Origin of the sequence: Microcystis wesenbergii FACHB-1317 (assembly GCF_014696875.1) — a bacterium.
In the GTDB taxonomy this organism is placed as follows: domain Bacteria; phylum Cyanobacteriota; class Cyanobacteriia; order Cyanobacteriales; family Microcystaceae; genus Microcystis; species Microcystis wesenbergii_A.
Map to the genome: position 1 here is coordinate 1 of NZ_JACJQV010000184.1, position 57,671 is coordinate 57,671.

The window sequence follows — 57,671 nt, forward strand, 5'->3', positions numbered from 1 at the left end:
TAACTGATAACTGATAACTGATAACTGATAACTGATAACTGATAACTGATAACTGATAACTGATAACTGATAACTGATAACTGATAACTGATAACTGATAACTGATAACTGATTCAGTAAACCCTACTTAAAAGACATTTTTGATTGCCTCGGCGAGTTTTTGACTAATTAAATCGTTACCGTCTCCACTGAGATGAATATTATCGCGATAGAGGGAATCAGGATGGGGATGTGCCTGAAAAATGGGCAGAAAATCTAGATAAAAAATCTGCTGGTTGCTGGTGAAATCTGCTAGTCTTTGACGGGCTTTTAATTCATAATCTCGCCCCTGTTTTTGAGCTTCGCGAATGAGGGGGGTAATAGCGATAATTAAACGGGATTGATTAGCCTGAGCAAGGGCTTGAATTTGGGCAAGAGCGGTTAAATTATTGCCTACTCGATCGCCCCCTTCTTGCACCGGTGGTAGGGGAGGATAACGCTTAAAATATCGATCGTATAATTCGATTAAAGCTAAAGCTGGCCGGCGATCGGGATAATTAATTTCTCGTCCCACCACCGCCGAACTAGGAGCTAAAGCGAACAGATCATCGGTGTTCATTAATAACACAATCACCTGAGATTCAAAGGAGCCGAAACGTCGCAGATAGGCCAATTGATTGCGCGGTCCCCACGAATTAGCCGAAGCATTGAGAACTTGCACCGAACCTCTCAGATTTTGGCCTAAATTTTTGGTGATTAAAGCAGCAATGGTCTCTTTTTGATCTGTCCACCAGGAGCCATTAGCGATCGAATCACCGATTAACATGATTCTCGTCGTCTCTGGAGGCCGTTGGGGTGTAATCGGATCGCTGCGCATCGAATACTGATTAACGGCGATAAAATTGGAAAACCGGCGCGTTTGTTGATTAGGAGCCAAAAGATAGCCAATTTCGGCATCAGCTTTGTAAATAAGCGGATTACCGAACCCGAAGACAATTCTTAAAATAGCCTCAAGGAGAAGGCCAAGGGCGAAAAGAACGCCTAGAATGATTAAAGACAGCCGAATGATACCAATTTCTAATAACACGGATAGATGAGAGTTCGCTAACTTATGATCCGAAAGTGTCTCATACTTTATCCATCTCATGAAAAGGAGTTAAAAGCAATGTCAGACTTAAATCGTGGCATCATGAAATTCGAGGGAGCCGATAAACCGGCAGTAGTGGCGATATCGTCGATTATCGTTATCGGTAGTATTATTGCTCTGATTCTTTGGGCAATGAAAGTCGCCTACATCTAGTTAACTAAGTGGGTGGGTGGAATTAAATATAAGATGAACGTAGGTTGGGTTGAAGCATGAAACCCAACGCCCGCTCATGTTACGCTACCGCTAACCCATCCTACAAATAATTGTGCCTCCCTACTTAGAATAATTTCCCTCACTTTTTGGCATCACTCGGTTTAAATTTCTGGCCATCACGATCTCACCTCTTGTCCCCTTGAGCCTGTAGGATAGGGTCAAGGGAGAAATTGCTAGTTCCCTCTATTGCGCTTGCTAGTCACACTCGACTCGAAACAGATCATCGATGAGCAGATCAACTTCTGTTTTAACAGAACTGTTGCAGTTACTCCCCCAATGGCGATCGCAGATGTACTTCAAAGCATCCCTGACCGCGCTATCCCACGCCATGGAGGATCAGGTTTTAGCGGAAGACGATCAACCGTTAGTGATTGCCAGTTTTCAGCGTGAGCGCTTTTATCGTCAAGAGGCCCATCGCTATCGACGCATTGCCCACAAAAGCGGGCAAGTTTATGTTTTGTCGGCCCCAGAAACCGATTTTAAGCATAGTTCCGACATTTACGAGACGATCGCTTTTCAACCAGAGGACAGTTTAGCCCAAGAATGGCATCTAGTGGTTATCGGTGGCCATTATGCTAGTTGTTTAATCTGTCGGGAACGAACCCATCTGACAGCAGAGGGGGAAAATGGGGCAGCTATGGATAATAATCGCCGTTTTGAGGGGATTTGGACGAGCGATCGCCATGTAAGTCAACAGGCCGCCCAAATTCTTTTAAATCATATTCTCGATTATCGTCCTGAACTGGCGGACAAAATTAGACGCGCTCAAGAAGAATACCTGATCTGTGAACTGACGGACAGGGATCATCAAGAGGAACCGGATCCCTTTGTCCAGCGATTGGTCACTTATTTGCAAGCGGGACAGTATAAACTGCTGAAAGCCAATCGTTCCCTGGCATCGAAAGAACACAAAGAAAGACTGATCAACTCGGTGACAGCGGCGATCCGTCGTTCCCTCGATCCAGAAGATATCCTCCAGGTGGCAGTGCGGAAATTGGGCGAGGGATTAGGGGTCTGTCGCTGCGTGGTCTATCGTTGTAAGGAAGCCGACATTAACGCCACCATCGAACACGAATTTTTAAACCCTGGCATTACTTCCATCAAAGGACAAAAATGGCCCCTGAAAAATAACCCTCTTTTTCAGGAAGTGCTGGAATTGAGAGAATCCCTAAAAATCGAAGACGCTATTCACGATCCCCGTCTCCCCGGGGATTCCATTCAAAATCTGGTGCGGGAATGTTCCATCTATTCCTGGTTATTAGTACCGATTTTTTACCAAAGTCGTCTCTTGGGAATGTTGGAACTGCATCACTGTGGACCCTATACCACCACTTGGAAAAGCGAGGATGTCGCCCTTGTGGACGCGGTGGCCACTCAAATCGGAGTCGCTCTCATTCAAGCAGAAGCCTACGCTAATTTACAGGATTTAAATGAACAATTAGCCGCCCTCGATCGCACTCGTTCTAATTTAGTCGCCATTACCGGCCACGAATTACGCACCCCCCTGTCCACCATTCAAGTCTGTCTAGAAAGTTTGGCCTCGGAACCGGATATGCCGGCGGAAATGCGCCAAATTATGCTTGATACTGCTCTGAAAGATGCGGAACGAATGCGTAAATTAATCCAAGATTTTTTAACTCTTTCTCGGTTAGAAAGTGGCCGGGTTAATTGGAATCCCGAAGCTTTATCTTTATCGGAATGTGTGGAATTAGCCATCAGTCACGTTCACTCCCGCAATCTCGACAACGAAAATCCAAAAATTAGCAATCTTGTCCCCCCTAATCTGCCCTTTGTTTTAGCCGATGGCGAGTGGTTAGTGGAATTACTCTCCAAACTTCTCGATAATGCCTGTAAGTTTACCGGTCGCGAGGGAAATGTCTCGATCGAAGTCGCTTCGGGAAAACCAAAAACTCTAGAAGTAACCATTTCTGACACCGGACGCGGGATCGAACCCAATCGTTTAGAACAGGTTTTCGATCGCTTTTACCAAGAGGAAGGGGCCCTGCGACGCAGTGCTGGGGGAACCGGTTTAGGACTGGCTATCTGTCGTCAGATCGTTAATGGTTGGGGCGGCGAAATTTGGGCAGAATCTAGGGGCAAAAATCACGGCAGTCAGTTTCATTTTACTATTCCAATATTTAAAGATAAAACTAATGATAATCCCCCAAATACCGCTCCGAAAAAATCTTCCCGTCGTCCTGCCAGTAAACGTAAATAGCGGCCAGTTGCCCGTTTAGTTTTGGCTCTTTACTCGTGACTTCCTATTCCGTTTCTTCATCAAAAACTAAACAAAAAAGCATTAAAAAAGAAGCATCCAATCCCCAGGATATATAATAAACTTAAAAGAGTAATCAATTAGTCGTTTTTAGGTGAAAAAATTATGGGACGTGCCAAGAGAGTGGTTTTAGCTTATTCCGGAGGAGTCGATACTTCCGTCTGTATTCCCTATCTCAAACAGGAATGGGGAGTAGAAGAAGTGATTACCCTAGCCGCCGATTTAGGACAGGGAGACGAATTAGGACCAATTCAAGAAAAGGCTCTGCGCTGCGGAGCGATCGAATCCTTAGTAGTCAATGCTCAGGAAGAATTCGTCAAAGAATACGCTTTTCCCTCAATTCAAGCTAATGCTCTCTACGAAAATCGTTATCCCCTTTCTACCGCCCTGGCTCGTCCTTTAATCGCTAAATTATTAGTAGAGGCCGCCGAGAAATACGGGGCCGATGCCGTCGCTCACGGTTGCACCGGCAAAGGTAACGATCAAGTGCGTTTTGATGTGGGCATTATGGCCCTCAATCCTAGTTTAAAAGTTCTCGCTCCCGCCAGGGAATGGGGCATGAGTCGGGAAGAAACCATCGCCTACGGGGAAAAATTCGGGATCGAGTCTCCTGTGAAAAAATCCTCGCCTTTTAGTATCGATCGTAACCTGTTGGGGCGCAGTATTGAAGCCGGTCCTTTGGAAGATCCGATGACGGAACCCCCGGAAGAAATCTATTTAATGACCAAAGCGATCGCCGATACTCCCAACGAGCCGGAATACGTCGATATTGGTTTTAATCAGGGAATTCCCGTCAGTTTAAACGGAGAAAATCTCGCTCCCGTCACGCTCATTAGTCAATTAAATGACCTAGTGGGTAAACACGGTGTTGGTCGGTTAGATATGATCGAAAACCGGGTAGTGGGAATTAAATCGCGAGAAATTTATGAGGCCCCAGCTTTATTAGTTTTAATTGATGCTCACCGGGACTTAGAAAGTTTAACTTTAACTGGAGATGTTACCCAATATAAACGGGGAATTGAAGATACCTACGGACAGTTAATTTATAAAGGATTGTGGTACAGTCCCTTAAAGGAAGCGATCGATGCTTTTATCCTCAAAACCCAAGAACAGGTAACGGGATCGGTGCGAGTCAAACTGTTTAAAGGTAACGCTAAAGTGGTCGGTCGTCAGTCAGTCAATTCTATCTATTCTCCCGATTTAGCTACCTACGGGGCCGAGGATCAATTTGATCATAAAGCTGCCGAAGGTTTCATCTATGTTTGGGGATTACCCAGCAAGGTTTGGGCCGAAAAAACTAGAGGGAAGTAATCAACAATTCTCCCCTAAGTAAGTGGGTGTTAATTCAGATCCCCCCAGCGATCAACACCCCCCTTATCAAGGGGGGCAGGGGGGATCAACACCCCCCTTATCAAGGGGGGCAGGGGGGATCAACACCCCCCTTATTAAGGTAGGGTTGATTCATGAATCAATCCCCAAGGTAGGGTTAATTCATGAATTAACCCTACTATGGGGGCAGGGGGGATCAGCACCCTTATAAAATTAAATATAAAGATGTTGAATTTTTGCTGATTTAGCAGCAGAAAGACCTCTGGCTGCTGAAAGAAATGGACGTAAAATTGTTGTGGAAATCAAAAGCTTTTTAATACTAAATCTGAGTAACGCACAGAAAACGGGTTTCTCCGAGAAACCCGTTTTCTACTCATGCACTCATGCAAAAAGGGGAATAAATAATCAGTCTTTAATAACCAGATTTAGTATAAGTCCCTAGCTTTAGGACAGTATATTTTATATCGAAATTTAATCAGTCTTCCTGTGAGTTAAGTTATCGGTAAATCTTGCCTCGAAATCTGAGGTTGATAAAAGAAGCTTAAAGGAGCTATTCTGTTACTTTTGAACCAGTTTATCCCTATGGGTAACAAGAATTTGAGCTATAATCATAATATCTCTATAACCCCACATAAAAAAGGCTTATGGCCATTTCAATTACTTTAACCCTACCTGATGAGATTTTTAATCTAGCTCAATCCTTAGCCCATTCAATTAACCGTGATCTTAATGATATATTAGTAGAAGCGATCGCTTTTTCTATTAGTCCCAATTATCAAGGCGAAAAAATCTCATCCCTAAATTCATTATCAGATGAAGAAATTATCAAATTAACTCAATTACAAATGGCATCAGAACAGGATCAAAGATTAAGCGAGTTGCTCAATCAACAACAAGAGGGGGATTTATCAACCTTTGAAAATAGGGAACTTTGGTCATTGATGCAAATTTATCAAATAAACTTGTTAAAGAAGGCACAAGGATTAAATGAAGCGGTTAAAAGAGGATTAATTTCACCATTAGAAGCATGAATCCTAGCCCTATTCCCGACTATATTAAAGATAAAATTCGCCAACAAGCTAATACTAAATCTGGTTATTAAAAACTGATTATTTATTCCCCCTTTTGCATGAGGTTCTCTCCTTTATAAGTAGCCTATACTCAACGGATTTAGTATAATTGCTGATTGTCGGTATTCCTGCAAATGTAAGATGCACCAGGTCAATTTATTGCGGGGGAACCTAGGAGCGAAGGTGATCATTTCGGTCAAAGAAACTAAGTAGAGGTAGAACCTCGCTTATCTGCATTCCAAGCTATAACCTTACAACGAGTCAAAAATATTTATATAACCCAAAACTATTTTAAATATAAAAATCAATAAAAAATTATGATTAAATAACCCTTGACTTCCCCCCCCCTTGTGATAGCTTGTGTTGCATGATATTGGCGCAAAACTAGCGTTAAATATGACCATATTTCTGTCCTATTATGGCCATCAAATCCATGAAAAAATTACTGACAATTTTAACCCCCTTGACTCTGATGGGGTTAGCTGGGGTTACTCCTGCTCAAGCGGCAATAGTAGCTGGTTGGAACTCATTTCCTGCTTCTACGGCAATCTATCCCAAAGCGGCGGATACTGTAGGTGCGAATATAACCAGCACTGGGTTAAACACCGCCGGGATAACTCGGGTTTTCAATACTGTTTCCTTCCGTTTGGGTGGTCTTCCTAACCCATGGAATACAACTAGCACTGTTAATACCAACCAATACGTGGAATTTGCCGTGCAACCAGCTGCAGGTTTTCAAGTCGATTTTACTAACTTGCAACTCAATGCGTCGCGGAATAATCCGGGCGTTCTAGATTTAGTCTTGCGCTCTAGTGTTGATGGGTTCACCAATAATTTAGGGACACAAGTTAGCCTAACAAATAGCTTTAATACCTACAGCTTTGATCTAAGCAGTTTAGCACCCCAAACCGGCCCGGTACAGTTCCGTCTCTATGGACTGAATGCTTCTGGACCTGGTGTCTTGTTCATTGCTAATAACTCCACTAATGTTGCCGGGGGTGGGTTTGTGGCTCTTAATGGGGATATTACTCCTACTGGTGGCGGTGCTGTATCAACCCCCGAACCTAGTGGTATAGTGAGTTTAATCGCTGTTGGTGCGTTGGGTGCCGCTTCCCTTCGTCGTCGGGGATAAATTATCCTTGGCAGGGGCAACTACAGAGGGGTTGCCCCGAAATGCTATCATCAATTTTAGATTTGATCACCAGTTAATCAACATTATGTCATACAAAGATATTATTACCATAGAACCGGGAAAAAGGAGCGGAAAACCTTGCATTAGAGGAATGAGAATTACTGTTTATGATGTTCTCTCCTATCTGGCTTCGGGAATGACTTATGAGGAAATTTTAGAAGATTTTCCTTACTTAACCAAGGCGGATATTTTAGCCTGTTTGAGTTATGCCGCCGAGCGTGAACGTCAAACCATTTTAGTTAACTAATGAAGTTACTTTTTGATCACAATTTATCACCTCGTTTAGTTAGTCTATTAGTTGATATTTATCCCGATTCTAATCATCTTTACTTGCTGGGATTAGACCAAGAATCTGATTATTATGTCTGGGAAATCGCTAAAATACAAGACTATATTATTGTCACTAAAGATTCTGATTTTAATGAATTACTAATTTTTAAAGGTTTTCCGCATAAAGTAATTTGGATTCGTTTGGGAAATTGCTCTACTAAAACTATAGAATCATTATTAAGAGATAACTACGAAGCTATTTTATCTTTTGAGCAAGATCAAAATCTTGGTATCATCGCTTTATCCTAATCCTTTGAGAGCAGAGCAAGTGTTCGCTTGTTTACATTCCTGTGGGGAGGGTTATTGCGCGGCACTATAGGAGCGAAGGAAATAATTAGGGTTTGCGGCAAAAAGTTTCAACGCCTATCCTTAGAATTGGGAAGGGGGGATCATTTGAATTAAACTAAATTTTATCATCAACAAAAATTAAAGGGGTAAATATTGTATTATATTGATAAATTCTTCACTTTTTCCCAGTTTGGCAATTAATTCTAAATCTCTAATACAGTCCCCAATAGATACCATTAATTGATGACCGTAAACAACCCCTATAAATTCAATTCCTTCTGTTTGACGACGACTGGCTTCTATTAAAAAATCGCTATCTTGGGTAAAAATCACTCTTTCTATTGTGGTTGCTCGATCTAAAATAATGGGATCAGCAATACCAGAATAGCCATCTTCTTGAACTGTCAAGACATCAACACCTCGCAGACGCAACCCTGTAGTAATTGCGCCGTGTACATTTTCATCCATATAAAGTTTGAGATTCACTACTTTATTGCCTGTGCTTTAAGTCGGGTAACAAAGGGAGAATCTCCGGCTTTTTCTCGCATTTTTTGGGCAAATTCTAAATCAGCTTGGATAGCTTGATCTAATTCATCTCTATGTTCCCAATAGTAAGCTAATGCTGAGTGAATTTGACTCATACTTAAATCACGATGGTTAATGTGAATTTCTGCTGGAGTCCAACCGTAGGCTATTTGTGCCATAACTAGATCAATCACTTTCAGGGTAGAACCCGCAATTATTGGTACTCCCCGATGATCAATTGAAATATGTTTATAGTCTGTGAGATTTGTTGTCATGTAGAGAGGGTTAAGCTAAAACACATTTATAATTATACTAAGTACCTAGGCAAAATCAATTACACATATCTAACCACCTCTTACCTCTTGCATGAGTGCCTATCTTGACTAGGAAATTTATTTTACACGACTACTTACCTCATTGCCGCAAATTCTTGGGACAAGTGACTGAAGCTATTTGTCTATACCCAATATAAAAAACGGTCTCCCTAAACCAGTTGCCAAAATCGCCGCCATGGACAGTCAATTACTCGATAAACTCGGACAATTACAAAACCTCTTAAAAACCAGCGAAAAAGCTCTGATTGCCTATTCTGGGGGCGTGGATAGTACCCTAGTGGCAAAAGTGGCCTATGATCTGCTAGGGAGTCAAGCATTGGCAATTACGGCGGTTTCCCCTTCCCTACTGCCGGAAGAATTGCAAGAAGCGATCGCTCAAGCCGATTATATCGGTATTCGGCATGAATTGGTGGAAACCGAGGAAATGAATAACCCCAATTACACCAGTAATCCCGTTAATCGCTGTTATTTCTGCAAAAGTGAGCTACACGACACCCTTAAACCTCTAGCTCTCGCTCGTGGTTATTCCTACGTCATTGATGGCGTTAATGCTGATGATTTAAGGGATTATCGTCCCGGGATTCAAGCAGCTAGGGAGCGCGGCGCTCGTTCACCTTTGGCCGAAATTGCTATCACAAAAAGCGAAGTTCGTCAACTATCTCGTTACTTAAATTTACCTTGGTGGGATAAACCGGCGCAACCCTGTTTAAGTTCCCGTTTTCCCTACGGGGAGGAAATTAGCCTGGAGAAATTGCAAAGAGTCGGACGGGCGGAGATTTATCTGCGAAAATTAGGTTATCGTCAATTACGGGTGCGATCGAGCGGCGATACGGCACGGATTGAATTACCGGCAGCGGAAATTCCCGACTTTATTAATCGGACAAATTTAAGCGAATTAGTCGCTGATCTGCAAAAATTAGGCTTTATCTATGTCACCCTCGATCTAGAAGGTTATCAAAGCGGCAAGCTTAATCGAGTCCTCTAGTTCAGTGATCAGTGATCAGTAAACAGTAATCAGTGGACTGAAAACTCAAATCTGCTCTAACAGCGTTGGGTTTCATGCTTCAACCCAACCTACGTTCTGCTCTAACAGTTATCTTAATGATGAGGTACGAAGCTTTCGTTTTGGGGAGTTGGTCGTCAATACCAAATTCGGTTATACTTCATCTTGACGAGAAAGGCTGTAACGGATAACTGGTCACTGATAACTGGTCACTGATAACTGATAGATGAACCTTTTTCTGGGGTTCCTAAGTCTTTACCCCTAAACCCCCAATTCCCAAGGCGAGGATAGATGAGTCAACTACAAAATGCCTTTACCCTATTCCTGAGCCTGTTGGTGGAAGCGATGCCTTTCTTACTGCTAGGGGTGATTCTCTCTAGTATTCTTTTAATATTTGTCGATGAACGTCGCCTAGTTGCCTTGATGCCTCGCAATGCTGTTTTAGGAGCATTTGTGGGGGGATGTATTGGGTTTTTGTTCCCCGTCTGCGAGTGTGGCAATGTGCCAGTGGCGCGACGTTTACTTGTGCAAGGAATGCCGAATGCAGTAGCGGTTAGTTTTCTCTTAGCAGCGCCGACAATTAACCCGATTGTTATCTGGTCCACTTGGGTAGCTTTTCGCGATCAACCGGAAATTGTTTTCTATCGAGTTATCTTTTCTTTGTTCATCGCTACGGTTATCGGTATTATCTTTAGTATCCAAAAAGATCCGCGACCACTCCTCCAAACCTCTTTGGCAAAAAGTCTCAATTGGCAACCGCAAACACCAGAAAAAGAATCTATCCCACTACTACTACAATCCGGTTCTTTTCTGATCGGTAATTCTGGGCAAACTTTGCGCTTAGATGAAAGTTTTGCCGCTACTGCTGTCCTACCAGCAGTGCAAGCTATCCCGATGAAAAGGCGCTGGTTAACTTTTGTGGAAAACGTGGTGATGGAATTACGCGAATTAGGAGGAGTGTTAATCTTAGGAAGTGCTATAGCGGCCGGTTTACAGGTGTTTGTTCCCCGGGAATTTGTTCTTAATTTGGGTCAGGATCCGATTACTTCGATCTTGGCCATGATGCTGTTAGCGGTCATTGTTTCGATTTGTTCCACGGTTGATTCTTTTTTTGCTCTCTCCTTTGCCTCTAGTTTTACCAGTAGTTCCCTGCTGGCTTTTCTAGTGTTCGGTCCAATGATTGACCTGAAAGGGATTGGTTTAATGTTGTCTATTTTTAAACCGAGAATGTTAATTTATCTCTTTGCTTTAGCAGCGCAAATGACTTTTTTACTCACCTTGGCTCACAGTTATTTATTTTAGGTCAGTCCCTAGATAGTTTTTCCCATGAATTCATCACGTCTAAAAATAATCGCTCCCCAATTTATCGATATTATTGCCCTCATCGGTTGGGGGTCGTTACTATTTAAATACTGGATAACTGGACAATTAAATTTACTGATCCATCCTAATTATTTTATTCTGGTTCTCATCACCAGTATGGCTTTATTTGTTCTGGGAATAGTCAAGCTTTGGACATTATTAAAACAGTGGCAAAAAAAGATTAATTTAGATAGTAACGATAATCGATCGCATATTACCATTCTTCCTCAACATTTTGGCTCAGGTTTATTAGTAATCACTGCCCTTTTAGGCCTATTTATCGCCCCGCAGCCCCTCAGCAGTCAAATCGCATTACAGAGGGGAATTAGTGAATCTTTACCCCTAACTCGCGTGCAAACTCAATCCTTTGGCACTACCGTTAAACCAGAGGAAAAAAGTTTAATTGAATGGGTAAGAACTTTGAATGCTTACCCCGAACCTGATGCTTACACGGGACAACCGGTAAAAGTCACAGGTTTTGTGGTGCAATTGCCCCAATTACCCGATAATTATTTATTAATTAGTCGCTTTATCCTTACCTGTTGTGCCGTGGATGCTTATCCCGTGGGTTTGCCGGTGAAACTATCAGGAAGTCGCGGTCAATATCCCAATGACACTTGGTTAGAAATCACCGGAGAAATGGCCACGGAATCTTTACCCGTAGAGGTGGGAAAATCAACCACCAGAAGACAATTAGTAATTAAGGCTAAATCCGTGAAATCTATACCCACTCCTGTGGATCCCTACGGATATTAACAGTTATCAGTTATCAGTTATCAGTTATCAGTTATCAGTGAGCAGTTATCAGTTAAGTAGGTGGGTGGAATTAAATATAAGATGAACGTAGGTTGGGTTGAAGCATGAAACCCAACGCCCGATCATGTTACGCTACCGTTAACCCATCCTACAAATAATTGTGCCTCCCTACTTATCAGTTATCAGTTATCAGTTGTTGTTACTAACCATCTACTATAATGATCAAGACCTTACAACTACAACCGATTGATAAATTAGCGATAACATTAATTCTATCGCTAACCTTAGTAATTGGCGGTTTAATTTGGTTAGGTAATAGCTGTGGTAATCAATGTCTTTTACAAACTGGTCCAAGGGTCAAGGAATTTAGCTGGGAAAATCGAGAAATTGGCTCGGAAGATCAAGCATTTATTATCACTTTTGATCGCCCTATGGATCATGCTAGTGTAGAAAAAAATCTAGTTATCGATCCTCCGCTGCCGGGGAAGTTTAGTTGGGCCGGAAGACGATTAGCTTATACCCTCACTTCTCCCATTCCCTACGGAGAAAAATATCATCTGCAAATTGAAGGTGCGCGGGAACAATTTCGCAGCGGTAATCGATTAGGACAAACCCTGGCAATCTTTGAAAGAGAATTTAAAAGTCGGGATCGTGCTTTTGCCTATATTGGCACTAATGGGGAAGAACAGGGAAGATTAATTTTTTATAACCTGACCGAGGAGAAGAAAACCCTCTTAACCCCCGCAAATTTGACCGTTATGGCTTTTGAATTCTATCCTGATGGTAAAAAAATCCTCTTTTCGGCCGTGGCGAAAAATCAGGGGATACAGGGAATTCGTGAGCTACAGCTTTACCAAGTTGATTTTGACCAATCTTCCCCAAAAATTGAGTTAGTGCTAGACAATAAAGATTATCAAAATAATCATTTTGATTTAGCTAAAGATGGGGAAACCATTGTCGTGCAGAGAATTGAGCGCCGCAATCCGATTAACTTCGATTTATGGGCAGTTAAATCGGGGGAAAAACCCAAACAATTAAACATTCAAGGTGGAGAATTTTTGATTGCACCTGATAGTAAAACTTTGGCTGTCACCCAGGGGGAAGGAATCGCCCTTTTGCCTTTAAAAACCGAAACAAAACCCCTAGATTTTTTACCAAAATTTGGGCGAATTTTGAATTTTTCTGCTGATGGTACGGCTGCGGCAATGGTGAATTTTAATACTGATAATGCTAAAATGCGTTATATTCGATCGCTTTTTTATGTCAATAATCAAGGATTACAAAAACGCTTACTCAATCTACAAGGTTCGATTATAGATTGTCAATTTAATGCCACTGGTAGTGATTTGTATTGTTTGTTAACCGAGTTAGTTACTAACAGTCAAGAGTACAAAGAAAAACCCTATTTTGCTAAAATAGATGTGAAGACCGGTCAAGTGACTCCCCTACTGGAATTAGCCGATTATCGTGATATTCACATTAGTTTATCTCCCGATGGTTTGGCAATTATTTTTGATCAACTTCGCACCAGTTATGATACTAATCCGACTAATCCCCTAACTACCGATTCAGGAGAAACAATTATCGGTGGTCGTTTGTGGATGTTAATTCCTCCCCTACAAGATGGAGTAAAAGCAAGTAAATCTGATTTAATTGAATTACCTCTAGCGGGAATTCGTCCCCAGTGGATGCCATAGAATTTAATTATTAACTAGGGAATTATTTCGATGCTGTCAAACTCAGAAAAATTAGCCAAATTGCGTCAGTATTTTGCTAGTGGTGCCACTCATTCCTATCAATTCCGTCGTCAGCAGTTAGAGAAGTTAAAACAGGCAATCATTAAATATGAAGCAGAGATATATCAAGCTTTATATAGGGATTTAAAGAAAAGTCCCGAAGATTGTTGGATTACTGAAAATGGTTTCCTTTTGGTGGAAATTAATAACGCTTTAAAAAATTTGCGCTCATGGATGCAACCCAAACCTGTTAAAACTAATCTCTTAAATTTCCCTTCCTCTAGTCAAATTATTCGGGAACCTTTAGGAGTGGTTTTAATTATTGGTGCTTGGAATTATCCCCTCCAATTGTTATTAGTGCCTTTAGTTGGTGCCATTGCTGCTGGTAACTGTGCGGTATTAAAACCGAGTGAATTTGCCTCAGCGACGGAAAAATTAGTAATTAAAATAATTCAAGAAATATTCCCCGAAGAATATGTGTTAATTGTACCCGGAGATGGTGCGGAAGTAATTCCGAATATGTTAGACAGTTTCACCTTTGATCATATATTTTTTACTGGCAGTACCAGGGTAGGAAAAATTATTTATCAACTAGCGGCAGAAAAGTTAATTCCTGTTACTCTAGAATTAGGGGGAAAAAGTCCCTGTGTTATCGAAGCTGATGCTAATATTTCCGTGGCAACCCGTCGCATTGCCGTGACAAAATTCTCTAATTGTGGTCAAATGTGTATCGCTGCTGATTATGTTTTGGTACACCAATCCCAGCAGGAGAATTTGATCAGAGAATTAGCCAACAGTATTATTAATTTTTTCGGTGAAGATGCCAGATTAAGTGCTGATTATGGTAAGATAATTAATGAGAAACAATTTGATCGCCTGATTGACTTTCTCCAAGATGGTGAGATTGTTTTTGGAGGCAAAACCGATCGAGAAAATTTATATATTCAACCAACTTTATTAACTAATGTTTCCCTCGATGCTCCTATTATGCAAGGGGAAATATTCGGTCCAATTTTACCGATCATTGCCTTTAGCACTTTTGAGGAAGCTTTAGCAATTATTGCTAAAAACCCTAACCCTCTAGCTTTTTATCTGTTTACTACCAAGGCAAAGACCGAAAAGAAATGGTTAGAATCAGTCCAGTTTGGGGGAGGTTGTATTAACAACAATAGTTTTCATTTTACTAATCCTAGTTTACCCTTTGGTGGTCGAGGAAATAGCGGTATTGGTAGCTACCATGGTCGTTTTTCTTTTGAGAATTTTAGTCACCAAAAAGCGATTATGAAAACACCTCTTTGGTTCAATCCCGCTTTAAAATATCCGCCTTTTAAGGGTAAATTAAACTTATTTAAGTTATTGGTTCGCTAAAAAGCTATAGTTTAGGTTAAAGCTTTTAAGAGAGCTTGAAATTTAAGCTGAATTTCTGCTAGTTCTTTTTCTGGATCGGAGCCAGCAACAATACCCGCACCGGCGTATAATCGCGCTTGATCGCCTTTAATTAAGGCCGAACGAATACCAACAATAAACTCACTATTATTTTGACAATCGATCCAACCCAAAGGAGCGGCATAAAGAGAGCGATCGAAGGTTTCATAATGACGAATTTGTGCTAAAGCGATCTCGGTGGGAACCCCAGCAACAGCAGGAGTGGGGTGTAGTTGGGCAACAATTTCGAGGGGATGGATGGAGGGTTTGAGTTTGGCATGGATAGGAGTCCAGAGATGTTGAATATTGGAGAGTTTTAACAATCTAGAGGGAGAATTTTGCGGATTTAAGCCAATTTGTCGCAGTTTTTGGTTAATAAAGTCACTAACAGCCCGATGTTCCCGTTGTTCTTTTTCACTAGCGAGGAGTTTATTGGCAAAGAGAGCATCTTCGATCGCATTTTCTCCCCGGGGGGCAGATCCCGCTAAAGCATCGGTGATTAATTGCCCCTGATGGACAGTTAACAAGCGTTCGGGACTAGCGCCGATAAAATGATCTCCCCGTCCATTGCCGAGGGAAAAAGTGTAGCAATCGGGATGACGCTGACGCAAATTATCGAGACAGTTTACCAGATGAAAAGGACGGGGAGAAATCACGTCAAGAGCGTGAGCGAGGACAATTTTGCTAAATTTTTGAGCATGGATAGATTGGAGTGCATCGGCAACAGCCGCTTGAAAATTATAGGTAGGATGAATATAATAACTACAGGGAGCCTGATGGGGATTTTGTCGGCAATTGCTCGAGTTATTTTGGATAATTTTGAGGTTGTTGATAGTTTCTTCGAGGGAGTTTTCTATTTCTTTTTCGCTGGTGATTAGGAGATTGGTAAGGAAAAAATATTCCGACTGTTTTTTGATAATTTGAAACTTAGGCAGGGTTAGGGTAGCTGAGGGAAAGGGGGTAGAACTTTCCGAGTCGAAAAAAGTGAAACTACAAAAGATGCGGGGAGTAATCTCGCTATAGTTATCAATTTTAATAATTCTTTGTTGACAGTTTTCAATAAATTTTTGAGCTTTTAAAAAACGTTGTTTGCCGTGGAAAGTGGCAGCAAAGGCGATGCCGTAGCCGAGAAAAGCGGTTTCTCGTTCGGGATTTTCCCAATAACAATGGGTGGCATAGCTAGAGGCAATCCGAGAGAGAATTTCTAGGGGATCAACGGGGGAAATTTTTTGACAAAAACTAACGATCGACGGATTTCCCTTTTCTGCGGCTAACAGTTGCGGGTTGAGGATAAAGTTATAGAGGCCGCGAAGATCAGCAATCGGACTATCAGGATAGGAAAGGCGAGGAACGGCAGAAGTCATGTCAAGTTTTTTGTATTTTTTGCAAAAAAAACCATGATTAATGGTATGTAATCCCCACAGATGTGGCCAGAGTCAAGGCTCTCTTTTTAACTATGATATCGGAGAAAGGGTCTTTAGGCAGAAAGGGAAGGGGATATTTGTGACGATTAACCGGGTTGGAGACAAATGAAAGCTTAAAATCTCCAGAGATGGCTATTATTTAAATGGGCAAAAAAATTAATTTAATAACTGCTACTTTACAAGTTTGTGGAAATTGCCACCACGGGACAAGTGGGGATACATTGTTCACAAACCACACAACGGGAACGCAAAAACTTAAGACGAAAACTTTCGGGATCAAGGGTTAAAGCTTCCGTGGGACAAACTCCCGTACATAACCCACAATCGACGCATTTTTCTTCATCAATGACGATTTCGCGACTAACTTGCGAAACGCCAATATTTTGTAATTGTAACCATTCGATCGCCGCTTCTAACTCATCGATATCTCCCGATAATTCTAATACTAATGTTCCCACTTGATTGGGGGCAACTTGGGCGCGGATAATATTAGCGGCGACGTTAAAATCCTTTGCCAGTCGATAGGTAACGGGCATATGGACGGCTTTTTTGGGAAAAGTGAGAGTAACGCGTTTTTTCATGCAGCCTTTCCAATCAAAGAATCTTTTTTTGCTTATTTGCCGAAAACGGCTGGAATTACAATAGTAGCAGTGGCGGCAACGATCAGACCAAAAGCCAAATTAACTACCTGTTGATCAGCTTTTTGGTAGGTATCGATGCTAAGACTAAGTTCACGGATTTGGTTGATCACGTCTCCTAGCTTTTTTTCAATGTTTTGAACGTTACTTTCTAAAGTTTCTAATCGCCCCTCAATTGTATGAACGTCCCCTTCTAGCCTTTTTAGCTGTCCCTCTATTCGATCGAGTCTTTCTTCGGTCATAATTATTACCCATCTCTAACTTGATTGTAACTCAATCGACACCAATACTAAAAGAGCGCAGCAGTCGTTACAATAGGACAAAGTAAACTTTGATTAAATATCCATGACAGCCACCACACCCACCAACAAAACCAGAAATCTTCTGCTGGCAGTAACGGCAGTTATCCTTAGTGTAGCGATTTTCTTCGGCTTTCAAACCACCGCTAGTTCCGTATCTTTGGAAGCGCAAGCGGAAAAAGCGACACCTTTCGATCTTGCCGTCAGCAATGGTAAACCCACCCTGACAGAATTTTATGCTAATTGGTGTACCAGTTGTCAGGCGATGGCCCCTGAAATTGCCGAAATTAAAAAACAATACGGTAATGCCATTAATTTTGTCATGCTCAACGTTGATAATAATAAATGGTTGCCAGAAATTCTCCGTTATCGTGTGGATGGTATTCCCCATTTTGTCTTTTTAAATAACCAAGGACAACCGGTTGCCCAAGCGATCGGAGAACAACCAAAATCAATTTTAACTGCTAATTTAGAAGCACTTTTAACTAATTCTACCCTACCCTATGCCACCACTACGGGAGAGACTTCTGATTTTAATATCCTTGTGGGTGCTAGTCAAACTGATCCCCGCAGTCACGGCAGTCAAGTTAAGCAGTAATCAGTTATCAGTAATCAGTAATCAGTTATCAGTAATCAGTTATCAGTAATCAGTTATCAGTTATCAGTGGAAAGCTTAGGGCTGAAAGCTATCATTCAAGAGTCAACTATCAATCAGTACATTTCATTGACTAAAATCTTTTAACTATGGCGATTATTGTTCAACATTTGACCACAGGTAACGAATATATATTCCTAGGAGTTAGTGGGGGTGAAAGTAAGAATATTTTACCCACCAAAATGTTAGGAGATTTCTTCGCAACGGAGGCTCCAGATAAATCTCGATCGCTGACGGTTTGTGATGATCAAGGCCGGATTCTTTGGTTTCCTGTCACAGAAATGATTGTGGTGGAGGTAGATGGTCAAAAACCCGAAGAATTATTACCAGAAATTATCGCTCCCGAACCGGTTCCTTTACAATTAGATAAAGAGAATCAACCTCAGTCCCCAGAAAATCAAGAAAACCAAGGAAACATCGATGAATTTGCCGAAGATGACGATTGGATCTAGAATTAAATACCTAATTTTAGCGGGAATAATTGCCCTATTTACTATTGGCTTTAATTCCCTCTATTCTGTTTCTCAAAACTCGATCGCTTCCTTCCCTGTTGCCGAAGTTCAAACCCAATATCTTAACGATTGGACACCGGAATTAGAGGCAGAATTTCAACAAAGGGCCAAGCAGGTTATTAACCATTTTGCTAATCGGGAAAGTTATGGCAATTTGTGGGGAGAAAACGAGAAAAAATCCTATGCTATGGCCATGTTTGATTTCTTGGCAGGAAACCGGCAAAAAGCCCTAGATTTCCTGCAGCAGGATGACCCACAAACACGAGAACAGGCCCACACTGATTATATAGATTATTATTTTTCTTTTACCCTGAAAGGACAAATCAGAAAATATTTTCTTCTCGGAAAGTATCTCGATCCTGTTTATCGTCAGAGAATGTATAATGCGGCGAAAATTTGGACAGAAACCGACCCTTTACAACGGCCTCATCCTATCCACGGTACCGGCCAAGGAACGGGTAATGATTGGAGTATAACAAGACGGGGTTTATGGGTAGATAGTCGTAATACTGATAACCTGCGGGCAATGCGCGAAACATCAGTTTATCTGATGGCCGAAGAAACCGGAAATGAGGCAACTCGTCAACTTTATAAAAGTAAAATTAAGCGTTACGTTTCAGCTTTATATAACATCGGTATGGGAGAATGGGATTCAGAAGTTTATCACGGTCATACCTTTGCTCCCTATCTCAATCTCTACGATTTTGCTCAAGATACGGAAGTTAAACAATGGGCAAAAATGGCCTTAGATTGGTTATCCATGGCCGCTAGTGTTAAATATTATCGCGGTGGTTGGGGTAGCCCTGTAAAACGCGATTATGGTGGTAGTAATGGGGTAATGCGATCGGATTCTGCCCGCACTTTTTGGTTATATTTTGGTGATACTCCTGTCCCCAATAATCGCCCGGAATTGGACTCTCTTTATCTAATTACCAGTCGTTATCGTCCTCCTTTAGCAGTGATGGAATTAGCCCGAAAAAACTTTAATAAACCGGTAGAAATTCTCGCTAGTAAACCCCTGTATGAAAACTGGAAACCGGGCAATAATCAAAGTCCGGGTTATTGGGAAACTCAATTTATCGGCCCTAGTTATCAAATGGGTAGTCTGGCGGGGACTTTCCCCGATGGCGATGTGGCCTCATTTAAATTAATGGCCTTTAATCAACAAAAAGGGGTGGATTTTTTTGTGGCTAACACTGGCAAAAATGGCGTAAAACCGGGCAAAAATCCTGGGGATGAAATCGGACAATATCGTAATCTTTTAATCTGGTTACGACCGGCAGACCAAGCTTTTTTCTGGCAATTACCGAAAACTGCTAAGGTAGAAAAAGATGATAATATCTGGTTTATTCAATTAGAAAAAACTTGGTTAGCTCTGAGATTAATCAATCTTTCTTCTCCTGAAATTATCGAGATTCCTAATTCCCCTTATCCCGATGATCATACCTACCAAGCTTTACCCACAGGTAACAATTATGCGGGTTTTGCTCTGGAAGTGGGGGAAGCGGCAACCCAGGGCAGTTATGAGAATTTCAAGAGCATATTTAAGCAAAAAAGTCAAGTAAATTTAACTCAAATTAACCAAGGCAGCCTCTTATTTAAAGGCAGTCAGGGACAGAGTTTACAATTTACCTATAATCAAATCAATCTACTGCCGATTTTAATTCGTAACGGTCAAAAGCACGATTGGTCAAAAAATTTCGCCCTTTATAACAGTTTAAGTCGAGATAACTCTCCCGTTTCTTTGGGTTGGAAAAAGGGCAAATTAACCGTCAAAGCAGGGAAATATCAATTTTCTAATGCTTTGATCCTGTCTTCTCCTTAAGTTAGATATTCTCGACTATTTATTCAGCAGACCCTAGTTATGAGAAGAGGCAAAAGGCAAAAGGCAAAAGGCAAAAGGCAGCTTTGTTCTCCCCACTTCCCCACTTCCCCACACCCCACACCCCACACCCTGTCCCCACGAAAAACTTTTTCAGCAGACCCTATTTATGAGGATTGCTCAGACGATTTGTGCTTGATTTAAGAATTCTTGCAATTCTTCTCCTTCGATTACTTCCGTGGTCAAAAGATTAGCGGTAATCGACTCTAATAAATTGCGGTTGTGACTGAGAATTGCTAGGGCTTTTTGGTAACTAGCGTCGATAATTTGTTTCACTTCTTCATCGATCGCTTTGGCCGTATTTTCCCCGATCGAACGCCGGGGACTACCCTGATTATTACCTAAAAAATTAGCCTGTCCTGTTTTATCGTAGGCTAGGGGACCCAAGGATTTACTCATACCATAAATTGTCACCATTCTTTCCGCAATATCCGTCGCCCTTTGTAAATCGTCGGAAGCGCCATTAGTCACACTGCCAAAGATTAATTCTTCGGCTGCCCGACCGCCCAATAACATAGTAATTTGTTCTTTAAATTCGGTTTCTGTCATCAAAAAACGGTCTTCCGTGGGAATTTTCAGGGTATAACCCAAAGCGGATAAACCGCGGGGAACGATGGAAATTTTCTCCACCCGACCACCTCCCGGCATGACAGCGCCGACTAAAGCATGGCCAACCTCGTGATAAGCGACGATTTTCTTTTCTTTTTCGGATAAAACCCGACTTTTCTTTTCTAAGCCGGCGATAACTCTTTCTATCGCCTCTTTAAAATCAATTTGACTGACTTTTTCCCGATTATTGCGGGCAGCCAAGAGAGCAGCCTCATTGACGAGGTTGGCTAAATCGGCACCGGCAAAACCGGGGGTTTGGGTAGCGATCGCTTTGAGGTTAACATCTTCACCCATCTGGACTCGTTGGGCGTATATTTGCAAAATTGCCAATCTTCCCGCTAAATCGGGACGATCCACCAAAACTTGACGATCAAAGCGCCCCGGACGCAATAAAGCGGCATCAAGAGTCTCTGGGCGATTGGTGGCGGCTAAAACGATGACGACGGCTTCTTTGGGGCTAAAACCGTCCATTTCTGTCAAAAGTTGGTTTAAAGTCTGCTCGCGCTCATCATTACTGCCGCTAGTTCCCGATCCCGAACTTCTCGATTTACCGATCGCGTCCAATTCATCAATAAAAATGATGCTAGGGGCATTTTTCTTCGCTTGGGCAAATAGATCCCGCACCCGGGCCGCCCCAGTGCCGACAAATAATTCCACAAATTCCGAGGCCGAAATGCTAAAAAAAGTCACTCCCGCTTCTCCCGCGACCGCTTTTGCTAAGAGAGTTTTTCCCGTCCCCGGCGGTCCGACTAAGAGAACACCTTTAGGAATACGCGCCCCGATTTTATTAAAGCGCTCGGCATCCTTGAGAAATTCGACAATTTCCTTTAACTCGGTTTTTGCTTCCTCGGCCCCGGCCACATCACTGAAGGTAATCGGATATTTTTCGCCGTCTCCGTAAACTTTAGCGAGATTTTTATTAAAAAGCAGCGATTTACGCGTGTCATCGTTGCGATAGAACAGAAACTGCATAGCGGCGACTAAAATTAAGGGGGGAACCACCCAAGCGAGGAGAGTGCTGATCCAACTGTTTTCGGCCACGGGAATCGCCTCGAAGATTACGCCTTTTTTCTGTAATAGTTGGGGTAATTGGGGGTTATAGACTGGAATCGTGGCCAAGACTCTTTCTGGGACTAGATTACTGCTTGGTTTGCTGTCCAGAGAACTAGAATCACCGTAAAGGGGATTATTTGATTCTGGGGGATTAACGGGGGGATTACCCGGAATAGGCAGGGATTCGAAAGGATTTTTTAATTGATAAAAGATGACTTGATTGCCAATTTTGACCTTACTGATGTCGCCCCGTTCCACTTTACTGATAAATTCGCTGTAGGGTTCCAGGGGAATATTGGACAATTCTGAGGAACGAGGGATAAGAAAATAGCCTAAAGCGGCAACACCAGAACAAATGAGCAGGATTTTGCCTAACCGCGGCAAACGCGACCAGGAAAATTTATTATCTTCTTGATTAGCCATAATTTTTAGGGCAGGTGAGAGTGAAAATACAAAGTTCATACTAACAATTCCCTATCTCGATCGCCTTACCGATGGGATAGGATAGAGGATGGAATACTTGGTAGCGAGCGAGCGACAAACGAGAGAAATCCCATGAATTTAGTTAGCTTAGAGAACTTTCTCGATAACACTTCTTTTTTAGTCCTGTTTTTAACCATGCTGGTTTATTGGGCCGGGGCAGCCTTTCCTAGCATACCTTTGTTGCCGGGCCTGGGCAGCACGGGAGTGGCCATCGCTAACCTCTGTATCGCCGCTTTATTGGGGGCGCGCTGGTTAGAAGCGGGTTATTTCCCCATCAGCAATCTTTACGAATCTTTATTCTTTCTCGCTTGGGGTGTAACTGCGGTTCATTTAATTGCTGAGTACACTAGCCGCAGTCGCCTGGTGGGGGTGGTGACGACTCCTGTAGCCATGGGGATTACTGCTTTTGCCACTTTGTCCTTACCCGGGGAAATGCAAACTTCGGCGCCCTTGGTTCCGGCTTTAAAATCGAATTGGTTGATGATGCACGTTAGCGTCATGATGTTAAGTTATGCTGCTTTGATGGTGGGTTCCCTGATGGCGATCGCTTTTCTGATCGTCACGAGAGGTCAAAATATTGAGTTAAAAGGCAGTTCCGTGGGTACGGGAGCCTATCGTCTCCAAAATAAGTTATCTACCACTCTTTCCGCCCCAATTTTCCTGGAAACGGCTAACGGTGGCACAACCGCCCTTTTAACTCCCACCCTAACAGCGATGGCGACTCTTTCGCCCCAACGTCTTAGCTTGGCGGAAACCCTCGATAATATCAGTTATCGGGTCATTGGCCTCGGTTTTCCCCTTCTCACTATCGGTATCATCGCCGGAGCAGTTTGGGCCAATGAAGCTTGGGGTTCCTATTGGAGTTGGGATCCGAAAGAAACTTGGGCGCTAATCACTTGGTTAGTGTTTGCCGCTTATCTCCATGCCCGCATTACCCGGGGATGGCAGGGAAGAAAACCAGCTATTCTAGCAGCGAGTGGTTTTGTTGTGGTTTGGGTATGTTATTTAGGGGTGAATCTTTTAGGTAAAGGTCTTCATTCCTACGGCTGGTTTTTCTAAATCAGTTATAGGGGTGGGTTGTGGGGTGTGGGGTGTGGGAAGAATAAATAAAAATAATCTTCTGACGACCGACGACCGACTCCTAACCCCACCAACAAACTTTTTGCCGCAAACCATAAATAATTATAAGTAGGGAGGCACAATTATTTGTAGGATGGGTTAGCGGTAGCGTAACATAATCGGGCGTTGGGTTTCATGCTTCAACCCAACCTACGTTCATCTTATATTTAATTCCACCCACCCACTTAACTTCTCAAAAATTATAAAAAATGATCGAGCGGAAAACTACTATTAAAAATCTGGCTTTAATTGCCGGTGTGCATGGCAATGAACTAACTCCCGCTTATTTGGTTAAATACCTGCAAAAGTCACCTAATCTTATTGCTCGCAGCAGTTTTCAATCCCACAGTCTCATCGCTAATCCCTTAGCCCTAAAGCAACGGGTTAGATATATCGATACGGATTTAAATCGTTGTTTTAACCAGAAAGATTTAGTTAATCCCGATTGTCAGCAATACGAACAAAAACGAGCCAAAAAAATAGTTAAAGAAATCCGAGAAAAATCCATTGATTTATTAATCGATATTCACAGCACCACATCTAATATGATGCTGGCGATTATTTATTCTAATCCCCATCCTTGGCTATTAAAACTATTTACCTATCTGACTAAAATTAATCCTGAGGTGCGCTTAATTTATCATCCCGTCAGCGAGGAAGAAAATCATTTTCTGAAAGGAATTTGTCCCCTAGCTTTTACCCTAGAAATCGGTCCGGTTAACCATGGGGTCATCTGTCCCTATCTTTTTCGTCAAACCGAAACACTTATCTATCAAATCCTAGACTATATCGAACAGGAAAATTATCTCGCTGCCCATCTCGATACTTTCAGCGAATCCCTCACAGTTTACCAACGTTTAGGATCGATCGATTATCCTAGGGATGAACAGGGTGAAATTAAAGCCATGTTACATCCTCAGATTCTTCAACGAGATTATCAGGCAATTCAACCCAATCAACCGATTTTTCTAGGATTTGATGGTCAGGAAATTATCTATCGTGGTGAATCTGAACTATATCCTATCTTTGTCGGAGAATCTTCCTATAAAGAAAAAGGAATCGCCCTTTGTTGGACAGCCAAAAAACAAATTGATATTAATTAGTACTAGACAGTAGTTTTCTTGACAAAAAAACAGGTCTAAATAAGGGAAAAGCCACTATGACCTTTACTTCTGATTCTCTTTTAGCTGAACGTTACCAACTACAACAACGCCTAGGAAATACCGCTATCGGTCGTCAAACTTGGTTAGCTACCGATATATTATCCCAGGAATCGGTAATTATTAAACTCCTCGCTTTTAGTCCCCAGATGGAGTGGGAAGAATTAAAATTATTTGAACGGGAGTCCGCCGTTTTAGCTTCTCTCTATCATCCCCGTATTCCCCGCTATCGCGATTATTTTTCCCTCGATAAAAATCAAGGTGACGGGATTCCTTGGTTTGTACTTGTACAAGATTATATACCGGGAGAATCCTTAAGCGATCGCTTAGAAAGGGGGCAACGTTTCACCCCTACGGTAATTCGGAATATTGCCCAAGAAGTTCTCGAAATTCTCATTTATTTGCATGAATTATCGCCCCCAGTATTACATCGAGATATTAAACCTAGTAATTTAATTATTAACTCGGAAAATAACGTTTATTTAGTAGATTTTGGCGCAGTACAGTCCAGGGGTGCAGTGACAGGAGTTACTTTTACCGTGGTGGGGACGAGTGGTTATGCACCCCTAGAACAATTTTGGGGCCGGGCAGTTCCGGGTTCTGATTTATATGCCTTGGGCATGACTTTAATTCATTTATTGACGGGAATTGTGCCGATAGAACTGCCCCACCGCGAGTCTAAAATTCAATTTCGCCAACTGGTGACAATCGATGATGATTTAATCGATTGGTTAGAAACTATGACTGATATGGCGGTAGAAAAGCGGTTTAAAAGTGCCAGAGAAGCCCTAAAATTTCTTCAACATCCCTACCATCGTCAAGTATCAAGTTTAATCGATCCTAAGAAATTACCAAAACCTCCCCACAGTTCCATCCGTATCGCTAAACACCGGGATAATTTAGAGATTAATTTACCCCCCAAAATTAAGCTACCTTCCGATAAGCCTACCCTCTGGTCTTTGGCGATTGTCCTTACTGTCACTGTTTTTATCTCCCCGATTCTTACCTTTATTATAGCTCTAATTGGTTTTATTTGTTTGCGGGAGATGCAATTAATTCTTACCCCTCAAGAAGTTTTAATTAAATATAAACTCTTCAATTTTATCTACAAAAAATTTGCTTTTAAAACTCAAGATTTATGGGGTATTTTTCTTCATAGTAATGGCACAGAAGGTAACTATCAGATTCGTCTGCGGACGGCTAAAAATTATTATCTTATCGGTCAGAATCTCCGCGAGGATGAATGTCTCTGGTTAGGACAGGAAATCCAAGACTGGTTAAATTTTATCAAATATAGCGTTTCTCCTCAAGATGAAGTGTAACCTGACAGGGTATCTTCTCCTGACTTGAAAGAGGGTGTAGGGTGTGGGGTGTGGGGTGTGGGGTGTGGGGTGTAGGAAAGGAAACCTCTTTCATCTGTGGGGGTGAAAATTTTTTCATCGGGACTGACTACCCAAAAGGAGAACTTTGTACCTCACCATTAAGATAAATGAGAATCAATTCAAGAAATCCTAGGAATTAGTCGGTAGGCATTTTCCCTTTTTTAACCTTAATCTTGCAAAGATCACCCTATCTTGGTAGTATAATAACTGATTTACATTTCCTCGGCTACAGGACGGCAATTATTAAATCGGATTAGGAATTGCCAAAAGGCGGCCATGAAATGTTAGTTATTAGTGGAGAAGAAAAAATGAGCTCTGAAATTTACAAAAAAGTCAGCTTGTTGGTTTTGTATCAAGGGGTTTTTGATAATGCTATTGGCCAGGCATTTATTACCCTATTAGCTACGGATAATGTTGCCGATTTTCTCAAAGCTTATGGTCAATGGTTTCAAGCTTTAGCATCTAAAAATATCAGTTGGAATGATTTTCTAATCGAACAAATTCTCTTAGATGATAATCCCTTTAGTCAACAGGTACAGAAAAAAAGTGTTTGGGAGTTACCCGAATCTTTAATTAATGGCGTTAAACAGGATTTATCTATCCTCCAATCTCTTTATAACTCTAGCATTTATAGCTTAAGCAGTTCGACAATTTTTGAACAAATTAAATTTCTAATTTTCCCCGCTTGGGAAGTGGAAAATAAATTAGAAAGTTTGCTGCATTCCAGTTCAGATTGGACGGAATTAGTCGAAGATTTAGCCGATTATTATCGCAAATGTGGTACAGGAATTTTTGCCCGTTATCCAGCTTTAAGGTGGCAAGAAGGCAGATTACAAGGAATTACTCATCCCGATACCGTGCAGATTCAAGACATAGTCGGTTATGAAACGCCCAAGGAAACCTTGATTAAAAACACTGAGTTTTTATTGGCAGGTTATCCTGCTTTAAATGTCCTACTCTATGGCAGCCGTGGTTCTGGAAAATCCTCTCTAGTCAAGGGACTATTGCCAAAATATCATAGTCAGGGATTGCGCTTAATTGAAGTGGCAAAATCGCAATTAAAAGACCTACCATTAATTATTGAAATCTTGCGAGATTTGCCTCAAAAATTTATTATCTTTGTCGATGATTTATCCTTTGAAGAAGACGATGAAGCTTTTAAAGCTTTAAAGGTTATTTTAGAGGGAAGTCTCACCGCTAGACCGAAAAATGTCGTAGTTTATGCCACTTCTAATCGCCGACATTTAGTCAGAGAATTTTTTGCGGATCGACCGCAACCAAAAGATAGTGATGAAGTGCATAATTGGGACACAGTACAAGAAAAATTATCCTTTAGCGATCGCTTTGGTTTAACCCTCACTTTTGAACCAGCTAATCAAGAAAAATATCTGGAAATAGTGCGCCATTTAGCCAGTTTAGCTAAATTAAAAATTAGCTTAGAAGACTTAGAATTTCGTGCCAAACAATGGGCAACCCGACATAATGGGCGATCGGGAAGAACTGCTAGACAATTTATTGATTTTCTGCAAGGAGAATTAGGATTAAAAGGTAGCATTAAGTAAGTGGTTCTAATTAAATAGAAGATAGATTTTGCCTTTAATCCCCCCTTAATAAGGGGGGATATGACAATTTTTAACACCTACCTACTTAATTATGTTATGATCAAATAAAAGAAGCTCTAATCTGGAAAAATGTTGACTTCATCTCCCCCTAAAACCCTCAGCTTAGAAGAATATCGTAATTTAGAAACTAGAGCGGAAACTAAACACGAATATCACAACGGGGAAATTATCGAGATGACAGGGGGAAGCATCAATCATAATAGTATTCTCATTAATCTTATTGTCCTGCTAAAATTGGCTTTAAGAGGACCTAATTATCGTCTTCAATCTAGCGATCTACGTCTATGGATACCCCAATATAATCGCGGTTTATACCCAGATTTAATGATCATTGCTGGGGAACCATTATTTAGTGATAATCGCAACGATGAAATCTTAAATCCCTGTGTAATTATCGAAGTTTTATCCCCTTCCACCTCTAGTTATGATCGGGGTGATAAATTTCGTTATTATCGTTCTATACCCCAATTAAACCAATATCTTCTCGTCAGTCAAGGGGAGATATTAATAGAATCCTATAGCAAAACATCAGAGAATAATTGGTTACTGCAAGAATACACCCCAGCCAGGGGAATTATATCCCTAGATTCTTTAGGAATTAGCTTAAATATTGCCGATATTTACGAAGGAATTAATTTTAATTGAAGAATAATTGACGAATGATAACCTTTTTTTTCTGTGATCTAGGTTATAATCGGGAGGATTAAAAATTCTGTGACAGAGAAAATGCTAACTCGATCTCCTACCAAAACCCTCAGCTTAGAAGAATATCGTAGTTTAGAAACTAGAGCGGAAACTAAACACGAATATCACGACGGGGAAATTATCGAGATGACAGGGGGAAGCATCAATCATAATCGACTGGTACGCAATTTAATTCGCTTGTTAGACAATGCTTTAAGGAAAACTATTTATGAAGTCTTTCCCAGTGATTTGCGACTATGGATACCCCAATATAATCGCGGTTTATACCCAGATTTAATGCTCATTGCTGGGGAACCATTATTTAGCGATAATCGCAACGATGAAATTTTAAATCCCTGTGTAATTATCGAAGTTTTATCTCCTTCCACCTCTGGTTATGATCGGGGTGATAAATTTCGTTATTATCGTTCTCTACCCCAATTAAACCAATATCTTCTCGTCAGTCAAGGGGAGATACTAATAGAATCCTATAGCAAAACCTCAGACAATAATTGGTTACTGCAAGAATACACCCCAGCAAGGGGAATTATATCCCTAGATTCTTTAGGAATTAGCTTAAATCTTGCCGATATTTACGAAGGAATTGATTTTAATCTCAACTCCTAACTTTAGCTATCTTTTAAGAGGACGTACTAAAAACAATTTTACCATCTTTTACCGCCACTAAACGCAAAGTTAAGGGGCCAGCCGTATTAGTTTTACTAGCGGCAATCGCCTCAAGTGTCTCGATAGAATTACCCGACTTTTTGACTTGACCAATAAAGTTAACTACCGTAGTTAATAAACCATCTTCCACCTGAATTGACCCTAAAACTCCCGCACTTCTAGCGCGAAATTGAGCCGAAGCTAAGAGTAAATCTAAACGCTTTTGTAGGTCTTCTTCTGTCATATTTTGGGGATCAATGGAAACGGCAGCGATTACCTGTTTCTCCTCAAAAACTCTTTGATTGGGAACCACATCAGCAAAGACACGAATCTCGGTTTCTCCTAAGACATAATTACCTGCTGAAAGGATTCTCACCACATATTCTTTACCGTCCTGTAATTGTTGACTTAACTGTTCTACCTGTGCTTTTGTGATCTTAACTAAACGCTGGTCAAAATTAGGCTGATTCGGTTGGGTGGCACGGATAGCATTTATATTCGCTTCCCGCAATAACTTATCGATAACTGTGACAATAGCTTGGGGATCAACAATACGAAAAGCTCCAAAAGATAACACCTGTCCCCGGAAAATAGCGATTTGTTTTTCTCGCAATTCTTGATAGGTTTGATAGTATTGTTCTAAAACTTCCACTTCTCGCTTAAGAAAAGCCATTTGGGTTTCTAAATCTTTTAATTTTCCTTCGCGCTGTTCCAAAGCCAAATTTTTATCGACGATCGAGCTATCGAGTTCTCCAATGCGTTGATCGCGGCGATCAATTTCTAGCTGTAGGGTTTTTTGCTGGGTTTCCAACTGTTGAAGTCGCGCTTGTCTGGCCGTTAATAACTTTTGTTGATTAGCCAACTCTTTATCTCTAACTTGAACGGTGGTTTGTAGTTGATTGATCTGACTAGAAAGAATTGATTTTTGTTGGGACAATTGATCCCGTTGACTGCTTAACTGTGCCTTTTGATTAGTTAAAATAACTCGTTCATTATTTAAATTAGCCACTTCCTTGCGGAACTTTTCCAACTGTCCCGAAACTAATCGCAAACGTTGACGAGAAGCTTGATAATTTTTGTTAAGAACCTCTAGACGTTTCTGCACGGCTATCTGTTCACTTTTAGCCGTTTTTAACGCCTTTTCCACCTGATTTTTTTGTTCGGTGGTTTTTCTTACCTGACTTTCCAACTCCTTAATAGCTGCACGACGTTCATTTAACAGACGATCCAGTTCAAAAACCCCTTGACGCAGGGATTTACTAGAAGCAAACAAGACAATTAAAGTCGAACCGGCGATCAAAATTCCCGTTACAATCGTCATCAAAGTTGCGGTTTGTTTCGGACGCAGATTAAATAAACGCATCCTTTTCTTACCGATACGGCTCCCTATGCGATCGCCAACCGCCGCTATCAGACCACCTAAAACCACGATGGCCAAAACCAAAATATAAGCGCTAGTCATCCAGAATTTAAGTAAATTGTTGACTGAGAGCGACGGGATTATGGACGGTAATTTTCTTCTTGTAAATTGAGACCATTTCTTGATCCCGCAGCTCTCCCAATAAACGGGTGACAGTGACGCGGGTAGAACCGATCGCTTCTGCGATCGCTTGGTGAGACAATTTTAGATCCACCCGGATGCCATCGGTGGTGGGAACCCCAAAATCACGACAGAGAATTAATAAAAAACTTACCAAACGGGAACCCATATCCCGGTGAGCCAAGGTTTCGATCATCATTTCCGTTTGCAGAATCCGCGAGGACAAACCCTGCAGCATCAACATTGATAAATCGGGATTATTGCGGAGAGACCTTTCTACCTGATCGATCGGGGCCGAGAGTAATTCTACCGGAGTAAAAGCCACGGCATGATAAAAACGATCCGATCGCTGACCAGTGAGTAAAGATAGCACACCAAAGACGCTATTTTCCCGCAGCAGAGCCACGGTAATTTCTTCTCCCGCTTCATAGACTCGCGACAACTTAACGGCTCCTTTCAGCAAAAAATAGACTCTTTCGGCGGGATCTCCAGGGAAAAAGATCGTTTTGCCACGCTCGAACAATTCCACCACCGGGGGGAAATTGCCGCTGCCGATTCGACGGAACACATCTGCTAGGGGTTTATCTTGTATTAGGGATAAGTCCATCTCACATCCAAAAAAGGGGAAAATTGTTTTTATTATGCAACGAGTGTCACCTCTATTAAACATAACCGCTCCCTAAACTGGGAAAAGTTTTGGGCGCTTTTTGCCAGACAATGGGGGAGGGGTGATCATTGCTGCCCCTTTATCTGTATCCCTATTATACCGAATCTCGCTGGGGTCGGCTATTGGGGAGATTTTTGTAAGAGAAACGAGAACTATGTTAGATTTAACGGGAAAAAACGCCCTAGTGACGGGGATTGCCAATAATCGCTCGATCGCTTGGGGAATTGCCCAACAACTCCATCAAGCTGGTGCGAATATCGGTGTCACCTATCTCCCCGACGAAAAAGGCCGTTTTGAGAAAAAAGTGCGAGAATTGGCCGATGAACTTAATCCCGCTTTTTATGTCCCCTGCGATGTCCAAAATGACCAACAGGTAGAAGATACTTTCGCTACAGTGGCGGAAAAATGGGGCAAACTGGATATTTTGATTCACTGTCTCGCTTTTGCCGATAAAGAGGGTTTAACGGGCGATTTTACCGCCATCCCTCGGGAAGCTTTCACTAAATCCCTAGATATTAGCACTTTTTCCCTAACCCGTCTAGCTCGATCGGCTAAACCCTTGATGACGGAAGGGGGAAGTATTATCACTCTTACCTATCTCGGGGGTGTCAAGGTAATTCCTAACTATAATTTAATGGGGGTGGCAAAAGCTGGTTTAGAAATGAGTGTTCGCTATTTAGCCGCCGAATTAGGTGGTCAAAAGATCCGAGTTAATGGTATTTCCGCCGGTCCAATTCGCACCTTGGCATCTTCGGCCGTGGGGGGAATTCTTGATATGATCCATCATGTGGAAGAAATCGCTCCTTTACATCGCACGGTGACACAAATTGAGGTGGGAAATACGGCCGCTTTTTTAGCCAGTGATCTTGCTAGTGGTATTACCGGTCAGATTATTTATGTAGATTCCGGTTACGAAATTATGGGAATGTAGTTTTAAGTAGGTAGGTGTTAAAAACCATCAGCGCCCCCCTTATTAAGGGTAGTAGGGTTGATTCATGAATCAACCCTACAATGAATCAACCCTACTATGAATCAACCCTAGGGGCAAGGGGGGGTAAGATACCTGCCAAGAATAAAGAAAAATGGTATTAGTCCTGTCCAGTCAGGGTATAGGCTGCCCAATAGTAAGGATCGCTATATTCTGTTAGCTGATCTAGCCCTATTTTACCCAGAGAACAAATCGCCCACCCTCGGTCAGACTAAGCTTGATGGTCATCGGATTTAATGGCTACCGCTCGATCAAAGGATGCGATCGCTTCTTATAATCTGCCTAAATTCCTTAACGCATTCCCTCGCTCGTACCAAGCTTCATGGAAATCGGGTTTAATGGCTAAAGCTCGATCGTAGGATGCGATCGCTTCTGCCCATCTGCCTAAATTAGCTAACGCAATCCCTCGGTTGTACCAAGCTAGATGGTTATCGGGTTTAATGGCTAAAGCTTGATCCAAGGATGCGATCGCTTCTGCTAATCTGCCTAGATTAGCTAACGCAAACCCTCGGTTATACCAAGCTGGATGTAAATCGGGTTGAATTTCTAAAGCTCGATCAAAGGATGCGATCGCTTCTGCCCATCTGCCTAGATTAGCTAACGCATTCCCTCGGTTGTACCAAGCTAGATGGAAATCGGGTTTAATTTCTAAAGCTTTGTCGTAAGATGCGATCTCTTCTGCCCATCTGCCTAAATTAGCTAACGCATTCCCTCGGTTGTTCCAAGCTTCATGGAAATCGGGTTTAATGGCTAAAGCTTGATCGTAGGATGCGATCGCTTCTGCCCATCTGCCTAAATTACCTAACGCATTCCCTCGATTGCCCCAAGCTTCATGGTAATCGGGTTGAATTTCTAAAGCTTGATCGTAAGATGCGAGCGCTTCTGCCCATCTGCCTAAATTACCTAACGCAACCCCTCGGTTATACCAAGCTAGATGGAAATCGGGTTTAATGGCTAAAGCTTGATCGTAAGATGCGATCGCTTCTGCCAATCTGCCTAAATTACCTAACGCATTCCCTCGTTTGCTCCAAGCTAGATGGTCATCGGGTTGAATTTCTAAAGCTCGATCGTAAGATGCGATCGCGCCGATAAAATCCCCATTCATGTATTTCTGGGTTCCTTGCTCAAACCAGAATTCGGCATCCTGAACAATCGGGGTATTATTAGCGGTGGATAGTCTTTGAGTTGTTGAAGTTTTCCCTTGATTCAAAAGTTGATAGAATTTTTGGACTTCCGTTAAATCCGTCTCCTTTGAGCCTAGATTTTCCCCATCCACTCTGCCTAAATTCCTTAACGCATTCTCTCGGTTAGTCCAAGCTTGATGTAAATCGGGTTTAATGGCTAAAGCTCGATCGTAGGATGCGATCGCTTCTGCCCATCTGCCTAAATTACCTAACGCAACCCCCCGGTTAGTCCAAGCTAGATGGAAATCGGGTTGAATTTCTAAAGCTTGATCGAAGGATGAGATAGCTTCTTCAAACCTGCCTAAATTATCTAACACAATCCCTCGGTCGCTCCAAGCTGGATGAAAATCGGGTTTAATTTCTAAAACTCGATCATAGGATGCGATCGCTTGTTCAAATCTGCCTAAATTAGCTAACGCAATCCCTCGGTTGTACCAAGCTAGATGGTCATCGGGTTGAATTTCTAAAGCTTTGTCGTAAGATGCGATCTCTTCTGCCCATCTGCCTAAATTACCTAACGCATTCCCTCGGTTGTACCAAGCTTCATGCTTATCGGGTTTAATTTCTAAAGCTTTGTCGTAGGATGCGATCGCTTCTGCCAATCTGCCTAAATTATCTAACGCAATCCCTCGGTTGTTCCAAGCTTCATGGTAATCGGGTTTAAATTCTAAAGCTTGATCGTAAGATGCGATCGCTTCTGCCAATCTGCCTAAATTACCTAACGCAATCCCTCGGTTGTACCAAGCTTCATGCTGATCGGGTTTAAATTCTAAAGCTTTGTCGCAGGATGCGATCGCGCCGATAAAATCCCCATTCGTGTATTTCTGGTATCCTTGCTCAAACCAGAATGCGGCATCCTGAACCACTTCCGTTAAATCCGTCTCCTTTGAGTCTAGATTTTCCTCCTCCACACCGGAAACATCCCTCACCGCGTCGCGTAACTGGAGGCTAATCCGTTGGGACACTTCCCCCAGATTTCCCGTCATCACCTTCCCTAAAGCCGCCAGATCCCGCCCCAAAGTTTGATAATCTTCTGGATACTGTAGCCATTCCTCGCTTTTGACCCCTAGCCACTGCGCCAGCTTTTTATCGTCACAATGGCGACTGTGTAGCCATTCCCGTAACCCGTCGGTAGTGGTTCCCGCTGCCACCTGCTCGAATAACCCCATCAATATCCCTTCATATTCCCCATCGCTGGGTTCTGGAGGAGTATTTTCGACTTTTTTGAGGTTAATTGCCTTTGGACTGCCAATAAAGAGCGATTTTAGCCAATTCCAGAGCTTTTTTAGTAAGGATAGCATCGGAGAAAGGGGGAAAGAAGATAAGAAAATTATATCTCTACTGGCGAAAGTCGTCCCTTTCGGGGTTCATACTCGTCCTCTAATAGCCAATTTTCCGCTTCCTCGTAACTCGCACCGGTGAATACCACCTGATAACCCTCAGAGGGATCGTACACGTGATAGTTTCCTGAAGATTCAGCGAGTAAAAGCAAGATATAGGGAGGAGATATCAGCGTATCGATCCAAACCTCGGCAAAATTCCAATTATTATCGGCTAGGTTGGCTGCAGGGGATAACGTGATAGCGGTTTTCTGCATCGATCTAATTTTTTCTAGAATGGGGAGAAAAGTAATTGCCATCGATTCATGATTCAGAGTATCTCGTCCTCTTGGTTGTCTGAGTATTCCTCGGTAGTTGCCGCAGGAATTTGCGCTATTTTAGTCTTTTTTGGTTGGTTATGCCTACACTTTAATCTGATCGGCCCGGCTTTTATCCTACTAGCGATCGCATATCTGGTGGGAGGATACGAGAGTACCCAAGCAGGATTAACGACTTTATTCGAGGAAAAAGAACTGGATGTGGACCTGTTAATGATTGTAGCGGCGTTAGGGGCGGCGATTTTGGGACTCTGGGATAGTAATTACTATCTAATCATCGATGGAGCCGTTTTAATCCTGATTTTCGCTATTAGTGGTGCTTTAGAACAGATTGCCATGGCGAAAACCGATCGCAATATTCGTTCTCTCATGGCGATGACTCCCGATACTGCTAGATTAATCACGGGAGACAGGGAAAAAGAGGTTCCTATCAAGCAATTACGGATCGGTGACACAGTTTTAGTCAAACCGGGTGAATTAATCCCCATTGACGGCATTATTATGGAGGGAAACAGTCCCATTAATCAAGCGCCAATTACGGGAGAATCCCTTCCCGTGGATAAAACCATCGGTGAAGAAGTCTTTGCGGGAACTCTCAACGGTGCGGGAGTGCTACGTTTAAAGGTGGAAACTCCCCCCGAAAGTCGCTTAATTGAGAGGGTGATTCGTTTGGTAGAAAAAGCGCAAAATGAATCCCCTCCCTCCCAAGAGTTTATCGAAGGTTTCGAGCGGGGTTATGCGAAAATTATCGTGATTTTGGGCTTAATTTTCGGGATTTTACCGCCTTTTTTCTGGGGTTGGACCTGGGAAACCACTATCTATCGGGCCTTAATTTTTCTCGTGGTGGCTTCTCCCTGTGCTTTAATGGCCTCGATTATGCCAGCTTTGTTATCGGGTATCGCTAACGGGGCAAAACAGGGGATTTTATTCAAAAATGGCGCAAGATTGGAGATGATCGGCCGCATACGAGCGATCGCTTTTGATAAAACCGGCACTCTCACCCTTGGTAAGTTGCAAGTGGTGGAAATTATCCCTATCCATGCAGTCAGTGAAAATGAGGTGTTAGCGGTGGCTGCATCCCTAGAATCCTGTTCCGAACATCCCATCGGATCCGCTATTACCGCCACAGCCAGGGAACGTGGTATAAATTTCTTCAGTGCTAATCAGGTGCAAGCGGTATCGGGACGGGGTATCACGGGAAAAATTGCCGATAAGTCGGTATCTGTGGGCAATTTTGCCTATATTCGTGACCATATTGCTGATCTTGACCAGAATATCCTAGCTATCCGCGAACGTTTACAAAAAGAAGGCAGAACCCTGGTCTGGGTAGTACAAGAGAATCAGATAATCGGGGCGATCGCTGTGGCCGATACCCTTCGGGAATCGGCAGTTAATCTGGTGAAGCAGCTAAAAAAGATCGGTATCGAACATATCGTTTTAATTACGGGTGATAATCAACAAAGTGCCGATAAAGTCGCTGAAAAACTCGGTATTGAGGAAGTTTACGCTGATTTACTGCCCGAAGATAAGTTAAGCGTTATCCAAAATCTGCAAAAAAAATATCACACTGTCGCTATGGTGGGGGATGGCATTAATGACGCGCCCGCTTTAGCTATGGCTAATGTGGGGATTGCCATGGGAAAAGCTGGTAGTGATGTCGCTTTGGAAACGGCCGATATTATCCTTATGTCCGATAATTTAGCCAAAATTCCCAGCGCGATTAACCTTGGTCGTCGTGCCAATCGCATCGTTAAACAGAATATCACCTTCGCCCTCGCGTTTATCGGCATATTGCTAATAGCCAATTTTGCCGGTGATATAACTTTACCTCTGGGTGTTATCGGTCATGAAGGATCGACGGTATTAGTGACTCTAAGCGGTTTAAGATTGTTCAAATAGGGATAAAAATACAGAGAACTATGGGCGAAATCCAGGCAATCCGAGGCACAAAAGATATTTTACCGGCGGAGGTCGGTTACTGGCAGTGGTTAGAGGAAACTGCCAGCAGAATTTTAGGGACTGCGCTGTATCAAGAGATACGAACTCCCATTTTTGAACAGACACAACTTTTTGAACGGGGTATCGGGGAAGCGACGGACGTGGTAGGTAAAGAAATGTACACTTTCCTTGATCGCGGTCAACGTTCCCTGACTTTGCGACCAGAGGGAACGGCTGGGGTCGTTCGCGCCTATATTGAACACAAATTACAGGCCGCCGGAGGAGTACAAAGACTCTGGTATAAGGGGCCGATGTTTCGTTATGAACGTCCGCAAGCGGGTAGGCAGCGACAGTTTCATCAAATTGGGGTCGAATTGTTGGGAAGTGATGACCCTAGGGCGGATGTGGAAGTAATTACCCTTGCCAGCGAGATATTAAAAGCTGTGGGGCTAGAAAACCTAAAATTAGATATTAATTCCCTGGGAAATGCCCAAGATAGGCAAAATTATCGTCAGGCCCTGCTAGATTATTTGACTCCCTACAAAGCTGATTTAGACGCGGATTCTCAACAGAGATTAGAAAAAAATCCCCTGCGAATTTTGGATAGTAAGGACGAGAAAACCAAAATTATCTGTGAGAATGCACCCAGTATTCTTGAACATATCGGCAGTGATTCTCAAAAGCATTTTGAACGGGTGCAATCTTTACTAACCGATTTGGGAGTTATCTATAATCTTAATCCCTGTTTAGTGCGAGGATTGGACTATTACACCCATACGGCCTTTGAAATTCAGTCCGATGATTTAGGCGCTCAAGCTACGGTTTGCGGTGGGGGTCGTTATGATGGTTTAATAGCTCAATTAGGTGGTCCAGACACACCAGCAGTGGGTTGGGCGATCGGTTTAGAACGTCTGATTATATTATTACAACAAAAGCAATCTTTATCTTTTTTGGTTCCCGATTTTTATCTCGTCTCCAAAGGAGAAAAAGCTGAGGCACGCAGTGCGGTGTTAGCGCAGCAATTACGCGGATTGGGGTTTAGCGTCGAGTTAGACTTAAGCGGCAGCGCTTTCGGAAAACAATTTAAACGGGCCGATCGAGCTAAGGCCGTGGGCTGTATAATTTTGGGGGATGCTGAGGCTGAAAATGGCACGGTACAACTGAAATGGATGGCCACCCAAGAACAAATTAGTCTAACCCAAGCGGATTTATTGACACAAGCAAGGGAATTAAAAGCGCAAATCTCTCGGCACAAATCCTAAGTTTTAGCGTCATGGCCAAACATTAGGCCTAGGCTAAGATTATGGAATTTATACTGCAAAAACAAGGGGAGAATCACGGAAGCACAATTTCTAATAATTCTCTAGAAATTGTCTCGGGAAACTATCGTCTCTTGGCCCGTCTGGATTCTCCTTTTGCTCATATTGAAGTGCGTATCGATTACGAATCTCCCGAAAGTAGCGAACGATATACCCATTATTATCGATCGGATGCCGGAGGTTGGCTGGAAATTTTTTCCTATCGAGATTTAGGAATAGGTAGCTGGAAAATTCGCTGTTATGGGGATATTCTGGCAGAATTGGGGGGGCAAGGTTGGCAAGAAATGTTAACTTTAATTGTTACTCCTGTTAAGAGCAATTATCTGGCTCAATTAGAACAGTTAATTAAAACCGAAATTGAACCTTTATTAGCACTAGAATACTCTCCAGAGATGGTAAAATTAGAATTGGCTGATTTAACCAATAATTCTGCCTTTGTTTTTGATTTATGCCTACCAGAGGAAACAATGACTGCTGGGGAAGGGGTAACTCTAGAACTGCCGGAACCTGCTAATATGAAAAAGAGCCTTCAAAGTTTATCTAATCGCAATTCTACACCCCTACCCCCGAAAATATCCGGTTCTAATTCTCGCCGAAAATCACCGCAACTGCCCCCAATTCCTAAAAATAAATAGGGTTTGCTGAATAAATGTGAAATATAGACGAGGTAAGGGTTTTATACCGCACAGAAAACGGGTTTCTCCGAGAAACCCGTTTTCTACCTACTCATGCACTCATGCAAAAAGGGGGAATACATAATCAGTTTTTAATAACTGGATTTAGTATAAGAGTGCAATCGCTGCAAAAAAGAAATAGTTTAGCGAGTTAAAACCTGATTTTTGGTTAAATCTTCAAATCCGATTGGATTTGTTTGACATTAAACAAAAAGAGAGCGAGCAAATTGAAAAAATTCTTCCGTCCCCTACAACAGTAATTACGAGCAAGGGAGGGAGTTAATCAGACTCTTAAAAACTGATTTGGTATTAGCTAGGGTTTAACCCTTCTTTAATCTAGTGAGGCAGCAACTTAAACCTAAGATTTTTTCAAGAACTTCTGACGAACTCGCGAGATTAACAGGTCTAATTCTGGTAACTTCAATAACATCGCACCGAGGAGGAATAAACCCACCGCTACGGTCGAGGCTAAACCTAACTGTAATAATTGTAGGAAAATATTACCAGCACCGAAAACCTTTTCCCATCCCCAACTAGCACCCCAACTAGCAACACCAGAAAGTATTGTAATTACCGTTAATCCCAATAAGGATAAACCCCATTCTCCTAGAGGTAAACCCCCTAAACGACGATTTAAAATCACCGTAAAAATGCCCATAGAAAGGATATTAACCCCCACGGTTGCTAAAACAATCCCCGGAGTACCAAAAGGTTTATACAAGAGGAAATCAAGGACACCATTGAGAAAAATATTCACCATACTCACCTTAAAGGGAGTGTCACCATCACCCAAAGCATAGAACACTCGTACCAAAACATCGCGGCCGAGATAGAAAAACATCCCGAAACCGTAGGCCATTAATACGGGAACCACCTGTTCCGAGGCAGCCAGATTAAAGGCACCCCGTTGATAGATAACTCGCACTACCGGGAAAGCGAGGGCGATAAAGATAGCGGTGAAAGGTAACATGGTTAAAGCCGTCAATAATAAACCCTGACGGATTCTTTGCTTCAATTCTCCCCAATTTTCTGGTTCCGTCAGTCGAGAAAATATCGGCATAAACGGTACGAGAATCATGTTAGACATGATGCCCAAGGGCGTGAGAACGATAAAACTGGCGTAACGCATGGATGCGGCGGCATTTTCGATAAAAGAAGCGAAAAAGAGGTCAGTATAAACGTTAATATGCAACATTCCCGAAGATAAGGTCGCCGGAATCATCACCCGCAACACCTCCGACACCCCCGGAATCCGCCAATCCCAACGAAATGTTAATTTTCCTAAACCTGCCTTGACTTGCGCGCCCACTTGTGCTAACCATTGCCAGAGCGCCCCGACGAGAGTACCGCCGGCGAGGACAAAACCTCCCAGTTGAATGTATTGCGGATTATCAATGCGATCGCCAAGAAACCAGGCCAGCAAACCGACCCCGATAATCACCGCCAAACTGGAAAAAAGCGGACTGAGACTCGGTAGCCAGTATTGATCCGCCGCGTTGAGAGTACCGAAACCGATGCCAATTAAACCGGCTAAAACCGCCATGGGGGCCATAATTTGCAGTTGTTGAATGGCCATGCTGCGGGTGGCGGCATCTAAACCGGGAGCGAGAACATCGATAAAAATATTGGCAAAAACGATTAAAAAGACGGTGACAGCTAATAAAATCGCGCTGACTAGGGTGGTAATAGTCTCGACAATCGGCGCGGACTCGGATTTATCTCTTTTGGCCAAAACACTGACCAAAGCGCTATGAAAGGGGCCGTTAATGCCACCGAGGAGAATTAACAGAAAACCGGGGATAACGTAGGCAAAAGCGTAGGCGTTCACCACCGGCCCGACACCGTAGGCAGCGGCGATTACCTGTTCGCGGACTAAACCAAAAACCTTACTGATTAAGGTGGCAACGGCGACAATTCCGGCAATACCGGCTAAGGAACGGGTAGCTTTCTTAGTAATGATGACACCTCGAAAGAAAACAACTGCATTGATCGATTCTACCCGTTTCTGTGTTCCCGTAGAAAAGCGCTCTCTAGTTGTCAAATTTAATTTGACTTGAATGTATAACACCCATTTCCCCACACAGATTTATAGAGAGCGTTTCTCATAAAGATGAAGTATAAGCTAATTCGGTATCGACGATCGACTCCCACCTGAGCATTAAGATAACTGTTATCAGTAATTATTGAGAAAATAAATCTCCATACTTAATTTCCTCGTGGCACAATAGAGACAAAGTATAAAAAACTTAACAATAAGGAGGGGTTCGATGGTTGCTACACCAGTCAAAACAAAACGTCTTACCGTGCAGGTGGCCAATCTCACCGCAGACACCACCGCTATTCGTTCCCTCGATTGGGATCGCGATCGCTTCGATATTGAATTCGGATTACAAAACGGGACGACTTATAACTCCTATCTGATTCGTGGGGAAAAAATCGCCCTTGTGGATACCTCTCACGAAAAATTCCGTCAACTATATTTTGATAGCCTCAACGGATTAATTAACCCCCAAGAAATTGATTATTTAATTATCAGTCATACCGAACCCGATCACAGTGGGTTAGTCAGAGATATATTGCAACTTGCCCCCAATATTACCGTGGTTGGGGCGAAAGTAGCAATTCAGTTTTTAGAGAATTTAGTTCATCATCCCTTTCAACGTCAACTGGTCAAAAATGGCGATCAGTTAGACCTAGGCAACGGTCACATTCTCGAATTTGTTAATGCTCCTAATTTACACTGGCCCGATACTATTTTTACCTACGATCACGGTTCGGGAATTTTATTTACCTGTGATGCCTTCGGAATGCACTACTGTTCCGACGATCTTTACGATGAGCAATTAAGTGTTATTGAACCGGATTATCGTTTCTATTATGAATGTTTAATGGCTCCTAATGCTCGTTCGGTACTAGCGGCGATGAAAAGGATGGAACCCCTGGGTAATATTAATCTCGTGGCTAATGGTCATGGACCGGTATTAAAACATAATATTACCGAATTATTGACCCATTATCGTGATTGGAGTCAGGCACAAACTAAGGGAGAAAAAACCGTCGCTGTTTTCTATATTTCCGACTATGGTTATAGCGATCGCCTCTGTCAATCGATCGCCAAAGGTATTACTAAAACCGGTGTGGCCGTAGAAACTCTAGACCTGAAATCCGCCGATCCCCAAGAGGTAAAAGAATTAGCTTCTTCTGCGGTGGGAATCGTCATCGGTACTCCCCCCGTTTCTGGTATTAATGCCCAAGAAATTACAGGTAATCTAGGCACAATTCTCGCCTCGGTTAACCCCAAACAATACCTCGGAATGTTTGAATCACAAGGGGGTGATGATGAACCGATTTTACCTCTATTTAATAAGTTTCGTGAAGTTGGTTTAACCAAAGCTTTCGATCCCATTCGTAGCACAGAAACTCCTAACGAGAGTCTCTATCAACGCTGTGAAGAAGCGGGTACAGACATGGGACAACTATTAACCCAAGAGGTAAAAGTTAAACAAAGAAAATCCCTCGATACTGACCTGGATAAAGCCATCGGACGGATTAGCGGTGGTCTATATATTATCACCACCAAGAAAGGAGACAGAAGCGGAGCAATGGTCGCTTCTTGGGTGACGCAAGCAAGTTTTGATCCGCCCGGTTTTACCGTTGCTGTGGCCAAAGATCGGGCGATCGAGTCTTTAATGCAAGTGGGGGATCAATTCATTTTAAATATTCTGGAAGAAGGCAATTATCAAACCCTGATGAAACACTTTTTAAAACGTTTCGGACCGGGGGAAGATCGTTTTGCAGGAGTCAATACTCGCACCGCTAATAATGGTTCGCCGATTTTAGCCGATGCCCTCGCTTATTTAGAATGTGAGGTAGTTAGTCGTATGGAATGTGCTGACCACTGGATTGTTTACAATAAAGTCACCGATGGTCGCGTTTCTAAACCTGATAGTTTAACGGCTGTTCACCATCGCAAAGTCGGTAATTATTATTAGGATTCTTGCTTGATTTGACTGGTTGAGAAAATACAGATCAAGATGCTTGCTCTCAGCTTTTGAGATGGTTTAACCTCTCAACCAGTTAGGAGCTGCTGAAAAGGTTTGCTGGTGGGGGCAGGGTGTGGCCCCCCCAACCCCCACCCCCCCCCGACCCCTCCGATGTCGGGGGGGCAAGGGGGGGTAGGAGCAATAGATAATCAGTTTTTAATAACCGGATTTAGTATCACATCTGATCACTGACAACTTACCCACTGATAACTGATCACTGATCACTGATAACTGATCACTGTTCCTATTGACTAATACCCGCAGATTTAAGGGCTTTTTCCATTAAAATTACATGGGTACTGCTTTCCTGTCCCTGGTTGGCAGCACGACGCTGAATATAACTGCCATCGGATTGTAATTCCCATGCTTGTCGGTTATCTGACAACATGATGCCGAGAATTTCTTCCAGTTCCTTGGCGATCGCTGGTTCATCGATGGGTGTCACTGCCTCCACGCGACGAGTCAGGTTCCGCGTCATCCAATCGGCGCTACCAATATAAACCTCCTCCTGACCACCATTGTAGAAGTAAAAAATGCGGGAATGTTCCAAAAAGCGGCCGATAATGCTAATTACTCGGATATTTTCGCTCACTTCCGGCAATCCGGGACGTAAACAACAGATACCACGAATAATTAAGTCAATCTGCACGCCAGCACGAGAAGCGGCGTATAAAGCTTCTATAATCGGTTTATCGACAATAGAGTTCATTTTTGCGACAATGCGCCCCGTACCGCCATTTTTACAGTTTTTGGCCTCGCGATCGATCATTGCTAACATCCGTTTTCGCAAACTCACCGGGGCAATTAAAAGTTTGCGATAGGATTGCTGACGGGAGTATCCGGTCAGAAAGTTAAATAAATCGGTGATATCTGCCCCCAAATCCTCGCGACAGCTAAGTAAACCCAAATCAGTGTATAATTTAGCTGTTTTTGGGTTATAATTACCCGTGCCAATATGGAAATAACGACGGATTTTATCCCCTTCTTTTCTGACCACGAGAACCACTTTCGTATGGGTTTTTAGACCAACTAAGCCATAAACAACGTGAACTCCGGCTTGTTCGAGCTTTTTCGCCCAAGTAATGTTATTTTCCTCATCAAAGCGAGCTTTTAGTTCCACTAACGCCGCTACCTGTTTACCATTTTCCGCCGCCGCAATCAGGGAATTGACAATCGGGGAATCTCCGGAAGTACGATACAAGGTCATTTTAATCGCTAAAACATGGGCATCATGGGCAGCCTGGGCGATAAACTGTTGTACCGAGGCACTAAAGGAATGGTAAGGGTGATGAACGAGAATATCGTTATTGCGAATTAAAGTAAAAATATCTTCGCCATCCTGTTCTAGGATCCCGTCTTCGTTACCGTCAACTATTTCTCGCAATCCCTGTAAAACCGGTGGGGTGACAGGATTCCACGGCGGATCTTTCAGTTCGGGACAGGGTAAAGACAGAAAATAAAATAAATCCTTGTGTCCTAGCAGTCCATCCACATCGTAAACATCGATCTCCTCAAGTCCCAGATCGCGCATGATCCGGTTTTTAATATTGCTAGGGGTAGAACTGTGAATTTCCAGACGTACTGCCGATTTACCGATGCGGCGCTTGCGTACTTCTTCCTCGATCGCTAATAATAAATCATCGGCCTCATCTTCTTCGACGGAGATATCGGCGTTGCGCGTCACCCGAAAAGGATAACATTCTTGAATGATCATGCCGGGGAAAAGTGCCTCTAAATTGTGCATTACCACCTGTTCAAGCGGTACTCCCGTCCAAATCGAAGCTTTTCCGTCTTGGTGGCGTAATTCTTTGGATAATGCCAGAAAACGGGGGAAAACCTGCGGTACTTTCACCCTGGCAAATAGTTCTTTATCGGTGTCGGGATCGCGAACGACTACGGCTAAATTGAGACTAAGATTAGAAATGTAGGGAAAAGGATGACTAGGATCCACCGCTAGAGGAGTTAAAACGGGGAAAATATTTTGTTCAAAGTAATCGTGGAGATAATTTCGCTGTTCTTGATGTAAATCCACATAGTTAATCAGATGAATTCCCTGTTCTACTAAGAGATTTTTTAGGGTGTGTTCAAAAAGACGATCCTGCTGTTGCACAAGGGGACGCAGACGCTTACTTATCTCGGTTAGCTGTTCCGAGGCAGTCCGGCCATCGGCACTTAAAACGGCTACATTTGCCTCTACCTGTTGTTTAAGAACTGCCACCCGTACCATAAAAAATTCGTCGAGATTGGCACAAAAAATGGCGGTAAATTTTAATCTTTCTAGTAGGGGAGTCCGAGGATCAAGTGCTTCATAAAGCACGCGACGATTAAATTCTAACCAGCTTAATTCTCGGTTAAAGTAATATTGCGAATCTTTAAGATCGATTTCGGAAGTTACGGTAGAAGCTTTAGCCATAGAGTCTAATACCTAAATAATAGATTAAACAGTTAGTAAGAAGCCACTCAAGTCTAAATTTGACTATTTTTGGCGTTTTTTTAGGCTACACTGCCCCAGATTAACCAAAGTTACCCCGATTATCTTGGATGCTAATCCTACTGATTCTAGCCTGACTGGGGAAAAAATCAATTTATTAACAGGTTAAGAAATCAATCCCGACAGATCAAGGTTAAATTAATCTTTCAGTGAAATTAGAGTGCCAGGAAGAACAATAGGCATAATTTGCTGAGAATATCGTCTTTAAAGCCCCGCCTTGATTATAACACAAAGTCGAGCCGAGCCGATTTGTTAAATATATCATCTCCAACTTCAGGCAATAAGCTGAATCAGAATATTTTATCAGGATGATGATTAGATTGCCCTGGGTCAACATTGATTGACAGATTCTTTTTTGCTGCCCTAATTTCAGCAAAGTTTCTCTAATATCTTTGGGGAAAGCTTGAATTTTTTCTTCCCTTCCTCGTTCTTTTAATAATTGATCGAAAGCAACAGATTTAATTAACATCGTTTCCCCATCATGTTCATCGGTCAAAAAGAGATTATTACTGTCGGGAATTTTCTGTTCTATTCTCAAAAAATCTGCATCTAAGCAACAACTCGCCGAAACTTTTCTTCTCTAAGATGGATAATGCTTTGATAGCATTATTTTTATTAGAGGCAATTGTCAGCCTAACCTCTTGCTCATTTAAATCGCTCATAAATAAGTCTATCACTATAGCCTTCAACAATTAAAAACACTCCCTCATGATCCTGCCATAGTAAACGAATGCTATTAGCAATTCTGTCAGGTGTTATCTGATCTTTTATCTTTGTTTTCGTTTCTCTAATTCAACTGTCAAATCCCAACGTTCATTAAGTAGCCATGACAATATCTAACCCAGAAAGTTTCCTGATTTCCTGTAAGTCTTTGAAAAATTACTGCTGCCAGAAAATATGAAGTGATATTTCTAGGTTTAATTCAATTGGTCAATATTTTTAGCCTGAAACCTGATTATTCACTCCTAATTTTTATTTTCCTAATCCGAGTTTTCTGGTTACTTTTTGCCAAAAGGTTGGGGTAGGTGGTTGATAGGGTTTGAGAGTATCGGTAAAAACAGGACGTTGACTAGGTTCGTAGAGATAACGATAGTGTAAGAAAATATCCCGATAGGGAAAATCGAGATTTTCACCACTACAAAGTCGCGTGAACAGAGAGGAAGATAAACCAATGTAGTGAATATATGTCAAGCGTTTGCCTCGATCATAAAGAATATTATCTAAAGCCTGAAAATGGGGAGAGGTGACACAGCAGCCGGTGCGTTCTTCTTTAGGCAATTGAAGGGCTAGATTATATATAGAAAAATTTGATCGCATCATCATATAATTTAACAGAGGTTGATCTACTGCCATAGGATAAACTATTTCTGCTTCTCCTGCTCGCAATTGTTCTATGAGCCAATCTCGCTGATTTTCAGCAAATAAACCTTTTTTCGAGGCATAAAAACCCGAACAGAAAATTTCTTGGTTAAGACGTTCTTGGGGAAAGATTTCTAATAATTTTGGGGAAGTAACTTCATAAACGTGGGTGATATCTTTGTGCTGAAAATCGTAAACCACACAATCATAATTATCTAACTGTGCAAAAACCCGATCTAAGGGACTCATCAATAGGGTATCACCATCCATGTAGATAAAGCGATCGAACGGCCCGTCAAAGGCACAATAACGACGATGGGTACCAAAACGATGATAACCTTTACTACCAGCCTTTAACCAGCGTTCTTTAGCCGTAGGATGGGGTTCCCAAGCCGATTTAGCGAAATTATCCCAGAGATCGATCACTTCTCGCTCATCAAACAACTGTACGTTAGGACGTTGAGCAATTTCCGCCTTGATACGTTCGGTGTTGTCATCGTAGGGATAGACACAAACAGGAAGATCTTTTCCCCCATTTACCTCAATGCTGTTGAGTAGGGCGACTAATTGATCGTAAATGCGATCGTTGGCTAGGGTGCAGATACCGTCCATAAGTGATCCCAAGGAAAAAATCAAAACATATTATCTTTGCCGTTAGTTTAGCTTATTTTGGTCGATAAATTTGGCTAATTTGAGATGTGGTGATCCAGAAGCAGTGATACTAAATCCCGTTTAAATGGATGTTCTGCTTCTCAAAAGCTGTTTGGATAAGATAAGATAAATCCTTTTTTCTCTTATACTTAAGATATTTATGGGCATTGACAATTCTAATCGCTAATTTCTAGGCTTTCTCCTAGACTATGCCACTGATAATCTCTCGCCGATAACCGATAACTGTTCACTGAATCACAGTCCCCCCAGCACCGCACACCACCCGAAAACCGAGAATGTTGTCGTTGATGAAGCGGCGGTTGCAGTAGTAGCGGCAAGCGGAACGGCAGAAAGGCGGATTGAAGTACCAAGAACCGCCCCGCAGTACTTTAGTAGTATATTTGTTCTTGCTAATCCAAGCACTCCCATCAGTGGGTGCGCCTTGATAATTAGGGTGATAATCGTCCTCGCACCATTCCCAAACGTTTCCGTGCATATCGTACAGACCAAAGGCATTAGCTACCTTAAAATAGCCTACTGGTGTCGTCTGTTTTCGATCGATGCCTTTTGGTCCCCTTCCATAATTCCCTGGATAAACTTTTTGGTCTTTTTCCCAATCAGTTCCTCTGTAATTAGCCAAATCTGTGGTAATCGTCTCCCCAAAATGAAAAGCGGTTGTTGTCCCCGCTCTACAGGCATATTCCCATTCTGCCTCACTCGGTAGCCGATACTCCCGTTTTGTTTCCCTTGATAATCGTTTACAGAATTCTGTTGCTTGCTCCCAGTTGACTCGTTCTACGGGTCTTGTCCATCTATCCTGCTCTTGATATGGCTTTTTGAAGTGGGAAGGCTCTAGTTCTAGATCGATGTCTATTTTAGCAGTTGCGGCGATCGCTCGCCACTGTACTTGGGTGATGGGATAGCGTCCCATGAAAAAAGCTGAAATATTAACGGTGTGTTGAGGACTTTCTCTTTGGAAATAGTCTCGATCGTATTCTTTACAGAGTCTTTCTATTTCTTGATCTGGGGTTCCCATCTGAAAGGAACCGCTAGGGATAAGCATCATGTCGAGATTAATCCCTTCCCCTAAATTCTCGCTGTAATATTGTGCTTCTCGTTGCTGTCGTCGAAGGATTAATTTAGTCATTTTTTAACAAGGATTGGTGCAGGTAATGCTCACCTATACAAATGTTTGGCTCTCTTAGGTTTGGTGGGTAAAATGTATTCTAAGATATAGTCTTGCTGGCGAGGGAGTGGAAGGAACCACAAAGACACAGAGGACACAAAGATCGATCATAATGTAAGTTAAACTTATCACACAGAACCTAGAAGAGCCAAAAATAGGCAACTTCAAGCAGGATAAGGACTAAAGTTTCCTCGGAACTCTTTCTTAAGACTATCATCCCTTCTAGAAAAGCAACTAAAAAATATCTCGGAGATAAAAATAATCATGACTAAGTTAACTCCTGAAGAAAAAGATATCCTCGAATCCTATAACAATGATGAGTGGGTTTCTGTGGCAACGCCGGCTAGAATGGCTGAGTTGAAGTCCTATGCTAAGGAGACGCTGACTCAAGATAAAAAAATTACTTTACTTCTGTCTTCCCTAGATTTGGAAGCGCTTCAAGCTAAGGCAATAGAGGAAGGTATTCCCTATCAAACACTTATCTCTAGCATCCTACACAAATATGTTACCGGTCGCCTCGTGGAAAGTTCGAGTTAGTTTTTGTTGTTGGTAAAATGAATCTTCCCAACTTGTGATCGTCAACTGTAGATGTCTCAAAAAATGTCTTAATTATCATCATAATGTAGGGGCGCATCGTGGTCAGTGAGTTTATCGAACTGCGTGCGCCCAAATCCCCAAAAAAAACCAAAAAAACCCAAATCCCCTTGCATGAGTAGAAAACGGGTTTCTCCGAGAAACCCGTTTTCTGTGCGTTACTCAAAGGATTTAGTATTATTGCCGGTGGGCCGATTATTGCCGGTGGGCGAACGCAGTTCGCCCCTACAAAATCGACTGGCCTTTGGGCGGGAAAAAAAGAGAAAAACGGTTACACAGTCCCCCCAGCACCGCACACCACCCGAAAACCGTTGCTTTCGTCGAAGTTGATACTGCCGCGGCGGAGGTTGTAGCTGCGGCAAGCGGAACGGCAGTAATACGGATGTATGCACCAAGAACCTCCCCGCAATGAAGAACGATTATCATTCCCATTTTCTATCCAAGCACTGCCATCCGTCGGCGCACCATCATAATTATCGTGCCAGGTATCGGCGCACCATTCCCAAACGTTTCCGTGCATATCGTACAACCCAAAGGCGTTAGCTGCCTGAAAATAGCCCACTGGGGTTGTTTTACGTCGATATTTTCCTTTGGGTTCATCGGCATAAGTTTTAGTACCAGTACCTCGATAGTTAGCTAAATCTGCCGTTATCGTTTCCCCAAAGTGAAAGGCAGTTGTTGTCCCCGCTCTACAGGCATATTCCCATTCTGCCTCACTCGGTAGCCGATATTCCCGTTTTGTTTCCCTTGATAGTCGTTTACAGAATTCCGTTGCTTGATACCAGTTGACTCTTTCTACGGGTAGCTCATCCCCTTTAAAGTGAGAAGGGTTTGTCTCTAGGTCGATGTCTATTTTAGCGGTTGCGGCGATAGCTTGCCACTGAGCTTGGGTGATAGGATAACGCCCCATGTAGAAAGAGGAAACGGTTACTCGGTGTGGGGGTTTTTCTCGTCTAAATCCATCCCAACCAAATTTTTTCACCAGTCTTTCGATTTCCTCGTCTTCAGTTCCCATCATAAATGTGCCGCCGGGGATTTCCATCAATTCCAATTCGACTCCCTCGGCTAGTTTTTCGACAATGCCTTCTGCTTGCCTTTTTTCCTTTTTAATTACCCAATTTACTGGTTCAAAATAACTTTGAGACTGACGTTCTATGGTTGCTAGGGTAAATTCAAAGGTACGGGTTTTTAAGGGAGGTTGCGAGGGTTGAGGGATTGGAAGGGGATTGGAGATATTAACGGCGATTTCTTCGGCAAATTCTGCGTATTCTCCCCCCAGATTGCGTAAGACTTCGATGCTGACTTGAGCAAAGGGAAGAATTTTTTCTCTTTGTTCTGGGGGATAGGTGGGTAATAGGGTTAATAAAGCGGCAAAACTGCGGATAGGACTTTTAATTTCCCCGGCAATATATTGGGAAATAGCATCGAGTACCTTGATAGTTTGTCGCCTACCGATAGCATCATTTAAGACCTGACGTACCCCGGGCAAAAAGTCATAGACTCGATACTGTCCTTCTTCATTTTCTACAATCGGTTTTAATAGACCTCCCATATAAAATTCTGCCACATGAACGGGACGCACTTCGTTTAAAAGAGTTTTACGAATAAGATTGACCACCTGCATACTTACCGGGGCAGCTGCCATCATTTTTGCTAGTTTTTTGGCCGGTTCTGACGCGGTGGCAAAAAATCGCTCGACCATTGCCTCGGCCTTATTTTTAATGCTGTTTTTATCCTCACTGTCTTGCTTATTTTCCTCTCTGGATATAGGGGAAATTTCGATAATTTGTTGTTGAATAAATTCTAAATCAAATAAAAAGGCGGAAATCTGAGCATTACCTGACCCGGCGACAACTTTTGCCCATTGTTTGAGGACTTCTGTTTCTAACGTGATTACGGGAATAAGAAGGGTATTTTGCCAGTTAATCGGTAGCCATTGGGGATAATTTTTTAAGATTAATTTCGGATTGGGAACACCAGCAGTTAAAGCAGTGGTAAAGAGTTTACGTCCCCGTCCTAGTTGGGTACTATTCCATAATCTTTCGGGGAAAAGTTGCAGAATAGCGGTGGGTTGTTTTTCTGACCAATCTTTTAACCAAGGATGAATTAAGGCTTTTTGCCAGAGAGGAGAAACACAATCACTGACTAACAAAACTAATCCCCGTCCCCTGGGATGAATAAGTTCTTTATGGGAGTGATAACGTTGTCCAGGTTTACCTTTTTTTCTGCGTCTTACTAACTGTAATTCTTGATTATTTGAGGTTGATAGATGCCAAACTCTGACGGTTTTAAATGCTCCTTGATTTTCTAAGAGATTTTGTAACTCATTAATTAATTCTCGCCAAATAAAAGAGGATCTAGATTCTTCTACTACTAATTCGAGGGTTAACCAGCGTTCCGGTTGGGGTTTAGTCACGGGTAGCCAAATATCCCTTTCTGCAATAAAAGAAGCGGTTGCTTCTTCATCTAAAATCGTTTTAGTCGCTGAGGAAACTTTTAGCATGAAAGGACGCAAAGCGCGACTAATAAAGAGTGCTGTCTGTAGTGCCGCAGCAGCAGGAACTTGAAAAGGAAAGCCTTGGATTAGGGTGGGTTTTTCTATTTCTTTGGGGAGAGATTCTTCGGTAATAATATCGACATTTGGCTGGGATTTTGATAGGTTATCTTCTGGAATATTCTCTAAATTTTCCTCTATTTTCTTAGAAGTTGATGAATCTATTGGCTGTTTATTTTCTGGAAATATTGGCGTTGATTGCAAGTCTTCAACACCCATTTGTAAGGCCAACCAGATACTATCAGCTACATCTTCATCACTGAGTTGTAACCGTTCGAGTAGTCCTGTTTGCTCTAGATAATCTAATAGTTTTTTAATTGATGAATTGGATGGGGATTCACTCATCTTCTACCCTCCCCAAATCTTTCAAAAGTTGATTAATCAGGTCATCTTCAGTTGATATAGCTCCTTTTTTGACCATAAAAATAGCATTAAGTAATTGATCCGTGGCTAGGGTTTGTGAATTGCGCTTTTGAATGAAGTTATCAATCAGTTTATCGATGTCTGGATTGTTAGTAATTGTTTCTTCTAAATGGGCCTCAATTATTTTAATTAAGTCGGGTTTTTCCGGTTCTTTCATAGTTAAACGGAGACAACGACGCAAAAAAGGTGGGGGAAAGTCTCGTTCTCCATTGCTAGTTAAAATCACAAAAGGAAAAGCCTTACAGATAACTAAACCATCATTTATAGGTGTTTTTATATCTTTCTGGGTAATGTCGGTTGTATCGGTATAAGCAGTGCGGACTTCAACCCTTGGGACTTCTTCTTTTAGCCTAACTAATTCGGGGATTTCAAAGCGTCCTTCTTCAAATAAGGTGAGTAAATCATTGGGTAAATCGATATCACTCTTATCAATTTCATCAATTAACAGTACTCTTGGCTTTTCCGACTCTAATAGTGCGGTTCCCAAGGCTCCAAGGGTAATATATTTTTCAATCTGTTTTAATTGGTCTTTTCGTTCTTCTGGGGTTAATTCTTTTTGCTGCCGTTCCAGTAATTTAACTTCCTGTAACCGACCGATCGCATCATAGTTATAAAGTCCATCTTTTAGGGTAGTATGGGTAGTAATCGGCCAGTATAATACTTCTCCTAATTTTAATTCCTGGGCGACTTTATAGGCAAGAGATGACTTTCCCGTTCCGGGTTTGCCGGTTACTAATAAAGGTCGCCGTAAATACAAGGCTGCATTGACCATTTTAATTTCTTCTTCGCGCACTAGAAAGGTTTCTCCCCGATGCTTACGACGACTTTCTCCCGGTTGCTTTTCTTTGCCAAAAGGTCGCCAGCTGGGAGGGTCTGGTAATGTCCAAGCGTCTGTGGGATCCTGATTTCCTGTAAAAATTTTCCAGTCTTTCATGATTCAATTTATGGCATCAAAAGTGGATAGTTGGGGGGAACAAGCTGATAGTCATCCCAAAGTAATGATAGATGATTCCCAATATGATTAGGGTTTCCCCAATCTGTGCGCCTTTTTTCTTTGAGATGTGCTGATAGGTTTTCTAGGTTACATTGATGACAGATATTCTCCAAGGTTTCCTGACATTCAAAATTTTCAGCTTCGCGTACCCAAACAGCGAGGGGAATTCCCGCGTAGTAAAAGGCTTCCATGACATTTTCTCGATGGGATTCTCGAAGAATTTCTAATCTTGCTCCTATAATATTCTCTGGCATAATTTTCTTATATAATTCAAAGGGTTCACTATCACAAAAACCACAAATTTCTGTAATTGTAGCCACAATTTTGCCTTTTTTTTCTTTTAATTTCTTACACTTCTTTTGCCAAAGCAAGCTTTCCTGATCCAGTGTAGTCTTTAGCCTTTCTGAAAATCTAACTATTACTTCATATTTTTTCCCCATAGGCGGAGGAGCAAAGGAAGGATTTTTATCGATTGTTAGTAAATCAATTGGCTCAATTTCTTTTTCAATTAATTTATAGGGAAAAAATATCTGAATCTTATTAATAGAACATTGACAAAGATTGAATGCCTCTTGATAAACATCTTTCAAATACTGAACAAAAAACTGCTGCTCTAAATTCTTAATTATAATTCCTTCATTCGACTGTAAAGATTTACAATAATTTCGTTTTTGTGGAGATTCTTGGGTAGGATCATAGTGTTTTACATCTTCAATAATCCAACTCCTGAGTCTCAAACCGTTATTTTCTTTAGTGACACTAACTAGCAAACAAGGTTCTTTTTCTTGTTCCGTCCTCCCAGTTAAATTTGTTCTCTTTTGTTCACGTTTAAATTCTAATAGACGAACTAAACTTTCCCAATCGTTTTTTAGATATTTTTGTAGCCATTGTTCAAGTTCATTTCTGTAGCTTTTTCCCTGTTTAATTTCCAGAATAAGATAACCAATTAATATCTGTAACCAGGTAACTTTTAGTTGCAATTCAGTCGATATTTGTAAAACTTGTTGATCTAATATATCAATAAGCTCAGTTAAATTAAATAATAACATTTCTGTGGGTGACCTAAAATCAACTAACTGAAATCCTACGTCGGACAAAAGGTTTTGATAAGCCAATTTAAGCTGTTTTTCCAATTCAGTATAATTGTTTTTTAGCAAGATTATAATTTCAGGAATATATCCATCAATTTTGATTGTAGGAGTATCTAATAACTCTGGAAAAGCTCTGAGCAACATATATACTGGAATAAAAAATGCAATTTTTGCTTCAGGATTATCATGCTCAATTGCAGCTATTCCCACCACTCCTTCTAATTCTTTATCCCAGATAGCGGTTCCACTAAATCCAGCTTGTAAACGTTCACCCGTGACTGTTTTTCCCTCTATTTGTATTTGATTATAGGCAATCCCTTTTTTGATTTCTCCATCAGCCCAAATTCCTAGATTATTTGGAAAACCAAAGGCTTCAAATTGATGCCCATCTATTCTAATATTTTGATGACTAATCAATCTTGATGGTTGAGCTTTTGGCGGTTTTAAATCCTTATTCTTGAGTTTTAAGACAGCAATATCTTGGGGATCGTCACTTTCAAATTCAACGGGTTTCCACATTTCTACCGTTGTTTCTAAAGATGTAACCGGTGAAATTAGAGGAAAATCACACTCAATAATTTCAGTGGGTTTCTTAGTAGATGTTACATTTTCTCCTATTGATTGATTAACAACATGAGCGCAGGTAATAATATACTCTTCTGAAACGAGAAACCCCGCTCCAACAATTATTATTTCATCATTTTTATTTTCCCTTAGTTTATAGATTCTTACAATCGAAAGTTCTATATCTTCAATCATTATTCCTCTGAAACTATTTTTTGATTATTTTTTTCCTTGTTATCCCATTTTAGGGTAATTTCATAGTTAACATCGGCACTTCCAGATGCAATAATAGCCCCTAGCCCAACAGTCATTTTTATCCCAAATTTTACCTCTACCTGATCGGCTGGTTCATTCAAACTTTTGACCTTATTAATTATGGCATTTGCCACCGGTTTTATGCCATTTAATGCGTCTTCAAAAGATTGAGCGGCTTTAACAGCTATTTGATCTGTTCGGCTAATAAGTTTTTCTTCTGGTTTCGGTTTGGGTAAGGGTAACTTTTCATCCACCTCGATGTAAATAGTCCCCTCCTCTGAGGTAAATTCCACTAAACGAGTCATAAAAATTCTCCTGTTTATTTTATTGCGGTTGCCCAGACTTAATCAATCACAACTCCATCTTTTTAGCCTCATACCTAATTATATCTCTTTACCAAGTGTTCGGTTGAAAGTCAGCATCATTAATAATTGCCACCGTATCCCCAGAGGGTTTAATCACAAATAAACCTTTTTTATAAGCATAGCGATCGATTCCTTCGTTAATTTCAATTCCTGCCACTGCACCGTAAGCTCGATAGTTTTTGTAATGGGGAAAAGCGATTTTAAAACGAGTCAATTTTTCGATAAATTCATCCACATCATCTTGAGATAATCTCGATTTACATTCCACCACCACGAGATCGGTATCATCCACTCCTAGGATATCAATTTCCATGGCGATACCTTGACGCTTGACTCGAGCGCGGGGATAAACTTCCTTAATATCAATGCCTTTCTCCTGAAAAAGCCGTAAAACCGCCGGTTCTACCAATTCCTCCACAAATCGACCCCAGCGAGTGGTGAGACTATCTACCGCTTTGCTGGTTCTTTCTACGGTGCGTTTCAGTTCTGCCATCGAGCGATCGGCTTCGGCAGACCGGCGCTCGCTTTCTAATTTCGCTTCGGCAGCTTGGCGCTCAAGTTCGGCAGCCCGGCGCTCGTTTTCTAATTTCGCTTCGGCAGCTTGGCGCTCAAGTTCGGCGGCCCGGCGCTCGCTTTCTAATTTCGCTTCGGCGGCCCGGCGCTCGCTTTCTAATTTCGCTTCGGCAGCTTGGCGCTCAAGTTCGGCAGCCCGGCGCTCGTTTTCTAATTTCGCTTCGGCAAAGATACGCTCCATTTCCGCTCGACGAAGATCGCTTTCCCGTAAACGGCGATCAAACTCCTCGGCGGAAGCGCGGAATAGCTGGTAAATATCCTCAAGGGTTACAGGTTCACTCATGGACTGACATCGGAAACACAACACCCCTAATTATTTTAGCGATTCGGTCGAGAAAACCGAGGAGCGCGAGAGAGCAAAAACGGGATAAATATTAAGAATTATGTAGTCTCAACAGAGAAAACGGGTTTCTTCAAGAAACCATGAGAAAACGGGTTTCTCAAAGGAACCCGTTTTCTGTATATAATGTTAATTTATGTTATGGAAGTCTTGAAAAATTGGCGATTGTTTGCACAAAATAGTCGCATTAATCTTTTGCAGTTAACGTCATCACTTCTTCTCTTTTGCCGAGCCTTTCTGCTGTTTACGATAGTTTGTTCAATTTTGCTGAATCTGATGGCTTGAGTCAAGTTAATCAGGTGAATAGTGCGAGAAATCAGGGTTTAACCGCACCGAATTTAATTTGATTTTCTCTGATTCATGAATAAACCTGATGAAAAAAAAAAAAAAAAAATAAGCATATTTTATATTCTATTGACGGTAGAAAAAAACGCTCTCAAAATGGTAGAAACGATTAATTGATGGTTTGACAGTCTTCAAGCCTAACCTAGACTGGCTGCGGTTGCGGAAAACAGGCTGACTCGGCTGAATAAATAATATTAAAGCAGCTTGTGGGCAATGCCCACCCTACACCACTCACCAGGAACCCTTGTATTATGTCTCGCCAAACCAATCTCAACCAGTCCGTAGTTTTCCTCGATGCTGGTGTCACCGATTATCAAAGTCTCCAAGCTGGAGTAATCCCCGGAATCGCCACCGTTATTCTCTCTGCCAAGGAAGACGGAATCGAGCAAATCACCGCTTTTTTACAACAAAATCCCCAGATTACCACCATTCACCTCGTTTCCCATGGTGCGCCTGGATGCTTATATTTAGGGAATTGTCAACTTAATTTAACAAATATTTACGATTACCGCCAACAGTTACAGAATTGGGCAAAGATTAATCGTATTCTACTGTACGGTTGTCAGGTAGCAGCGGGAGATGCAGGAGAAGAATTTATTGAGAAGTTACATCAGTTGACGGGTGCGACGGTGATGGCTTCAGCGACACCTACGGGAAGTAGTCGAGGGGGAGGAGATTGGGAGTTAGAGGTAATAGTTTCTCCCGCTGAAAGTGAGCAAGATT

General features: G+C 42.1%; 50 protein-coding genes (1 of these 50 running past the window's edge). 29 read left to right on the forward strand and 21 right to left on the reverse strand.

Features of this window, described 5'->3' with window-relative positions:
• Positions 1-127: 127 nt before the first annotated feature.
• Positions 128-1,066: an SGNH/GDSL hydrolase family protein gene (locus H6F92_RS17850; protein WP_190358934.1), complete on the reverse strand. Its 939-nt coding sequence runs from the start codon at positions 1,064-1,066 to the stop codon at positions 128-130.
• Between the two features lie 78 nt (positions 1,067-1,144).
• Between H6F92_RS17850 and H6F92_RS26590 the strand changes: the two genes are divergently transcribed.
• The 8 genes from H6F92_RS26590 (at position 1,145) to H6F92_RS17885 (ending at position 7,784) form a co-directional block, all read left to right on the forward strand.
• Complete coding sequence (locus H6F92_RS26590) at positions 1,145-1,279, forward strand: hypothetical protein (RefSeq protein WP_002736350.1); 135 nt, start codon at positions 1,145-1,147, stop codon at positions 1,277-1,279.
• Positions 1,280-1,565: 286 nt separating this feature from the next.
• Entirely contained in the window at positions 1,566-3,557 is a 1,992-nt protein-coding gene (locus tag H6F92_RS17855) for a DICT sensory domain-containing protein (protein ID WP_190358935.1), read from the forward strand.
• A gap of 162 nt (positions 3,558-3,719) precedes the next feature.
• Complete coding sequence (locus H6F92_RS17860; RefSeq protein WP_190358936.1) at positions 3,720-4,925, forward strand: argininosuccinate synthase; 1,206 nt, start codon at positions 3,720-3,722, stop codon at positions 4,923-4,925.
• A 280-nt stretch (positions 4,926-5,205) separates the two neighbouring features.
• A complete protein-coding gene (locus H6F92_RS26200) occupies positions 5,206-5,385 on the forward strand; it encodes a hypothetical protein (RefSeq protein ID WP_242030184.1) in 180 nt (59 codons plus the stop codon).
• Positions 5,386-5,587: 202 nt separating this feature from the next.
• The gene (locus tag H6F92_RS17870) at positions 5,588-5,974 is read left to right on the forward strand and encodes a hypothetical protein (protein WP_002776525.1); all 387 of its coding nucleotides are present in this window, start codon (positions 5,588-5,590) and stop codon (positions 5,972-5,974) included.
• A gap of 472 nt (positions 5,975-6,446) precedes the next feature.
• Positions 6,447-7,145 (forward strand): PEP-CTERM sorting domain-containing protein, encoded by a 699-nt coding sequence (locus H6F92_RS17875; RefSeq protein ID WP_190358966.1) that lies wholly within the window; start codon positions 6,447-6,449, stop codon positions 7,143-7,145.
• Positions 7,146-7,230: 85 nt separating this feature from the next.
• Entirely contained in the window at positions 7,231-7,452 is a 222-nt protein-coding gene (locus H6F92_RS17880) for a DUF433 domain-containing protein (RefSeq protein ID WP_002750124.1), read from the forward strand.
• Positions 7,452-7,784: a DUF5615 family PIN-like protein gene (locus H6F92_RS17885; protein WP_190358937.1), complete on the forward strand. Its 333-nt coding sequence runs from the start codon at positions 7,452-7,454 to the stop codon at positions 7,782-7,784. The genes H6F92_RS17880 and H6F92_RS17885 overlap by 1 nt, the downstream gene beginning before the upstream one ends.
• Before the next feature lie 177 nt (positions 7,785-7,961).
• Here H6F92_RS17885 and H6F92_RS17890 read toward each other — a convergent pair whose 3' ends face one another.
• Together H6F92_RS17890 and H6F92_RS17895 are read right to left on the reverse strand one after the other, a co-directional pair.
• Complete coding sequence (locus H6F92_RS17890; protein ID WP_061431156.1) at positions 7,962-8,309, reverse strand: DUF5615 family PIN-like protein; 348 nt, start codon at positions 8,307-8,309, stop codon at positions 7,962-7,964.
• Entirely contained in the window at positions 8,309-8,623 is a 315-nt protein-coding gene (locus tag H6F92_RS17895) for a DUF433 domain-containing protein (RefSeq protein WP_079205490.1), read from the reverse strand. The genes H6F92_RS17890 and H6F92_RS17895 overlap by 1 nt, the downstream gene beginning before the upstream one ends.
• Before the next feature lie 235 nt (positions 8,624-8,858).
• On the opposite strand from H6F92_RS17895, the gene larE reads away from it, so the two are divergent.
• The 5 genes from larE (at position 8,859) to H6F92_RS17920 (ending at position 14,908) form a co-directional block, all read left to right on the forward strand.
• Positions 8,859-9,668 (forward strand): ATP-dependent sacrificial sulfur transferase LarE, encoded by an 810-nt coding sequence (gene larE / locus H6F92_RS17900; RefSeq protein ID WP_190358967.1) that lies wholly within the window; start codon positions 8,859-8,861, stop codon positions 9,666-9,668.
• A 309-nt stretch (positions 9,669-9,977) separates the two neighbouring features.
• Positions 9,978-10,988, forward strand: coding sequence for a permease (locus H6F92_RS17905; RefSeq protein ID WP_002760364.1), 1,011 nt, complete (start codon positions 9,978-9,980; stop codon positions 10,986-10,988).
• 24 nt (positions 10,989-11,012) lie between these two features.
• On the forward strand, positions 11,013-11,804 hold the full coding sequence (locus tag H6F92_RS17910; protein WP_190358938.1) for a TIGR03943 family putative permease subunit: 792 nt from the start codon (positions 11,013-11,015) through the stop codon (positions 11,802-11,804).
• Between the two features lie 218 nt (positions 11,805-12,022).
• Positions 12,023-13,501, forward strand: a complete 1,479-nt coding sequence (locus H6F92_RS17915; protein WP_190358939.1) for a hypothetical protein — start codon at positions 12,023-12,025, stop codon at positions 13,499-13,501.
• Between the two features lie 30 nt (positions 13,502-13,531).
• The gene (locus H6F92_RS17920; RefSeq protein WP_190358940.1) at positions 13,532-14,908 is read left to right on the forward strand and encodes an aldehyde dehydrogenase; all 1,377 of its coding nucleotides are present in this window, start codon (positions 13,532-13,534) and stop codon (positions 14,906-14,908) included.
• A gap of 11 nt (positions 14,909-14,919) precedes the next feature.
• Here H6F92_RS17920 and H6F92_RS17925 read toward each other — a convergent pair whose 3' ends face one another.
• From H6F92_RS17925 to H6F92_RS17935, 3 genes are all read right to left on the reverse strand, one after another.
• Positions 14,920-16,329 carry an isochorismate synthase gene (locus H6F92_RS17925; protein WP_190358941.1) on the reverse strand — a complete coding sequence of 470 codons (1,410 nt, stop codon included), beginning with the start codon at positions 16,327-16,329 and terminating at the stop codon, positions 14,920-14,922.
• Between the two features lie 236 nt (positions 16,330-16,565).
• Positions 16,566-16,970, reverse strand: coding sequence for an NIL domain-containing protein (locus H6F92_RS17930; protein WP_002739790.1), 405 nt, complete (start codon positions 16,968-16,970; stop codon positions 16,566-16,568).
• Between the two features lie 32 nt (positions 16,971-17,002).
• Positions 17,003-17,269: a ssr2422 family thylakoid membrane protein gene (locus H6F92_RS17935; RefSeq protein ID WP_190358942.1), complete on the reverse strand. Its 267-nt coding sequence runs from the start codon at positions 17,267-17,269 to the stop codon at positions 17,003-17,005.
• 103 nt (positions 17,270-17,372) lie between these two features.
• Here H6F92_RS17935 and H6F92_RS17940 point away from each other — a divergent pair, with 103 nt between their 5' ends.
• From H6F92_RS17940 to H6F92_RS17950, 3 genes are all read left to right on the forward strand, one after another.
• Positions 17,373-17,924: a thioredoxin family protein gene (locus H6F92_RS17940; protein ID WP_002750106.1), complete on the forward strand. Its 552-nt coding sequence runs from the start codon at positions 17,373-17,375 to the stop codon at positions 17,922-17,924.
• Between the two features lie 146 nt (positions 17,925-18,070).
• Positions 18,071-18,433 (forward strand): hypothetical protein, encoded by a 363-nt coding sequence (locus tag H6F92_RS17945; protein WP_190358943.1) that lies wholly within the window; start codon positions 18,071-18,073, stop codon positions 18,431-18,433.
• On the forward strand, positions 18,402-20,318 hold the full coding sequence (locus H6F92_RS17950; protein ID WP_190358944.1) for a hypothetical protein: 1,917 nt from the start codon (positions 18,402-18,404) through the stop codon (positions 20,316-20,318). Before H6F92_RS17945 ends, H6F92_RS17950 begins: the two co-directional genes overlap by 32 nt.
• Before the next feature lie 177 nt (positions 20,319-20,495).
• Here the strand turns inward: H6F92_RS17950 and ftsH are convergent, their stop codons facing one another.
• Entirely contained in the window at positions 20,496-22,460 is a 1,965-nt protein-coding gene (gene ftsH / locus H6F92_RS17955) for an ATP-dependent zinc metalloprotease FtsH (RefSeq protein ID WP_190358945.1), read from the reverse strand.
• A 132-nt stretch (positions 22,461-22,592) separates the two neighbouring features.
• On the opposite strand from ftsH, the gene ccsB reads away from it, so the two are divergent.
• The 6 genes from ccsB to H6F92_RS17985 all read left to right on the forward strand — a co-directional run bounded on the left by ccsB (position 22,593) and on the right by H6F92_RS17985 (position 29,114).
• The gene (gene ccsB, locus H6F92_RS17960; protein ID WP_045359308.1) at positions 22,593-23,579 is read left to right on the forward strand and encodes a c-type cytochrome biogenesis protein CcsB; all 987 of its coding nucleotides are present in this window, start codon (positions 22,593-22,595) and stop codon (positions 23,577-23,579) included.
• A 269-nt stretch (positions 23,580-23,848) separates the two neighbouring features.
• Positions 23,849-24,742 (forward strand): aspartoacylase, encoded by an 894-nt coding sequence (locus H6F92_RS17965; RefSeq protein ID WP_190358946.1) that lies wholly within the window; start codon positions 23,849-23,851, stop codon positions 24,740-24,742.
• A 56-nt stretch (positions 24,743-24,798) separates the two neighbouring features.
• A complete protein-coding gene (locus tag H6F92_RS17970) occupies positions 24,799-26,121 on the forward strand; it encodes a serine/threonine protein kinase (RefSeq protein ID WP_190358947.1) in 1,323 nt (440 codons plus the stop codon).
• Between the two features lie 368 nt (positions 26,122-26,489).
• Positions 26,490-27,743: an ATP-binding protein gene (locus tag H6F92_RS17975; RefSeq protein WP_190358948.1), complete on the forward strand. Its 1,254-nt coding sequence runs from the start codon at positions 26,490-26,492 to the stop codon at positions 27,741-27,743.
• 129 nt (positions 27,744-27,872) lie between these two features.
• On the forward strand, positions 27,873-28,448 hold the full coding sequence (locus H6F92_RS17980) for a Uma2 family endonuclease (RefSeq protein WP_190358949.1): 576 nt from the start codon (positions 27,873-27,875) through the stop codon (positions 28,446-28,448).
• An 81-nt stretch (positions 28,449-28,529) separates the two neighbouring features.
• Positions 28,530-29,114: a Uma2 family endonuclease gene (locus H6F92_RS17985; RefSeq protein WP_190358950.1), complete on the forward strand. Its 585-nt coding sequence runs from the start codon at positions 28,530-28,532 to the stop codon at positions 29,112-29,114.
• A gap of 13 nt (positions 29,115-29,127) precedes the next feature.
• Here the strand turns inward: H6F92_RS17985 and H6F92_RS17990 are convergent, their stop codons facing one another.
• Positions 29,128-30,615, reverse strand: a complete 1,488-nt coding sequence (locus H6F92_RS17990) for a DUF3084 domain-containing protein (RefSeq protein WP_190358951.1) — start codon at positions 30,613-30,615, stop codon at positions 29,128-29,130.
• Positions 30,616-30,622: 7 nt separating this feature from the next.
• Positions 30,623-31,300: a global nitrogen regulator NtcA gene (gene ntcA / locus H6F92_RS17995; protein ID WP_002793163.1), complete on the reverse strand. Its 678-nt coding sequence runs from the start codon at positions 31,298-31,300 to the stop codon at positions 30,623-30,625.
• 214 nt (positions 31,301-31,514) lie between these two features.
• Between ntcA and fabI the strand changes: the two genes are divergently transcribed.
• Complete coding sequence (gene fabI / locus H6F92_RS18000; protein ID WP_002760333.1) at positions 31,515-32,291, forward strand: enoyl-ACP reductase FabI; 777 nt, start codon at positions 31,515-31,517, stop codon at positions 32,289-32,291.
• 328 nt (positions 32,292-32,619) lie between these two features.
• Here fabI and H6F92_RS18005 read toward each other — a convergent pair whose 3' ends face one another.
• Both H6F92_RS18005 and H6F92_RS18010 read right to left on the reverse strand, forming a co-directional pair.
• Positions 32,620-34,833, reverse strand: coding sequence for a tetratricopeptide repeat protein (locus H6F92_RS18005; RefSeq protein WP_199308260.1), 2,214 nt, complete (start codon positions 34,831-34,833; stop codon positions 32,620-32,622).
• Between the two features lie 29 nt (positions 34,834-34,862).
• Positions 34,863-35,171, reverse strand: coding sequence for a hypothetical protein (locus H6F92_RS18010; protein WP_190358952.1), 309 nt, complete (start codon positions 35,169-35,171; stop codon positions 34,863-34,865).
• Between the two features lie 6 nt (positions 35,172-35,177).
• On the opposite strand from H6F92_RS18010, the gene H6F92_RS18015 reads away from it, so the two are divergent.
• Genes H6F92_RS18015 through H6F92_RS18025 form a run of 3 tightly spaced genes read left to right on the forward strand, consistent with a single transcriptional unit; the run spans position 35,178 to position 39,081 of the window.
• Entirely contained in the window at positions 35,178-37,088 is a 1,911-nt protein-coding gene (locus H6F92_RS18015) for a heavy metal translocating P-type ATPase (protein WP_190358953.1), read from the forward strand.
• 20 nt (positions 37,089-37,108) lie between these two features.
• Positions 37,109-38,389, forward strand: coding sequence for a histidine--tRNA ligase (gene hisS / locus H6F92_RS18020; RefSeq protein WP_190358954.1), 1,281 nt, complete (start codon positions 37,109-37,111; stop codon positions 38,387-38,389).
• Between the two features lie 41 nt (positions 38,390-38,430).
• Complete coding sequence (locus H6F92_RS18025; RefSeq protein WP_190358955.1) at positions 38,431-39,081, forward strand: hypothetical protein; 651 nt, start codon at positions 38,431-38,433, stop codon at positions 39,079-39,081.
• A 397-nt stretch (positions 39,082-39,478) separates the two neighbouring features.
• Here the strand turns inward: H6F92_RS18025 and murJ are convergent, their stop codons facing one another.
• Positions 39,479-41,206 (reverse strand): murein biosynthesis integral membrane protein MurJ, encoded by a 1,728-nt coding sequence (gene murJ / locus H6F92_RS18030; protein WP_190358969.1) that lies wholly within the window; start codon positions 41,204-41,206, stop codon positions 39,479-39,481.
• Positions 41,207-41,387: 181 nt separating this feature from the next.
• Between murJ and H6F92_RS18035 the strand changes: the two genes are divergently transcribed.
• Positions 41,388-43,112 carry a diflavin flavoprotein gene (locus H6F92_RS18035; protein WP_190358956.1) on the forward strand — a complete coding sequence of 575 codons (1,725 nt, stop codon included), beginning with the start codon at positions 41,388-41,390 and terminating at the stop codon, positions 43,110-43,112.
• A 295-nt stretch (positions 43,113-43,407) separates the two neighbouring features.
• Here H6F92_RS18035 and ppk1 read toward each other — a convergent pair whose 3' ends face one another.
• From ppk1 to H6F92_RS18055, 4 genes are all read right to left on the reverse strand, one after another.
• Positions 43,408-45,576, reverse strand: a complete 2,169-nt coding sequence (ppk1, locus tag H6F92_RS18040) for a polyphosphate kinase 1 (protein ID WP_190358957.1) — start codon at positions 45,574-45,576, stop codon at positions 43,408-43,410.
• A 211-nt stretch (positions 45,577-45,787) separates the two neighbouring features.
• A complete protein-coding gene (locus tag H6F92_RS26205) occupies positions 45,788-46,192 on the reverse strand; it encodes a hypothetical protein (protein WP_242030183.1) in 405 nt (134 codons plus the stop codon).
• Positions 46,193-46,626: 434 nt separating this feature from the next.
• The gene (locus H6F92_RS18050) at positions 46,627-47,625 is read right to left on the reverse strand and encodes an Npun_R2821/Npun_R2822 family protein (RefSeq protein WP_190358958.1); all 999 of its coding nucleotides are present in this window, start codon (positions 47,623-47,625) and stop codon (positions 46,627-46,629) included.
• 286 nt (positions 47,626-47,911) lie between these two features.
• Positions 47,912-48,811, reverse strand: coding sequence for a formylglycine-generating enzyme family protein (locus H6F92_RS18055; RefSeq protein WP_190358959.1), 900 nt, complete (start codon positions 48,809-48,811; stop codon positions 47,912-47,914).
• Positions 48,812-49,114: 303 nt separating this feature from the next.
• Between H6F92_RS18055 and H6F92_RS18060 the strand changes: the two genes are divergently transcribed.
• Positions 49,115-49,387 carry a hypothetical protein gene (locus H6F92_RS18060; RefSeq protein WP_002791728.1) on the forward strand — a complete coding sequence of 91 codons (273 nt, stop codon included), beginning with the start codon at positions 49,115-49,117 and terminating at the stop codon, positions 49,385-49,387.
• Between the two features lie 328 nt (positions 49,388-49,715).
• Here the strand turns inward: H6F92_RS18060 and H6F92_RS18065 are convergent, their stop codons facing one another.
• From H6F92_RS18065 to H6F92_RS18085, 5 genes are all read right to left on the reverse strand, one after another.
• On the reverse strand, positions 49,716-52,343 hold the full coding sequence (locus H6F92_RS18065; RefSeq protein ID WP_190358960.1) for a formylglycine-generating enzyme family protein: 2,628 nt from the start codon (positions 52,341-52,343) through the stop codon (positions 49,716-49,718).
• Positions 52,336-53,355 (reverse strand): AAA family ATPase, encoded by a 1,020-nt coding sequence (locus tag H6F92_RS18070; protein ID WP_190358961.1) that lies wholly within the window; start codon positions 53,353-53,355, stop codon positions 52,336-52,338. Before H6F92_RS18070 ends, H6F92_RS18065 begins: the two co-directional genes overlap by 8 nt.
• Before the next feature lie 8 nt (positions 53,356-53,363).
• Positions 53,364-55,265: a VMAP-C domain-containing protein gene (locus H6F92_RS18075; RefSeq protein ID WP_190358962.1), complete on the reverse strand. Its 1,902-nt coding sequence runs from the start codon at positions 55,263-55,265 to the stop codon at positions 53,364-53,366.
• Positions 55,265-55,630 carry a CU044_2847 family protein gene (locus H6F92_RS18080; protein ID WP_190358963.1) on the reverse strand — a complete coding sequence of 122 codons (366 nt, stop codon included), beginning with the start codon at positions 55,628-55,630 and terminating at the stop codon, positions 55,265-55,267. Before H6F92_RS18080 ends, H6F92_RS18075 begins: the two co-directional genes overlap by 1 nt.
• A gap of 88 nt (positions 55,631-55,718) precedes the next feature.
• Positions 55,719-56,546, reverse strand: coding sequence for a DUF3782 domain-containing protein (locus H6F92_RS18085; RefSeq protein WP_190358964.1), 828 nt, complete (start codon positions 56,544-56,546; stop codon positions 55,719-55,721).
• Between the two features lie 653 nt (positions 56,547-57,199).
• Here H6F92_RS18085 and H6F92_RS18090 point away from each other — a divergent pair.
• Positions 57,200-57,671: part of a DUF4347 domain-containing protein coding region (locus tag H6F92_RS18090; protein ID WP_190358965.1), annotated on the forward strand (this coding region is incomplete at its 3' end). Its footprint extends 3,679 nt past the window's final position; the window shows 472 of its 4,151 annotated nt.

What these genes read in the sequence shown, in the direction of transcription:
- H6F92_RS17880 (WP_002750124.1), top strand. Translation starts at nt 7,231, where the DNA reads ATGTCATACAAAGATATTATTACCATAGAACCGGGAAAAAGGAGCGGA.
- H6F92_RS17950 (WP_190358944.1), top strand. Translation starts at nt 18,402, where the DNA reads ATGAATTTGCCGAAGATGACGATTGGATCTAGAATTAAATACCTAATT.
- H6F92_RS26590 (WP_002736350.1), top strand. Translation starts at nt 1,145, where the DNA reads ATGTCAGACTTAAATCGTGGCATCATGAAATTCGAGGGAGCCGATAAA.
- H6F92_RS17920 (WP_190358940.1), top strand. Translation starts at nt 13,532, where the DNA reads ATGCTGTCAAACTCAGAAAAATTAGCCAAATTGCGTCAGTATTTTGCT.
- ntcA (WP_002793163.1), bottom strand. Translation starts at nt 31,300, where the DNA reads ATGGACTTATCCCTAATACAAGATAAACCCCTAGCAGATGTGTTCCGT.
- ccsB (WP_045359308.1), top strand. Translation starts at nt 22,593, where the DNA reads ATGAATTTAGTTAGCTTAGAGAACTTTCTCGATAACACTTCTTTTTTA.
- H6F92_RS17915 (WP_190358939.1), top strand. Translation starts at nt 12,023, where the DNA reads ATGATCAAGACCTTACAACTACAACCGATTGATAAATTAGCGATAACA.
- H6F92_RS17945 (WP_190358943.1), top strand. Translation starts at nt 18,071, where the DNA reads ATGGCGATTATTGTTCAACATTTGACCACAGGTAACGAATATATATTC.
- H6F92_RS18005 (WP_199308260.1), bottom strand. Translation starts at nt 34,833, where the DNA reads ATGCTATCCTTACTAAAAAAGCTCTGGAATTGGCTAAAATCGCTCTTT.
- H6F92_RS18065 (WP_190358960.1), bottom strand. Translation starts at nt 52,343, where the DNA reads ATGAGTGAATCCCCATCCAATTCATCAATTAAAAAACTATTAGATTAT.
- H6F92_RS17870 (WP_002776525.1), top strand. Translation starts at nt 5,588, where the DNA reads ATGGCCATTTCAATTACTTTAACCCTACCTGATGAGATTTTTAATCTA.
- H6F92_RS17860 (WP_190358936.1), top strand. Translation starts at nt 3,720, where the DNA reads ATGGGACGTGCCAAGAGAGTGGTTTTAGCTTATTCCGGAGGAGTCGAT.
- H6F92_RS17910 (WP_190358938.1), top strand. Translation starts at nt 11,013, where the DNA reads ATGAATTCATCACGTCTAAAAATAATCGCTCCCCAATTTATCGATATT.
- H6F92_RS18025 (WP_190358955.1), top strand. Translation starts at nt 38,431, where the DNA reads ATGGAATTTATACTGCAAAAACAAGGGGAGAATCACGGAAGCACAATT.
- H6F92_RS18070 (WP_190358961.1), bottom strand. Translation starts at nt 53,355, where the DNA reads ATGAAAGACTGGAAAATTTTTACAGGAAATCAGGATCCCACAGACGCT.
- H6F92_RS17980 (WP_190358949.1), top strand. Translation starts at nt 27,873, where the DNA reads ATGTTGACTTCATCTCCCCCTAAAACCCTCAGCTTAGAAGAATATCGT.
- ppk1 (WP_190358957.1), bottom strand. Translation starts at nt 45,576, where the DNA reads ATGGCTAAAGCTTCTACCGTAACTTCCGAAATCGATCTTAAAGATTCG.
- H6F92_RS18010 (WP_190358952.1), bottom strand. Translation starts at nt 35,171, where the DNA reads ATGGCAATTACTTTTCTCCCCATTCTAGAAAAAATTAGATCGATGCAG.
- H6F92_RS17925 (WP_190358941.1), bottom strand. Translation starts at nt 16,329, where the DNA reads ATGACTTCTGCCGTTCCTCGCCTTTCCTATCCTGATAGTCCGATTGCT.
- H6F92_RS18060 (WP_002791728.1), top strand. Translation starts at nt 49,115, where the DNA reads ATGACTAAGTTAACTCCTGAAGAAAAAGATATCCTCGAATCCTATAAC.
- H6F92_RS17885 (WP_190358937.1), top strand. Translation starts at nt 7,452, where the DNA reads ATGAAGTTACTTTTTGATCACAATTTATCACCTCGTTTAGTTAGTCTA.
- H6F92_RS17940 (WP_002750106.1), top strand. Translation starts at nt 17,373, where the DNA reads ATGACAGCCACCACACCCACCAACAAAACCAGAAATCTTCTGCTGGCA.
- H6F92_RS18035 (WP_190358956.1), top strand. Translation starts at nt 41,388, where the DNA reads ATGGTTGCTACACCAGTCAAAACAAAACGTCTTACCGTGCAGGTGGCC.
- H6F92_RS18080 (WP_190358963.1), bottom strand. Translation starts at nt 55,630, where the DNA reads ATGACTCGTTTAGTGGAATTTACCTCAGAGGAGGGGACTATTTACATC.
- H6F92_RS17985 (WP_190358950.1), top strand. Translation starts at nt 28,530, where the DNA reads ATGCTAACTCGATCTCCTACCAAAACCCTCAGCTTAGAAGAATATCGT.
- H6F92_RS17895 (WP_079205490.1), bottom strand. Translation starts at nt 8,623, where the DNA reads ATGACAACAAATCTCACAGACTATAAACATATTTCAATTGATCATCGG.
- H6F92_RS18015 (WP_190358953.1), top strand. Translation starts at nt 35,178, where the DNA reads ATGATTCAGAGTATCTCGTCCTCTTGGTTGTCTGAGTATTCCTCGGTA.
- ftsH (WP_190358945.1), bottom strand. Translation starts at nt 22,460, where the DNA reads ATGGCTAATCAAGAAGATAATAAATTTTCCTGGTCGCGTTTGCCGCGG.
- H6F92_RS17930 (WP_002739790.1), bottom strand. Translation starts at nt 16,970, where the DNA reads ATGAAAAAACGCGTTACTCTCACTTTTCCCAAAAAAGCCGTCCATATG.
- H6F92_RS18085 (WP_190358964.1), bottom strand. Translation starts at nt 56,546, where the DNA reads ATGAGTGAACCTGTAACCCTTGAGGATATTTACCAGCTATTCCGCGCT.
- H6F92_RS18055 (WP_190358959.1), bottom strand. Translation starts at nt 48,811, where the DNA reads ATGACTAAATTAATCCTTCGACGACAGCAACGAGAAGCACAATATTAC.
- H6F92_RS17970 (WP_190358947.1), top strand. Translation starts at nt 24,799, where the DNA reads ATGACCTTTACTTCTGATTCTCTTTTAGCTGAACGTTACCAACTACAA.
- H6F92_RS17905 (WP_002760364.1), top strand. Translation starts at nt 9,978, where the DNA reads ATGAGTCAACTACAAAATGCCTTTACCCTATTCCTGAGCCTGTTGGTG.
- H6F92_RS18050 (WP_190358958.1), bottom strand. Translation starts at nt 47,625, where the DNA reads ATGGACGGTATCTGCACCCTAGCCAACGATCGCATTTACGATCAATTA.
- H6F92_RS17965 (WP_190358946.1), top strand. Translation starts at nt 23,849, where the DNA reads ATGATCGAGCGGAAAACTACTATTAAAAATCTGGCTTTAATTGCCGGT.
- H6F92_RS17990 (WP_190358951.1), bottom strand. Translation starts at nt 30,615, where the DNA reads ATGACTAGCGCTTATATTTTGGTTTTGGCCATCGTGGTTTTAGGTGGT.
- larE (WP_190358967.1), top strand. Translation starts at nt 8,859, where the DNA reads ATGGACAGTCAATTACTCGATAAACTCGGACAATTACAAAACCTCTTA.
- fabI (WP_002760333.1), top strand. Translation starts at nt 31,515, where the DNA reads ATGTTAGATTTAACGGGAAAAAACGCCCTAGTGACGGGGATTGCCAAT.
- H6F92_RS18075 (WP_190358962.1), bottom strand. Translation starts at nt 55,265, where the DNA reads ATGATTGAAGATATAGAACTTTCGATTGTAAGAATCTATAAACTAAGG.
- H6F92_RS17875 (WP_190358966.1), top strand. Translation starts at nt 6,447, where the DNA reads ATGAAAAAATTACTGACAATTTTAACCCCCTTGACTCTGATGGGGTTA.
- hisS (WP_190358954.1), top strand. Translation starts at nt 37,109, where the DNA reads ATGGGCGAAATCCAGGCAATCCGAGGCACAAAAGATATTTTACCGGCG.
- H6F92_RS17935 (WP_190358942.1), bottom strand. Translation starts at nt 17,269, where the DNA reads ATGACCGAAGAAAGACTCGATCGAATAGAGGGACAGCTAAAAAGGCTA.
- H6F92_RS17855 (WP_190358935.1), top strand. Translation starts at nt 1,566, where the DNA reads ATGAGCAGATCAACTTCTGTTTTAACAGAACTGTTGCAGTTACTCCCC.
- H6F92_RS17975 (WP_190358948.1), top strand. Translation starts at nt 26,490, where the DNA reads ATGAGCTCTGAAATTTACAAAAAAGTCAGCTTGTTGGTTTTGTATCAA.